Annotated in this window: 45 protein-coding genes, 3 pseudogenes and 1 riboswitch (1 of these 49 running past the window's edge); of the genes and pseudogenes, 27 read left to right on the top strand and 21 right to left on the bottom strand. The window is 65.2% G+C overall.

Annotation, left to right across the window (positions count from 1 at the left end):
- Window positions 1-247: the 5' portion of a BrnT family toxin gene (locus tag MFF40_RS21890; RefSeq protein ID WP_147899439.1), read on the bottom strand. It extends 41 nt beyond the left edge of the window; 247 of the gene's 288 nt are visible here — the first part of the coding sequence; the start codon lies at window positions 245-247; its stop codon lies beyond the left edge, outside the window.
- A 141-nt stretch (window positions 248-388) separates the two neighbouring features.
- Between MFF40_RS21890 and mfd the strand changes: the two genes are divergently transcribed.
- A complete protein-coding gene (mfd, locus tag MFF40_RS21885; RefSeq protein WP_238262218.1) occupies window positions 389-4,009 on the top strand; it encodes a transcription-repair coupling factor in 3,621 nt (1,206 codons plus the stop codon).
- Window positions 4,010-4,018: 9 nt separating this feature from the next.
- Here the strand turns inward: mfd and MFF40_RS21880 are convergent, their stop codons facing one another.
- Together MFF40_RS21880 and MFF40_RS21875 are read right to left on the bottom strand one after the other, a co-directional pair.
- Window positions 4,019-4,543, bottom strand: a complete 525-nt coding sequence (locus MFF40_RS21880; RefSeq protein WP_147855995.1) for an RES family NAD+ phosphorylase — start codon at window positions 4,541-4,543, stop codon at window positions 4,019-4,021.
- Window positions 4,540-4,983, bottom strand: coding sequence for an Xre family toxin-antitoxin system antitoxin (locus MFF40_RS21875; protein ID WP_147899416.1), 444 nt, complete (start codon window positions 4,981-4,983; stop codon window positions 4,540-4,542). The genes MFF40_RS21880 and MFF40_RS21875 overlap by 4 nt, the downstream gene beginning before the upstream one ends.
- Window positions 4,984-5,163: 180 nt before the next feature.
- Between MFF40_RS21875 and MFF40_RS21870 the strand changes: the two genes are divergently transcribed.
- From MFF40_RS21870 to MFF40_RS21855, 4 genes and pseudogenes are all read left to right on the top strand, one after another.
- Window positions 5,164-6,483: an AmpG family muropeptide MFS transporter gene (locus tag MFF40_RS21870; protein ID WP_147899417.1), complete on the top strand. Its 1,320-nt coding sequence runs from the start codon at window positions 5,164-5,166 to the stop codon at window positions 6,481-6,483.
- 277 nt (window positions 6,484-6,760) lie between these two features.
- Entirely contained in the window at window positions 6,761-8,119 is a 1,359-nt protein-coding gene (locus MFF40_RS21865; protein WP_238262216.1) for a DUF2778 domain-containing protein, read from the top strand.
- Between the two features lie 174 nt (window positions 8,120-8,293).
- Window positions 8,294-9,343 carry an HpcH/HpaI aldolase/citrate lyase family protein gene (locus tag MFF40_RS21860; protein ID WP_147857554.1) on the top strand — a complete coding sequence of 350 codons (1,050 nt, stop codon included), beginning with the start codon at window positions 8,294-8,296 and terminating at the stop codon, window positions 9,341-9,343.
- 238 nt (window positions 9,344-9,581) lie between these two features.
- Window positions 9,582-9,848: pseudogene (locus tag MFF40_RS21855) on the top strand (endonuclease domain-containing protein); the annotation flags it as partial.
- 92 nt (window positions 9,849-9,940) lie between these two features.
- Here MFF40_RS21855 and MFF40_RS21850 read toward each other — a convergent pair.
- On the bottom strand, window positions 9,941-10,924 hold the full coding sequence (locus MFF40_RS21850) for a GlxA family transcriptional regulator (protein ID WP_238262214.1): 984 nt from the start codon (window positions 10,922-10,924) through the stop codon (window positions 9,941-9,943).
- A 52-nt stretch (window positions 10,925-10,976) separates the two neighbouring features.
- Here MFF40_RS21850 and MFF40_RS21845 point away from each other — a divergent pair, with 52 nt between their 5' ends.
- Both MFF40_RS21845 and hspQ read left to right on the top strand, forming a co-directional pair.
- The gene (locus tag MFF40_RS21845; RefSeq protein ID WP_147899577.1) at window positions 10,977-11,747 is read left to right on the top strand and encodes a DJ-1/PfpI family protein; all 771 of its coding nucleotides are present in this window, start codon (window positions 10,977-10,979) and stop codon (window positions 11,745-11,747) included.
- 47 nt (window positions 11,748-11,794) lie between these two features.
- Entirely contained in the window at window positions 11,795-12,133 is a 339-nt protein-coding gene (hspQ, locus tag MFF40_RS21840; protein ID WP_147857737.1) for a heat shock protein HspQ, read from the top strand.
- 165 nt (window positions 12,134-12,298) lie between these two features.
- Here hspQ and MFF40_RS21835 read toward each other — a convergent pair whose 3' ends face one another.
- Window positions 12,299-13,081 (bottom strand): invasion associated locus B family protein, encoded by a 783-nt coding sequence (locus MFF40_RS21835; RefSeq protein ID WP_238262212.1) that lies wholly within the window; start codon window positions 13,079-13,081, stop codon window positions 12,299-12,301.
- Window positions 13,082-13,558: 477 nt separating this feature from the next.
- On the opposite strand from MFF40_RS21835, the gene MFF40_RS21830 reads away from it, so the two are divergent.
- Both MFF40_RS21830 and MFF40_RS21825 read left to right on the top strand, forming a co-directional pair.
- On the top strand, window positions 13,559-14,809 hold the full coding sequence (locus MFF40_RS21830; RefSeq protein WP_238262210.1) for an AMP-binding protein: 1,251 nt from the start codon (window positions 13,559-13,561) through the stop codon (window positions 14,807-14,809).
- A 161-nt stretch (window positions 14,810-14,970) separates the two neighbouring features.
- A complete protein-coding gene (locus MFF40_RS21825) occupies window positions 14,971-15,315 on the top strand; it encodes a hypothetical protein (protein ID WP_147899101.1) in 345 nt (114 codons plus the stop codon).
- A 206-nt stretch (window positions 15,316-15,521) separates the two neighbouring features.
- Here the strand turns inward: MFF40_RS21825 and MFF40_RS21820 are convergent, their stop codons facing one another.
- Window positions 15,522-16,736: a UbiH/UbiF family hydroxylase gene (locus MFF40_RS21820; RefSeq protein WP_238262208.1), complete on the bottom strand. Its 1,215-nt coding sequence runs from the start codon at window positions 16,734-16,736 to the stop codon at window positions 15,522-15,524.
- Between the two features lie 586 nt (window positions 16,737-17,322).
- On the opposite strand from MFF40_RS21820, the pseudogene MFF40_RS21815 reads away from it, so the two are divergent.
- Window positions 17,323-17,430, top strand: a pseudogene (locus MFF40_RS21815) (type II toxin-antitoxin system HicA family toxin); the annotation flags it as partial.
- Window positions 17,427-17,879: a type II toxin-antitoxin system HicB family antitoxin gene (locus MFF40_RS21810; RefSeq protein ID WP_147856716.1), complete on the top strand. Its 453-nt coding sequence runs from the start codon at window positions 17,427-17,429 to the stop codon at window positions 17,877-17,879. The pseudogene MFF40_RS21815 and the gene MFF40_RS21810, both read left to right, overlap by 4 nt.
- A gap of 34 nt (window positions 17,880-17,913) precedes the next feature.
- Here MFF40_RS21810 and MFF40_RS21805 read toward each other — a convergent pair whose 3' ends face one another.
- On the bottom strand, window positions 17,914-18,810 hold the full coding sequence (locus MFF40_RS21805; protein ID WP_147856715.1) for an alpha/beta fold hydrolase: 897 nt from the start codon (window positions 18,808-18,810) through the stop codon (window positions 17,914-17,916).
- Between the two features lie 107 nt (window positions 18,811-18,917).
- Here MFF40_RS21805 and recG point away from each other — a divergent pair, with 107 nt between their 5' ends.
- Together recG and MFF40_RS21795 are read left to right on the top strand one after the other, a co-directional pair.
- On the top strand, window positions 18,918-21,137 hold the full coding sequence (gene recG, locus MFF40_RS21800; protein WP_238262206.1) for an ATP-dependent DNA helicase RecG: 2,220 nt from the start codon (window positions 18,918-18,920) through the stop codon (window positions 21,135-21,137).
- Between the two features lie 309 nt (window positions 21,138-21,446).
- Window positions 21,447-21,770 carry a hypothetical protein gene (locus tag MFF40_RS21795; protein ID WP_147857036.1) on the top strand — a complete coding sequence of 108 codons (324 nt, stop codon included), beginning with the start codon at window positions 21,447-21,449 and terminating at the stop codon, window positions 21,768-21,770.
- A 74-nt stretch (window positions 21,771-21,844) separates the two neighbouring features.
- Here MFF40_RS21795 and MFF40_RS21790 read toward each other — a convergent pair whose 3' ends face one another.
- Together MFF40_RS21790 and MFF40_RS21785 are read right to left on the bottom strand one after the other, a co-directional pair.
- Window positions 21,845-22,645 carry a DUF502 domain-containing protein gene (locus MFF40_RS21790; RefSeq protein WP_238262204.1) on the bottom strand — a complete coding sequence of 267 codons (801 nt, stop codon included), beginning with the start codon at window positions 22,643-22,645 and terminating at the stop codon, window positions 21,845-21,847.
- Between the two features lie 240 nt (window positions 22,646-22,885).
- The gene (locus tag MFF40_RS21785; protein ID WP_238262202.1) at window positions 22,886-23,800 is read right to left on the bottom strand and encodes a sugar kinase; all 915 of its coding nucleotides are present in this window, start codon (window positions 23,798-23,800) and stop codon (window positions 22,886-22,888) included.
- Between the two features lie 765 nt (window positions 23,801-24,565).
- Between MFF40_RS21785 and MFF40_RS21780 the strand changes: the two genes are divergently transcribed.
- Window positions 24,566-25,591 carry a PAS domain-containing protein gene (locus tag MFF40_RS21780; RefSeq protein WP_238262200.1) on the top strand — a complete coding sequence of 342 codons (1,026 nt, stop codon included), beginning with the start codon at window positions 24,566-24,568 and terminating at the stop codon, window positions 25,589-25,591.
- 217 nt (window positions 25,592-25,808) lie between these two features.
- On the opposite strand, the gene MFF40_RS21775 is transcribed toward MFF40_RS21780, so the two are convergent.
- Window positions 25,809-26,237: a Ros/MucR family transcriptional regulator gene (locus MFF40_RS21775; RefSeq protein ID WP_147855695.1), complete on the bottom strand. Its 429-nt coding sequence runs from the start codon at window positions 26,235-26,237 to the stop codon at window positions 25,809-25,811.
- Window positions 26,238-27,188: 951 nt separating this feature from the next.
- On the opposite strand from MFF40_RS21775, the gene MFF40_RS21770 reads away from it, so the two are divergent.
- Complete coding sequence (locus MFF40_RS21770) at window positions 27,189-28,589, top strand: DUF4105 domain-containing protein (RefSeq protein WP_238262198.1); 1,401 nt, start codon at window positions 27,189-27,191, stop codon at window positions 28,587-28,589.
- 333 nt (window positions 28,590-28,922) lie between these two features.
- On the opposite strand, the gene MFF40_RS21765 is transcribed toward MFF40_RS21770, so the two are convergent.
- Window positions 28,923-30,152, bottom strand: a complete 1,230-nt coding sequence (locus MFF40_RS21765; protein ID WP_238262196.1) for a serine hydrolase domain-containing protein — start codon at window positions 30,150-30,152, stop codon at window positions 28,923-28,925.
- 331 nt (window positions 30,153-30,483) lie between these two features.
- Here MFF40_RS21765 and MFF40_RS21760 point away from each other — a divergent pair, with 331 nt between their 5' ends.
- Window positions 30,484-30,810 (top strand): DMT family transporter, encoded by a 327-nt coding sequence (locus tag MFF40_RS21760; RefSeq protein ID WP_238262195.1) that lies wholly within the window; start codon window positions 30,484-30,486, stop codon window positions 30,808-30,810.
- 22 nt (window positions 30,811-30,832) lie between these two features.
- On the opposite strand, the gene MFF40_RS21755 is transcribed toward MFF40_RS21760, so the two are convergent.
- Window positions 30,833-32,947 (bottom strand): TonB-dependent receptor, encoded by a 2,115-nt coding sequence (locus MFF40_RS21755; protein ID WP_378995599.1) that lies wholly within the window; start codon window positions 32,945-32,947, stop codon window positions 30,833-30,835.
- Between the two features lie 150 nt (window positions 32,948-33,097).
- A riboswitch (cobalamin riboswitch) is annotated at window positions 33,098-33,295 on the bottom strand.
- Window positions 33,296-33,713: 418 nt separating this feature from the next.
- On the opposite strand from MFF40_RS21755, the gene MFF40_RS21750 reads away from it, so the two are divergent.
- Entirely contained in the window at window positions 33,714-34,304 is a 591-nt protein-coding gene (locus MFF40_RS21750) for a cell wall hydrolase (protein ID WP_147855814.1), read from the top strand.
- A gap of 462 nt (window positions 34,305-34,766) precedes the next feature.
- Window positions 34,767-35,177 (top strand): hypothetical protein, encoded by a 411-nt coding sequence (locus MFF40_RS21745; RefSeq protein WP_147855815.1) that lies wholly within the window; start codon window positions 34,767-34,769, stop codon window positions 35,175-35,177.
- 356 nt (window positions 35,178-35,533) lie between these two features.
- On the opposite strand, the gene MFF40_RS21740 is transcribed toward MFF40_RS21745, so the two are convergent.
- The 4 genes from MFF40_RS21740 to MFF40_RS21725 are packed head-to-tail and all read right to left on the bottom strand — an operon-like array spanning window position 35,534 to window position 39,060.
- Complete coding sequence (locus MFF40_RS21740; protein ID WP_147855816.1) at window positions 35,534-36,079, bottom strand: transglycosylase SLT domain-containing protein; 546 nt, start codon at window positions 36,077-36,079, stop codon at window positions 35,534-35,536.
- Window positions 36,039-37,652, bottom strand: coding sequence for a flagellar hook-length control protein FliK (locus tag MFF40_RS21735; RefSeq protein ID WP_238262194.1), 1,614 nt, complete (start codon window positions 37,650-37,652; stop codon window positions 36,039-36,041). The genes MFF40_RS21740 and MFF40_RS21735 overlap by 41 nt, the downstream gene beginning before the upstream one ends.
- Entirely contained in the window at window positions 37,649-38,911 is a 1,263-nt protein-coding gene (locus MFF40_RS21730) for a MotC family chemotaxis protein (RefSeq protein WP_238262193.1), read from the bottom strand. The genes MFF40_RS21735 and MFF40_RS21730 overlap by 4 nt, the downstream gene beginning before the upstream one ends.
- Window positions 38,908-39,060, bottom strand: coding sequence for a hypothetical protein (locus MFF40_RS21725; RefSeq protein WP_238262230.1), 153 nt, complete (start codon window positions 39,058-39,060; stop codon window positions 38,908-38,910). Before MFF40_RS21725 ends, MFF40_RS21730 begins: the two co-directional genes overlap by 4 nt.
- A 155-nt stretch (window positions 39,061-39,215) precedes the next feature.
- Between MFF40_RS21725 and MFF40_RS21720 the strand changes: the two genes are divergently transcribed.
- The 3 genes from MFF40_RS21720 to MFF40_RS21710 all read left to right on the top strand — a co-directional run bounded on the left by MFF40_RS21720 (window position 39,216) and on the right by MFF40_RS21710 (window position 43,776).
- Window positions 39,216-40,223 carry a site-specific integrase gene (locus tag MFF40_RS21720; protein WP_238262192.1) on the top strand — a complete coding sequence of 336 codons (1,008 nt, stop codon included), beginning with the start codon at window positions 39,216-39,218 and terminating at the stop codon, window positions 40,221-40,223.
- A gap of 652 nt (window positions 40,224-40,875) precedes the next feature.
- Entirely contained in the window at window positions 40,876-43,275 is a 2,400-nt protein-coding gene (locus tag MFF40_RS21715; RefSeq protein ID WP_238262191.1) for a DEAD/DEAH box helicase family protein, read from the top strand.
- Window positions 43,276-43,383: 108 nt separating this feature from the next.
- On the top strand, window positions 43,384-43,776 hold the full coding sequence (locus MFF40_RS21710) for a hypothetical protein (protein WP_238262190.1): 393 nt from the start codon (window positions 43,384-43,386) through the stop codon (window positions 43,774-43,776).
- A 993-nt stretch (window positions 43,777-44,769) separates the two neighbouring features.
- On the opposite strand, the gene MFF40_RS21705 is transcribed toward MFF40_RS21710, so the two are convergent.
- Window positions 44,770-45,432, bottom strand: a complete 663-nt coding sequence (locus tag MFF40_RS21705; RefSeq protein WP_238262188.1) for a hypothetical protein — start codon at window positions 45,430-45,432, stop codon at window positions 44,770-44,772.
- A 1,062-nt stretch (window positions 45,433-46,494) separates the two neighbouring features.
- Here MFF40_RS21705 and MFF40_RS21700 point away from each other — a divergent pair.
- Together MFF40_RS21700 and MFF40_RS21695 are read left to right on the top strand one after the other, a co-directional pair.
- A complete protein-coding gene (locus tag MFF40_RS21700; protein WP_238262186.1) occupies window positions 46,495-47,259 on the top strand; it encodes a hypothetical protein in 765 nt (254 codons plus the stop codon).
- A gap of 166 nt (window positions 47,260-47,425) precedes the next feature.
- Complete coding sequence (locus tag MFF40_RS21695) at window positions 47,426-47,923, top strand: hypothetical protein (protein WP_238262184.1); 498 nt, start codon at window positions 47,426-47,428, stop codon at window positions 47,921-47,923.
- On the opposite strand, the gene MFF40_RS21690 is transcribed toward MFF40_RS21695, so the two are convergent.
- Entirely contained in the window at window positions 47,913-48,821 is a 909-nt protein-coding gene (locus MFF40_RS21690; protein WP_238262182.1) for an ADP-ribosylglycohydrolase family protein, read from the bottom strand. The genes MFF40_RS21695 and MFF40_RS21690 overlap by 11 nt on opposite strands.
- A complete protein-coding gene (locus tag MFF40_RS21685; RefSeq protein WP_238262180.1) occupies window positions 48,814-49,437 on the bottom strand; it encodes a cyclin-dependent kinase inhibitor 3 family protein in 624 nt (207 codons plus the stop codon). The genes MFF40_RS21690 and MFF40_RS21685 overlap by 8 nt, the downstream gene beginning before the upstream one ends.
- A gap of 113 nt (window positions 49,438-49,550) precedes the next feature.
- Between MFF40_RS21685 and MFF40_RS21680 the strand changes: the two genes are divergently transcribed.
- Window positions 49,551-50,408 carry a hypothetical protein gene (locus tag MFF40_RS21680; protein WP_238262178.1) on the top strand — a complete coding sequence of 286 codons (858 nt, stop codon included), beginning with the start codon at window positions 49,551-49,553 and terminating at the stop codon, window positions 50,406-50,408.
- A 36-nt stretch (window positions 50,409-50,444) separates the two neighbouring features.
- Here MFF40_RS21680 and MFF40_RS21675 read toward each other — a convergent pair whose 3' ends face one another.
- A complete protein-coding gene (locus tag MFF40_RS21675) occupies window positions 50,445-51,035 on the bottom strand; it encodes a recombinase family protein (RefSeq protein ID WP_238262226.1) in 591 nt (196 codons plus the stop codon).
- A 706-nt stretch (window positions 51,036-51,741) separates the two neighbouring features.
- Between MFF40_RS21675 and MFF40_RS21670 the strand changes: the two genes are divergently transcribed.
- Together MFF40_RS21670 and MFF40_RS21665 are read left to right on the top strand one after the other, a co-directional pair.
- Window positions 51,742-53,157: an ATP-dependent nuclease gene (locus MFF40_RS21670; protein WP_238262176.1), complete on the top strand. Its 1,416-nt coding sequence runs from the start codon at window positions 51,742-51,744 to the stop codon at window positions 53,155-53,157.
- 840 nt (window positions 53,158-53,997) lie between these two features.
- On the top strand, window positions 53,998-54,237 hold the full coding sequence (locus MFF40_RS21665) for an EscU/YscU/HrcU family type III secretion system export apparatus switch protein (RefSeq protein WP_308447715.1): 240 nt from the start codon (window positions 53,998-54,000) through the stop codon (window positions 54,235-54,237).
- Here MFF40_RS21665 and MFF40_RS21660 read toward each other — a convergent pair.
- Window positions 54,215-56,371: pseudogene (locus tag MFF40_RS21660) on the bottom strand (malate synthase G). The gene MFF40_RS21665 and the pseudogene MFF40_RS21660 sit on opposite strands and share 23 nt — an antisense overlap.
- Window positions 56,372-56,523: 152 nt before the next feature.
- Here MFF40_RS21660 and MFF40_RS21655 point away from each other — a divergent pair.
- Window positions 56,524-57,423: a LysR family transcriptional regulator gene (locus MFF40_RS21655; protein WP_238262171.1), complete on the top strand. Its 900-nt coding sequence runs from the start codon at window positions 56,524-56,526 to the stop codon at window positions 57,421-57,423.
- Window positions 57,424-57,671 lie beyond the last annotated feature (248 nt).

Raw genomic sequence — 57,671 nt, 5'->3', positions numbered from 1 at the left:
GCCAAGCGGTGATGAGCCACGTAACCGGTCCGCGCATAGTGTAGACGACAGTGAAGACGACAGTGAAAATGCCGCCCAGCGCCTGGCCGATGGTCACGCGGCGTTCCTCGCCGTAATCACGGCGATCGTCCAGCAGGTCGAGCCGTGCATCGTCGGCGAAAACCTCGGCCATATCCAACAGGTCGAAGTGCCGCGCCTCCAGCAGGAGCGCACGCTTCCCCGAATCGCAGCTAAACACGCGTTCCATGCTGGAGCGTAGCCACCAAATAGGGCACCGTCAGCCACTCGAACGCCGCCGCCGAAACGCTTTATCACGACGGCTCAATGGGCTAACGCCGGCCCGCGTCAGCCCTCCCTGTGCCCGGCGGGACTCCCCGCGAAAGACCCGATGGCCAAGCCCCAGCCGAAGTCCTCCCCGAAGCCCTCCCAGAAGCCCCCTGCCCCGGCCGCCAAGCCGCAGGCCGCGCGCTTCGCCCTGCCGAAGTCCTCGGCGCTCGCGCAGGTGCTCGAGGCCCTGAAGCGCGGCGACAGCCCGGTCCTGGCGAACGCCCCGGAGGGGTTCGACGCGCTCGCGGTGGCCGACCTCGCCCGGGCGCTGGCGCCCACCGTCGACGCCCCCGCGGTGCTGGTCCACGTGGCGCGCGATTCCGGGCGCTCGGCGGCGTTCCAGTCGGCGCTGGGCTTCGTCGCGCCCGAGATGGACGTGATGAACCTGCCGGCCTGGGACTGCCAGCCCTACGACCGGGTCTCGCCGACCACGGCCACGGCCGCCGCCCGGATGACGGCTTTGGCCCGCCTGGCCCGGACCCGCTCCGCCGAGGACCGCCCGCGCATCCTCTGCACCACGGTCAACGCCCTGGTGCAGCGGGTGCCGCCCCGCGGCCACATCGCCAAGGAGGCGTTCTCGGCGGCGATCGGCAACGTCGTGGCGATGGACGACGTGGTCGCCTGGGTCGAGGCCAACGGTTTCCTGCGCACGGGGACGGTACGGGACACGGGCGAGTACGCGGTGCGCGGCGGCATCCTCGACCTGTCGCCGCCGGGCCTGCCGGTGCCGATCCGCCTCGACTTCTTCGGCGACACGCTGGAATCGATCCGCGCCTTCGATCCGGAGACCCAGCGCACCACCGGCCAATTGCGCTCGCTCGACCTGATGCCGATGAGCGAGGTCCAGCTCACCACCGAGACGATCCGGCGCTTCCGCCAGGGCTACATCCAGAGTTTTGGCGCGGCGACCCGGGACGACCGGCTCTACGAGACCGTGAGCGAGGGCCGCCGCTATGCCGGCCTCGAGCACTGGATGCCGCTGTTCTACGGCGAACTCGACACGCTGTTCGACTATCTCGGCGGCGTGCCGCTGGTGTTCGACCCGCAGGTCGAGGATGCCGCCGCCGAGCGGATCAGCCTCGTGCAGGATTACTACCAGGCCCGCGAGGGCGCGATGAAGACGCCCCAGTCCGGCGTCGCCCCCTACAAGCCGCTGCCGCCGCGCGCCCTCTACCTGACCCCGAACGAGCTGAAGGAGCGGATCGCCGCCGCCACCGTGGCGCGGCTGACGCCCTTCGCCCAGCCGGACTCGCCCGAGCGCGCGGTCATCGATTGCGGCGCAAAATCCGGAAGAAACTTCGCGCCGGAGCGCGCGAACGAGAGCGCCAGCGTGTTCGACGCGGCGGTGGCCCATATCCGCGACCTCCAGGGATCCGGTCATCACGTGATCCTGGGATCCTGGTCCGACGGCTCCCGCGACCGGCTCTGCGGCGTGCTCGCCGACCACGGCCTGAGGAAGCCCGTGGCGATCACCCGCCTGTCGGACGTCTACGCGCTGAAGCGCGGCGCCGATTCCGCCGTGGCGGTCTGGGGCCTGGAGGCGGGCTTCACGGTGGGCGAACTCGCCGTGGTCTCCGAGGGCGACATCCTGGGCGACCGGCTGGTGCGCCAGAAGCGCAAGGCCAAGCGGCCCCAGGACGTGATCCTGGAGGTGCAGGCGCTCCAGCCCGGCGACCTCGTGGTCCATGCCGACCACGGCATCGGCCGGTTCTCCGGCCTGAAGACGATCCACGCCGCCGGCGCCCCGCACGATTGCCTGGAGCTGAGCTACACCGGCGGCCTGCTGCTGCTGCCGGTGGAGAACATCGAACTCCTGACCCGCTACGGCTCGGAGGATTCGGAGGTCGCCCTCGACCGACTCGGCGGCGGCGCCTGGCAGGCCCGCAAGGCCAAGATGAAGCGCCGCATCCTCGAGATGGCGGGCGAATTGATCAAGGTCGCGGCCCAGCGCTTCGTCCGGAAGGCGCCGGTGCTCAAGACGCCGGAGGGACTCTACGGCGAGTTCGCCGCCCGCTTCCCGTTCGAGGAGACCGAGGACCAGGCCAACGCCATCGACGCGGTGCTGGACGACCTCAATGCCGGGCGTCCGATGGACCGGCTGGTCTGCGGCGATGTCGGCTTCGGCAAGACCGAGGTGGCGTTGCGCGGCGCCTTCGCGGCGGCGATCGCCGGCAAGCAGGTGGCGGTGATCGTGCCGACCACCCTGCTCGCCCGCCAGCATTTCCGGACCTTCACCGAGCGGTTCAAGGGGCTGCCGATCCAGATCGCCCAGCTGTCCCGGTTCGTCTCGGCCGGGGACATGAAGCAGACCCGCGCCGGCCTGATCGCCGGCACGGTGGACATCGTGGTCGGCACCCACGCGCTCCTGGCGAAAAACATCGCGTTCAAGGATCTCGGCCTGATCATCGTCGACGAGGAGCAGCATTTCGGCGTCGCCCACAAGGAGCGGCTGAAGGCGCTCCAGGCGGATGTCCACGTGCTGACGCTCTCGGCGACCCCGATCCCGCGCACGCTTCAGCTCGCCATGACCGGCGTGCGCGAACTGTCGATCATCGCGACGCCCCCGGTGGACCGGCTGGTGGTGCGCACCTTCGTGACCCCGTTCGACCCGCTGACCATCCGGGAGGCGCTGCTGCGCGAGCGCTACCGCGGCGGCCAGTCGTTCTATGTCGTGCCCAGGATCGAAGATCTGGCGGACGTGAAGAAGTTCCTCGATGCCGAGATGCCGGAGATCAAGGTCGCGATCGCCCACGGCCAGATGGCGGCGGGACAGCTCGAGGACGTGATGACCGCCTTCTACGAGGGCAAGTTCGACGTGCTGCTCTCGACCACCATCGTGGAATCGGGCCTCGACATCCCCACCGCCAACACGCTGATCGTGCACCGGGCCGACATGTTCGGCCTGGCCCAGCTCTACCAGCTGCGCGGCCGCGTCGGCCGCTCGAAGGCCCGCGCCTACGCGTTGTTCACGACCCCGGCCAACCGCCAGCTCACGACCCAGGCCGAGCAGCGGCTCAAGGTGCTCCAGACCCTCGACACCCTGGGCGCCGGCTTCCAGCTCGCCAGCCACGACCTCGACATCCGCGGCGCCGGCAACCTCCTGGGCGACGCCCAGTCCGGCCACATCAAGGAGGTCGGCTACGAACTCTACCAGCAGATGCTGGAGGACGCGGTCACGGCGCTCAAGGCCGGCATCGAGGACGTGCCCGAGGAGGCGTGGTCGCCGACCATCGCGCTCGGCGCCCCGGTGACCATCCCGGAGACCTATGTCGAGGATCTCGGGGCGCGGCTGTCCCTCTACCGGCGGCTCGCCACCCTCCAGGACGATGCCGAGATGGAGAGTTTCGGGGCCGAGATGATCGACCGGTTCGGGCCGCTGCCGCCGGAGGTGGAGCAGCTCCTCAAGATCGGCACGATCAAGATCCTGTGCCTCAAGGCCAATGTCGAGAAGGTCGAGGCCGGCCCGAAGGGCGTGGTCGTCCACTTCCGGGACAAGTCCTACGCCAACCCGCAGGGTCTGGTGGCGTTCGTGGCCGAGCAGGCCTCCTTCGCCAAGGTGCGGCCCGACATGAGCGTCGTGTTCGTGCGCGAGCTGACCACGATCCCGGCCCGGCTCAAGACCGCCACCGAGGTGCTGCGCAGCCTCGTGAAGATCGCCGAGCGGGTGAAGAAGGCGGCGTGAGGGGGGGCGTCACTCCAGGGCGGCGTCCTCGTCTCCCGCCACTGCGGGCTGAGCCCTCGCGAACAGCCGATCATCCCATGGCACGGGGATATGCCGGCCGTGGGAGACCAGGCGGAATTCCGGATGCGTCGGATTGATGAGGACGTTCTCGGCGACGCGCGCGACGACGCTGGGGACGAAGAGGAGCAGCGAACGGTTCGCGCGAAACCAGGCCTCCCCATACGTTTGGGCGACGGACGGGTCTTGGGCATCCCAGCCCGGCAAGGCCGTGACGTTCACGGTCTCGTAGGATAGCCCGGCCGAGAGGATGATCTCGATGTAGTGCTGGTTCGGTGGAAGCGATCCGCTGCCGTGGACGAGCTTCTCCAGCATGGCCGTCGCGTAGTCAGTCGACGCGTAGATGACGGGGCTGCCTGCCGTGTTCCAGCGACCGGGATAGAGGCTCGAACCCGTCGCATCGAAGATCGGATAGGCCCCCGCGGGGTCGCCGATCCGGTAAGCCTTCTGGACGCGGTCGAGCTTCTGCGCGGTCACGCGACGGAACCGACCTGGAGACGTCCCAGGATAGCCTCGACGCGCGGACCGCCGAATTCCGATTCCATCACGATATCGATCGGGGGGCGCCCTTCCAGCAGAGCATGCGGACGGTGCAGGAATGCGCGCGCGGCGTCCTCGTCCTTCCACACCTCGCAGGCCAGCGCCCAGACGCGCGCCAGCCGAACGACCTTCGCGCCTTCCAACTCGGAGAGGCGTGCGGAGCCCGCCTGCGGCGCGTTCCGCCGCGTCAGCGTCGCCTTCTTCACGACGCTGAACCGGAAATTGCGGTCTTTGGGGGCGACCGCGGAGGCGACCCGCTCGAGCGCCTGGACGGGTAGGCCTTCCCTGACCTGTCTGACGATCTCGCTCGTCGACACGGGGCCCGACGGCGACGGGCCGACACCGAGCAGATCGACCAGCTGGGCGTTGTTCGTCATGGCAGGGTCTCCGTTTCACATGAGCCTGATTTATGGCTCATGTGAAACGTGAGCAAGCTGTCGCTCACCGGCCTTTCCGTCCGACCCATGGAAGACCCGCTCGGCGCCGGCTGGGTGACAGGCGTTGCGCCGTCCGCCCGTCTCTGGCTCTGTGCCCGGGCACCCCCAGGAGACGCGCAGATGGCAAACCCGGCGCAGGCCACCGGCGCGTCAGCCTCGAAAAGATCCGAAAACCACGCCTTCCTGACGCCCCTGTTCACCGACCGGCGGGTCGTGGCGATGCTGGGCTTGGGCTTCGCGCAGGGCATCCCGTTCCTGCTCGTCTACGCGACGCAGTCGGCCTGGCTGGTCCAGGCCAAGGTGCCGCTGGCGACGATCGGGCTGATGAGCGAGCTGACCATCGCGTACAAGCTCAAGTTCCTCTGGGCGCCGTTCCTCGATCGGCACGACGCGCCCCTGCTCGGGCGCTGGCTCGGGCGCCGGCGGGGCTGGATCGTCGCCACCCAGATCTTGGTGGCGCTGGCGCTCGCCGGGGTGGCGTTCGGCGATCCGGCGCATTGGCTCGCCTGGACGGTGGCGTTCTCCCTGGCGCTCGGGGTGGCGGGGGCGACCCAGGACGTGGTGATCGACGGCTGGCGCATCACCGCGGCGCCGCCCGAGCGGCAGGCGCTGATGTCGTCCTGGTCGGAGATCGGCTACCGGGTCGGCAACCTCGCGGCCGGGGCCGGCGCCCTCTACCTGTCCGACGCCTACGGCTGGCGCGCCGCCTACCTGTGCATGGCGGTGCTGCTCGCCCCCGGCACGATCGCGGCGCTGCTGGCCCCCGAGCCCCCCGCCGCGCCGCTGCCGCCCGGCGGCTTCGTCGAGACCGTCTGGGCGCCGATCCGCGACCTGCTGGCCCGCCTCGGCCCCCTGGCGGTGCCGGTGCTCGCGCTGGTGGCTGGCTTCCGGATGCCCGGCTACGTGTCGAGCACCATGGCGATCCCGCTGTTCAAGACGCTGGGCTACACCAACACCGACATCGCCACGGTGACCAAGCTGTTCGGCTTCTGGATCGCGCTGGGCGGCACCTTCCTGGCGAGCGCCATCATCCCGCGGATCGGCATGATGGCGAGCCTGCTGATCGGCACCGTGGTGGCCTCGGCCTCGCATCTGGCGCTCGCCTACCTCGCCTGGCACGGCGGCCATGGCGGGGCGGCGTTCTGGACCTTCGCGGTCACGGTCGGGATCGACGGCTTCGCCTACGCCTTCGCGTCGATCGTGCTGATCACCTACATGTCCCGGCTCGCGGCCACCGAGCACGCGGCCAGCCAGTACGCCCTGCTGACCTCGCTCTGCGCCCTCCCGGGAAGCGTGCTCGCCGGGTTCTCGGGCTTCGTGATCGAGTGGACCGGCTTCGCGTGGTTCTTCGTCGGCACCTCGCTGATCGGCGTGCCGGTGGCGTTGCTGTGTCTCCTGGTGGCGCGCCGCCACGGGCCGATGGAGGCGCCGGCCCGGTAACGGCCTGCAGACGAGCGGACGGTCTCCTCAGTCTTCGCGCGTCGGCGACCGCTTTTCGGGGCGCGTGTCCGGTGTTCCGCACGCCGTCCGAGCGTGTTCCAGGGCGGTGCGTCCGGCGTTGCCGGCTCTTTAGCCAAGATTAACCACGCCGAGGCCTAATGGGCTGGACGGTTGATGTCCTCCCCAGACGGGCAGCCCAGGCCACGTGCGCGGAAAAAGCCTCCGCGGGCGAACGGCGACGGCTGCCATACGGGGAAGCGCGTACGCGAGTTCCCGCATGGCCCAGGTTGCGTATTCCCGACCCGCGTACCGCGATGCCGCCTGTTTCGCGGCCCCATTCGCGGCCCCTCTCCCGGCCCCCGGGCCGGCGCCCTATCCGCGCCTCGTCTACGAGGCGTCTTACGCGCCCCCGGGCCGGGCGCCCTACCCGAGCGCCATGCGGCGGGCCCGCCGCCGCGCCCGGCTCACGGCGCTGATCTCGCTGGCCGCCCTGTCGATGGCCGGCTGGACCGTCCTGACCCTGCCGCACGGCCTGCCGATCACTTGGTCGACTACCGGGAGCGAGACCGCCCCGGTCGCCGAGGCGCAGCCCGCCCCCGCATCCCGGCCCGCGCCGCGGCCGAGCATCGCCTGGATGCTCGATCCGAGCCCGGCGCTCGGCTCCGGCGCCGCCACAGCCTTCGGGGCGCCGCCCCCGGCCGCGTCCTTCCAGGTCGCGGTGGCCGAACCGTCCCCGGCGGTCCGGGAGATCGCCCAGCGGGTCGCCCGCAAGGTGGTCCAGGCCCGGATGGCGTCGGCCGAGCCGGCCCCCGCTCCCGTCGTCCAAGCCCCGATCGCGCAGGCGGCCGCCGTGCCCGCCAAGGCAGCCGCGCCGGTCCGGGTCGCCGCCGCCGAGCCGACCCCCGCCGCCCTCGCGCCGAGCCTCGTCCCCAATCTCGTCCCCTTGCCGGTGGCCCGTCCGTCCGAGCTGCGGCGCCCGGCCGTGGCCCCGGCCCCCCGGGTGGCGGCCCGCGCCCTGCCCCGCACCCGCGACGTGTTCCGCGCCGCCATGGCGGAGGAGCCGTCCTTCCTCGAGACGCTGTTCGGCGTCGGCGCCGCCGCGCCCCGCGCGGAGTCGCGTCAGGCGCTCGCCTATGCCAGCCCGGACGCCCTGCCCCAGGAGGCGCCGCGCACCCGGATCAGCGCTGCCCCCGAATCCGTCGCCGGCACCGCCGTCTACGACATCACCGCCCGCACCGTGACCCTCCCCTCCGGCGATGTGCTGGAGGCCCATTCCGGCCTCGGCGAGGCCATGGACGACCCGCGCTACGTCCACCTGCGCATGCGCGGCTCGACGCCCCCCGGCACCTACGACCTGACCGAGCGCGAGCGCCTGTTCCACGGGGTCCGGGCGATCCGCCTCAACCCGGTCGGCGGCAGCCGCGCGATCCACGGCCGCGACGGCCTGCTCGCCCACACCTACATGCTGCGCCAGCCCGGCGCCTCGAACGGCTGCGTCTCGTTCCGCGACTACAACCGCTTCCTGCAGGCGTTCCTCCGGGGCGAGGTCCGCCGCCTCGTGGTGGTGGCCGGCAGCCGGGGCGACTTCTTCGGCAGCCGGGTCGGCATGGCCGACCGCCCGGGCCGGCGGGGCTGACGCGCGCGCGTCACAGCGCGGATGGCGGGCCGGTCCCGATTGCACGACGGCCGGGAACGGCTCCGGGCGGCTGCCCCCAAAGTCGGAGGGTGCTCTGGCGATGGGTGCCTTTACGCGCCGGCCCAAGCCTGCCTTAACGGGGCCAGACGCCAAGCCCGTTACAAGAGGCCCATCATGAAACTGCCCCGCCGCTTCTTCCAGCCCCTCGCCACCGGCGCGCCGGCCCCGTTCCGCGAGCTGCCGGTGCGGCTGGAGCGGATGATCCACTTCGTCCCGCCCCACAACGACAAGGTCCGCGCCCGGGTGCCCGAGCTCGCCGGCACCGTGGACGTGGTGCTGGGCAACCTGGAGGACGCGGTCCCGGCCGACCAGAAGGAGGCGGCCCGCAAGGGCTTCGTCGCCATGGCGCAGGCGACCGACTTCGCCGCCACCGGCACCGGCCTCTGGACCCGGATCAACGCCCTCAACTCGCCCTGGATCCTGGACGACCTGTTCACCATCGTCGCCGAGGTGGGATCCAAGCTCGACGTCGTGATGGTGCCCAAGGTCGAGGGGCCGTGGGACATCCACTACGTCGACCAGCTGCTCGCCCAGCTCGAGGCCCGGCACGGGGTGACCAAGCCGATCCTGATCCACGCGATCCTGGAGACCGCCGAGGGCGTGGCCAACGTCGACGCCATCGCGTCGGCTTCTCCGCGGATGCACGGCATGAGCCTCGGCCCGGCCGACCTGGCGGCGTCGCGCGGCATGAAGACCACCCGGGTCGGCGGCGGCCACCCGGATTACCGGGTGCTCAGCGATCCCGCGGGCGACGCGCCCCGGGCCACCGCCCAGCAGGACCTCTGGCACTACACCATCGCCAAGATGGTCGACGCCTGCATGGCCAACGGCATCAAGGCGTTCTACGGCCCGTTCGGCGACTTCTCCGACGGCGATGCCTGCGAGGCGCAGTTCCGCAACGCCTTCCTGATGGGCTGCGCCGGCGCCTGGACGCTGCATCCGAGCCAGGTGACGATCGCCAAGCGCGTCTTCGCCCCCGACCCCGCCGAGGTGGCGTTCGCGGCCCGCATCGTCGCGGCCATGCCCGACGGCACCGGCGCCGTGATGCTCGACGGCAAGATGCAGGACGACGCCACCTGGAAGCAGGCCAAGGTCATCGTGGACCTGGCCAAGCTGGTCGCCGCGAAGGATCCGGAACTGGCGGCGGTGTATCAGCTGGGGTAGCGCGCGGGGGGGGGCGATGCCGGGGAGGTGTGGCCCGTTCCAGGGAACTGCACTGGCTTTTGAAGGTCGCGACGCGCCCCCTCTCCCGTGCGGGAGAGGGCTGGGGTGAGGGGCCAGGTCTTTCCGGAGAGGTCGCATCCCTCACCCTGTCCCTCTCCCGCACGGGAGAGGGGACCCGCGCTTCGTCCTGATCCGGTATCATCCCGTCGATTCGGTGCCGTGCCGTTGAGACGACCCGGTGAGCAGATCGATTTCCCGGGCACGCCATCTCCGGCGGACACAGACCGCCGCCGAGGCCAAGCTCTGGCGCGTCCTGCGGAACCGCGCGCTCAATGGCTGGAAGTTCCGCCGCCAGTATCCGATCGACCGCTTCATCGTGGATTTCGCCTGTGTCGAGGCGAGGCTCGTGGTGGAGGTCGATGGCGCGACGCATTCGACCGGGCATGAGCTTGTCTACGATGCCGCACGCACGAAAATCATCGAAGCCTGCGGCTTCGCCCTGCTGCGCATCCTGAATGCCGACATCCACCAGGATCTCGACGGCGTGCGCGAGACCATCTGGGCTGCTCCCGTCCGGCGATCCGGTGTGCCCCCCCCTCACCCCCCGAACCGCGCCCGATACGCCTGCGGCGTCGCCGCCACGTGCCGCAGGAAGCTGCGCCGCAGGGTCTCCTCGGAGCCGAAGCCGCAGGTCCGGGCGATGCGCTTCACCGGTTGCGCGGTCTCGGCGAGCGCCCGCCGGGCCGCCTCGATCCGCAGGCGCTCCACGGCCCTGGCCGGGGTGAGGCCGGTCGCCTCCCGGTAGTGCCGGCTCAGGCTGCGTTCGCTCATCCCGGCGGCCTCCGCCAGGGCCGGGAGCGACAGATCCCCCGACAGGTTTTGGGCGATGAAGGCGTGCAGGGCGGCGAAGCGGTCCTCCCCGGCCTGCAGGGCCAAGGCCGCGCTGAACTGCGCCTGCCCGCCGGGGCGCTTCAGGAACATCACGAGGTGGCGCGCCACCGCCAGGGCGAGGTCGCGGCCGAGATCGGCCTCGACCAGGGCCAGCGCCAGGTCGATCCCCGCGGTGACGCCCGCGGAGGTCCAGACCGGGCCGTCCTGCACGAAGATCGGGTCGGGCTCGACCCGGGCCAGCGGATAGCGCCGGGCCAGGGCACCGCAATGCTTCCAGTGGGTCACCGCCCGCCGCTCGTCGAGGAATCCCGTGGCCCCGAGCAGGAACGCGCCCGTGCAGACCGAGGCGACCCGGCGCGCCCACCCGGCCCGGTCCCGCGCCCAGGCCACCAGCGCCGGGTCGGCGCAGGCCGCCGTGACGCCGGGCCCGCCCGCGACGATCAGGGTGTCCACCGGCGCGCCGCGCTCCGGCAGCGGGTCGGCCACCAGCCGCAGGCCGGCCGAGGCGGTGAGCGCCCCGTCGCCGGCCGCGATCACCCGCGGCGCGTAGGGCGCGAGCCCGCCGCTCAGGTCGTTCGCCGTGGCGAAGACCTGGAGCGGCCCGGCGACGTCGAGGAGCTGCACCGCCGGGAAGGCCAGCAGCTCCACGGGGCGCGGGGTATCTGGCGAGAAACGAGGGGTCTTTGGCATCTCGGCCAGACCGTGGCGCGGTAGGGTCTCCCTGTCCAGCGCGGAGGCCCGCATGATTCCCCCCGAGACCCATCTGCAGATCGGTTCGCTCCTGTTCGAGGGGCTCGACCAGATCGACCTCACCGGGCCGTTCGAGGTCCTGTCGCGGATCCCCAATGCGACCTACCGGATCTACGGGCCGAGCCTGGACCCGGTGCGCGACCTGCGCGGCCTCCGGATCACCCCCGACGCCACCCTGGCGCAGGCGCCGCGCCTCGACGTGCTGCACATCCCCGGCGGCCAGGGCCAGGAGGCGCTGATGCGCGACGCCGCCGTGCTCGGCTGGATCCGCAGCCAGGCCTCGGGCGCCTCCCACGTCTTCTCGGTCTGCACCGGCGCGCTGCTGCTCGGGGCGGCGGGGCTGCTGGTCGGGCGGCGGGCGACGACCTACTGGAACGCGGTCCACCTGCTGCCTTGGTTCGGGGCGGAGGCGGTGGACGCGCGGGTGGTGATCGACCCCGATGCCGACGGCCGCACCTGGCTGTTCGCCGCCGGGGTCACCGCGGGGATCGACGGCGCGCTGCAGCTCGCGGCCGAGTTGCGCGGCGACGATGCCGCCCGGCTGATCCAGCTCGGCATGCAATACGCCCCGGAGCCGCCCTTCGACAGCGGCACGCCGCGCGGCGCCCCGCCGGCGATCCTGGCGCAGGCCCGGGAGGCGGCGGCCGGGATCACCGCCCGGCGCGAGGCCACCGCCCGGGCGATCGCGGCCGAACTCGGCATCCCGGAGCCGGGACCTGCCGAATCACACCTCGGTCACCAGGAGATGACACCGGCCCGGTGACACGCCTCGGCATCGGTCCTATCTGTCCGCTCTGGGCGGGCAGAGTCATGACGGACGTAACACTGAGAACCGCGAAGTTCGCGATCGGCGCCGTGGTGCGTCACAGGATCTACCCGTTCCGGGGTATCGTGTTCGACGTCGACCCGGTGTTCGACAACACCGAGGAATGGTGGCTGGCGATCCCCGAGGATGTCCGGCCGCGCAAGGACCAGCCGTTCTACCACCTGCTCGCCGAGAACGCCGAGACCGAGTACGTCGCCTACGTGTCCGAGCAGAACCTCCTGCCGGACACCTCCGGCGAGGCGCTGCGCCATGCCGGCATCGCCGAGATGTTCGAGCGCGACGCGGCCGGCGGCTACCGCGTGCGCGACCGCGTCCGGAACTGATTTTTTTTCGACGGTCTTCGAAGGAGCCGGCCGAGTCCGTCCTTCCGAGGTCCGGGCTCCCGAAGGGCGAGCCCTTTGGGAGCCCCCGAATCCCGGCGCCGGCGATCGCGCATGAAAAAGGGGCCGGCCCTCGCGGTCCGGCCCCGATCGCGATCCGCTGCGGCGTTACTTCGCCGCCGGAGCGGGGGCGGCGCCGGCCGCCGGGGCGGCGCTGCCCTGCTGCTCGAGCTTCTTGCGCATGTCCTCGGAGCGCTTCTCCAGCTCCGACTGCAGCTTCTTCTGCTGCTCTTCCAGGACCTTCGGGTCGATGGCCGGGCCGTCGAAGGCCTTGCCGAAGCCGGCCAGCGGCACCGCGAAGGTGACTTCGCGCTGGGTCTGGTTCTGGACCGAGACGTTGAGGGTCGTGCCCTTCTTCATCGCGGCGACGACGCCGGCATCGACGCCGCCGGCCTCGGCGAAGCAGCCGTTCGGGAAGCAGACCGCGAAGCGGCCCGGGGTCGCGGCCTGGCCGTCGACGTTGAAGCGGATGCCCGGCTGCAGCAGCAGGCCGAGCGGCAGAAGGTAGCGCACCACGCGCACTTCCTGCTTCTGTGCGGCGTTCTTCATCTCGTAGACGGCCACCGCCAGCACGGGCTGGCCCTGGTCGGACACGAAGTCGCGCGTCGTGTAGCAGATGTCGGTGCCGGAGCCCTGGTCCTTGCCGCAGACCTTGGTCCAGTCGGCCTGGCTCGGCTCGGACTTCACGGTCACGATCTGGGGACCGGTCTGCGCGGCGGCGCCGGCCGGCGTGTTGGCGGCCGGGGTGTTCGGCGCGGTGGGGGCGGGCGCGGTCGGCGCGGGGGCCGCGGGCTTCTTCGCCTGGGACAGCGCCGGGGCGGCCGCGAGGCCGAGGCCCGCAAGGCCGAGGAGGGCGGCGCGTGCCAGCGTCGCGGGGCGGGTGAAGGACATCGGCTCTGACCCCTTTGGAGAAACGTGGTGTGGCTTGCGGAATGCGGAGCCGGCCTGACGGGCTGGTCCGCCGGACCGCCCGGGCACGCAGCGCCGTGGCGTGCCTCCCGGGGCTCCGGATGAATCGGTCCGACCATCGGGCGAGGATGGGCGCCTCATGCGCGCATCCCTCGCCCCGGCGACCGGGCGGCCTGCCTGTCCCCTCCGAATGAGGCGAAGGCATGACACCACGGCATCGCGCGCCCCTCGGAGCGCGTCGTGCCGCAGCGGCCTCCGATAGGCTCCTGCCTCCCCGGCCGCAAGCGCGACGTTGCCCGCGCCCGCGTGCACGGCCCCCGGGCGCCGCGCGGATCCGCGGCCGCGGCGCGGCGACAGCCTCGCCCAAGGGAGCCGGTCTCAAGTGGTCGCCTCTTAGGCGCCGGTTAACCATGGTCGGACGACCATGCGGATGGATCTGCGGTTCGAGCGGGGGGCGGATTGAGCGCGTTCGCGGTGGCGGAGAGGAATGCCGACGCCGCGCCGGACGCGTCCGCGCGGTCCGGCGGGCTGTCCGCCAGCCTGTTCGCGGCGGCCCGGTCCGGCCCGCAGCGCACGGCCCTGCGTGATTCGGGGGACCGGGCGGCGTGGTGCGGGCGCCCGCCGATCACCTGGACCTACGCGGCGGCGGCGGAGATCGTCGGCCGGCTCGCGCGCGGGATCGGCGCCTGGCGGCTGCCCGCGGGCAGCCGGGTCGGCCTGTGGTTCTCCGGCGGCGCCGAATCGGCCCTCGCCCACCTGGCCGTCGAGGCGGCCGGCCACCTGCCCTGCCCGATGCCCGCCCTCTGGGATGCCGGGCAGCTCTCGGCCGGGATCGCGTCCGCCGGCCTGGTCGCGGTGCTGACGGAGGGCCGCCGCGGGGCGCGCCGTCCGGCCGAGGACCTCGCCCAGGCGGCCATGGGCCATTTCGGCCTGCGCTACCTCGCCGCCTTCGGGCCCGGCGTCCCGGACGGCGTGATCAGCCTCGACGCGATGGCCCTGGAACGCGGGGTCGCCGAGCCGGTGGCGAGCCGCGGCCTCGTGACCTTCGTGGCGGGCGACCCGGGCCGGCCGGTCTACCGCAGCGCGGCGGCGTTCGCCGCGGCGATCGACGCCCACCTCGACGTCCTGCCGGTGACGGCGGACGAACGGATCCTGACGCTCCTGCCGGCCCACGACCTGCGCGGGCTGGTCACCGGCCTCGGCGCGGCGCTGGCGGCCGGGGCCAGCCTCGAGACCGTGATTCCCTTCGACGAGGCGGGGTTCCGCGCCGGCCTGATGCGGCCGGTGCCGACCCGGCTCGTGGTCCCGTCCCTGATCGAGGCGGCGCTCGCCGCCCTGCCCCTGCCCTGGACCGTGCGGGCCCTCCACGTGGTCCACCGGGCGCCCGCGCACCTGATCCCGGGCCCCGTCGCCGAATCGGCCGGCCCGCGCCGCCTCGATTCGCTGGTGTTCGGCGAGGACGTGGTCCTCACGCGACCGGGCGGCCGCGACCTGGCCGCGACCCTGGCCGATCCGGAGCGGGCGCCCCTGCCCCGGGCGCTCCTCGATCTCGCGCTCCTGGATCGCGGCTTGGCTTATCGCGGCTTGGCCTGCGCGGCGGCGCCCCTCCCCCGCGGCGGCGTCCCCGACCAGGACCCGCAGGCTTGGCGGCGTTCGGGCTACGGGCCGGTCTGGGCCGGCGGGACCGTGACCGGGGTCGAGACGGCCTGAACCGCGGACCGCTTTCGGTTCATCCCGCGCTCAGGCGCGGCGGATAATCTCGCAGGCGCACACAACCGGACGGATCCGATCCGCTCCTTCGCGGGTTTCGCTTCGGATTGTGGTTCTGGCTATCTTCCCAAGCCCCGCTTCATGAGGTACCGCTCAAGCCTATGGGTGCGCTGCAACAAGTGCTCGTGGTCGATGACGGTGTTCGCGCCGTGGACCGGTCCCTTTCGGGCGAGCTGGCCAACCTCGGCTACGCGAGCGTCACCGCCTCGATGGAGGCGGCGGACGACGTGCTGGCCGTGATCGCCCGCCCCGCGGCGGTGCTGCTCCAGGCCCCGACCCGTCGGGACCCGGCCTACGCCCGCCGCGCCGCACGCCTGCGCGCCCAGCTGCGGGACCGCGGCATCCCGGTCCTCCTGATCGGCGACGCGGCCGAGGGCCGGGCCGGCGGCCCGGTCGACCTCGCCACCCGCCTCGGCGCCTACGTGGCCGCCCAGCCGGACCTCTGAAGAGACCCCTTCGCCCGAAGCCTCGCCACCGTTGTTGCGCGCGCAGCGAAGCAAGCTAGGGCAGCGCGCCGTCGCCCGAATCGGGCGCATTCTTGAGTCGCTTCGCCGCGCTCGCGTTGACGGACCAGGATGGCACGCCCGAACGATTGCGTTCGATGCGGCCAAGGTCACCACGTGTCCGCCCAACTCCCATCGAGAGAACGCGCTCAGCGCGCGCCGCGCATCAATTCCGGCGCGCCGAGCCGCGGCAGCACGCCCTCGCGCATCACGATCCGCCGGAGCGGACCGAGATGCGACATCGCCAGCAGCCCGAGGCCCCGCAGCGCGTCGACCGGAACGAGGTCGGTGAGCAGACTGCGGTTGAGGAGGTCGACCGCGGCGGTGCGGGCCGCGGCATCGAGGCGGCGGCTCCGGGCGTAGCCGTCGAGCACCGGCCGGCCGCCGGGATCGCGGCCATCGCGGGATGCGGCCACCAGCAGGTCGCGCAGGGCGGCGGCGTCGCGCAGGCCGAGATTGAGGCCCTGCGCGCCGATCGGCGGGAAGACGTGGGCCGCCTCGCCGACGAGCGCCAGGCGCTGCGCCACCGGGCTCGACACGGACAGGCCGCGCATCGGCACGAGGCCCCGGGGGCCGTCGATCCGCATCGCGCCGAGCATCGCCCGGGCCTGACGCTCCACCGCCTGGCCCAGGGCGGCGTCGTCCAGGGCCGCGAGGCGCCGCGCGGCGCCCTCCCCGGTGACCCAGACAAGGCTCGACCGGTGGCCGCCCGGCAGCGGTACCAGGGTGAACGGGCCGGAGCGGGTGTGGAACTCGGTGGAGACGTCCCGGTGCGGGCGCTCATGCGCCAGGATCGTGGTGATGGCGCTCTGCGGGTAGGTCCAGTCGCGCACGCGCACGCCGCTGGCGGCCCGGAGCGGGGAGCGGCCCCCGTCGGCACCCACCACCAGCCGCGCCGCGACCGTACCGCCATCCGCGAGCGTCAGGCGCGAGACCGCCTCGCCGGGGACGGCGCCGGCCGCATCCGCCTCGACCAGGGTGAGATTCGCTTGGGCGCGGGCCCGGATGCGCAGGCTCTCGACCAGGCGGGCGCTCTCGACGTTCCAGCCGAAGGCGTCCAGCCCGATCTCGGCGGCCTGGAAGCGCACCGGCGGCGGCCGGAACAGGCTGCCGGTGTCGTCGATGATCTGCAGGGTGCACAGCGGACTGGCCTGCGGTGCCACCGCCTCCCAGGCGCCCAGAGCCTCCAGGAAGCGCACCGAGCCGTCCAGCAGCGCGACCGTGCGCCCGTCCGCCACGGGGGCGTGACGGCCGACCAGGGCGGTCCGGATGCCGGCCTGGGCGCTCGCCAAGGCGGCGGACAGCCCCGCGGCTCCCGCGCCCACCACGGCGACGTCGAAAGGTGTGTTGGCCACTTCTGACATGCTGCCCGACGTTATCTTTCCAACCGCCCGCGCCCGTGATCCCGGTCGGTTCGGCCATCTCGGCCGAGTCGTCCTTATGGGACGGGTCTTATCTGAGTCTTCCGGTCATCCTGCCAATCCTGATCGCCGCCGCCACGGCGCCGCAGGCCACCGAGCGATTGGCCTGCCCGGTGGAGACCCCGCTCGCGAGGTAGGACGCGGCCGCACGCGGACCAACATTGATAGGAGATCGAAAATCCACAGTTCTGTGGACTTCCACGCATCTGTGGAACGACCGATATCTGCATGAATGCGAGCGAACTCCGCAGGCTCCTTGCCTGCGGGTTACATAGGTTTGAGGCGCAGGCGTTGGTTCAGACCGCGACGCGCCCCCTCTCCCGTGCGGGAGAGGGCTGGGGTGAGGGACCAGGGTTTTCCGGAAAGCGCGCATCCCTCACCCTGTCCCTCTCCCGCACGGGAGAGGGGACCCGCGCCTTCTGCGCTCACGGCATGATCACGGCTACGGTCGAAACCTGTGTAGGCCGTAGGGCTCCTCGCCGCGAAGGGCTGCACGTTCGAGAACCACAAGGGTGGCTCGGGCCATCTCACGGTCCGGCGCGGCGATCGGGTGTCGCAGATCCCGATGCATGGCGGCCGGAAGGAACTCGGTACGAGTCTCGTCAACCGCATCCTGAAGCCGTTGGACCTCAAGTGACTGGCTACATCTTCGATCTCGAAGCCGACGACAACGGGACGTACCTCACGACCTGTGCGGCCTTTCCCGAGATCACGACGTATGTCGAGGATCCGGCCGCCCTTCCCGTGCACGGCTTGGGGGCCCTGGAGGAAGCCCTGGCGGCGCGCATCGCCCGCAACGAGGACATACCCGCACCGGCGCCGGTCGAGGCCCCCGACGCTCGGGACGGACGCGTCATCAGGACTTGGGTGAAGCTGCCGTTGCAGACCGACCTCAAGGTGATGCTCTACCGGATGCTGCGGAGCAAAGGCATCACGCGCGCCGAGCTGCAGCGCCAGCTCGGCTGGAACCGGGAGAGCGTCGACCGGCTGTTCAGGCTCGATCATCAGACCCGGACGGCACAGTTCGATGCGGCCTACCGGGCGCTCGGCTACGAGCTGAGCGTGCAGAGCGTGCCGGTGGCTTGAGCGCCGCCCTTTTGCATCGTCCGAACGCGCCGGTTCACCCGAGGAACGCCGAGAGTTCGCGAAAAACTTCCTCCGGCCTCTCTTCCTGCAGCGTGTGCCCGCAATCGAGCGCCCGGCCCGAGACGTTCGTGGCCTTCTCGCGCCAGGTCTCCAGCACGTCGTAGGTCTGGCCGACCGTGCCCTGCGCCCCCCAGAGCGCCAGCAGCGGCGCCGTGATCCGGGCGTCCGCATCGGCCGCGTCGTGCTCCAGGTCGATGCCCGCCGCCGCCCGGTAATCCTCGCAGATCGCGTGGCGGCAGGCCGGATCACTGTAGCAGCGCAGGTATTCCGAAACGAGGTCCGGCGGGGTCGAGCCCGGAGTCTTGGACTGGCCCTCGATGTGGTGGCGCAGGAAGTATTCCGGGTCCGCACCGATCAGCGTTTCGGGCAGCGGATGCGGCTGGATGAAGAAGAACCACCAGAAGTACCGGGTGGCGAAGGCCTTGTCGGTGCGGGCGTACATCGTCGCCGTGGGGGCGATGTCGAACAGGGCCAGGCGTTCGACCCGCTCCGGATGGTCCAGGGCCAGGCGGTGGGCGACGCGGCCGCCGCGATCGTGGCCCACGAGGGCGAACTGGTCGTGGCCGAGCGCGCGCATCACCGCCACCGCGTCCGCCGCCATGGCGCGCTTGGCGTAGGCCGCGTGGCGTTCGCCGCCCGGGGGCTTGTCCGAATCGCCGTAGCCGCGCAGGTCCATGGCCACGATGGTGCGGCGCTCGGCCAGGCGCGGGGCGACGTGGAGCCAGGTCGACAGGGTCTGCGGGTGGCCGTGCAGCAGCAGGACCGGCGGCCCGGAGCCCCCGGAGCGGGCGTGGATCGTCACGCCGGGTTCGGTCTCGATTCGGTGCCGGTCGAAGCCCGGCAGAAAATCGGTGGCGCAATCCTTGGCCATGCGCTCGGTCGCCTCCGTCCCCTGGGCCCGTGTCCCTTGCGCCGCACTGGCGCGCCGGGATGCACGGGATGATAAGGCGGCTCCGGCAGGATGTCCGCCGAGCCACCATGACAGATGCACGCGCGACTCAGGACGCCGCCCTCCGGGACGCGGCGGTGAACGACCCGGACGCCGAGGCGCCGGAGGGCGAGGCCGTCCGCGCGCCGCTGCTGCGTCCGAGCATCCTCGATCCCCTGTTCGCCCCGGCCCGCGCCCTGCCGGGCGTCGGCCCCAAGATGGCCCCGCTCATCGAAAAACTGCTCGGCACGCCCGAGCGGGAGGCCCGGATCGTGGACCTGCTGTTCCACCTGCCCCAGGGCGGCGTCCCGCGCCGGCTGATGGGCTCGGTCAGCGAAGCGCCCGTGGGCGAGCCGGTGACCGTCGGGGTCACCGTGGTGGCCCACCGTCCGGCCCAGATCGGGTCGGGCAAGCGCCCGCACCGGGTGCTGGTGGAGGATTCCACCGGCGACATCTCCCTGGTGTTCTTCGGCATGCCCCGCGCCCGGGTGGAGAAGATGCTGCCGCTGGGCGCCCATCGCTACATCACCGGCCGGATCGACCTGTGGGACGGCACCCGCCAGATGGTCCACCCATCCCGGATCGTGGACGAGGCCGGCCTCGCCGAGCTGCCCGCCGTCGAGCCGATCTACGGCGCCACCGAGGGGCTGACCTCCCGGGCGATCAACAAGCTCGCGGTGGCGGCCCTCGACCGGCTGCCGACCCTGCCCGAATGGCAGGATCCGGCCTGGCTGGAGAAGAACCGCCTGCCGGCCTTCGCGGATGCGCTGCGCGTCGAGCACCGCCCCGAGGAGCCCCTCCCGAAGGCCGAGGATCCGCTTCAGCCGCCGCCCGCCACCCCGGCCCGGCGGCGCCTGTCCTACGATGAATTGCTCGCCTCGCAGCTGGCGCTCGCCCTGATGCGGGCCCGGCAGCGGCGCAAGGCCGGCCGGGTCAACGCCGGCGACGGGGCGCTGAGCGGGCGCATCCAGGCCGCCCTGCCCTTCGCGCTCACCGGCGCCCAGGCCCGGGCGGTGGCGGAGATCCGCGCGGATCTGGCCGCCCCGCGCCGGATGCTGCGCCTGCTCCAGGGCGATGTCGGCTCGGGCAAGACCGCGGTGGCCCTGCTCGCCCTGGCCTCGGCCGTCGAGGCCGGGCGGCAGGCCGCCCTGATGGCGCCCACCGAGATCCTGGCGCGGCAGCATTTCGAGCGGCTGCAGCCGCTGGCCGGCGGTCTGCGCCTGCGCCTGATGACCGGCCGCGACCGGGCCTCGGAGCGCAAGAGCACGCTCGCCGCCCTCGCGGCGGGCGAGATCGACATCCTGGTCGGCACCCACGCCCTGTTCCAGGAGGCGGTGACCTTTCGCGATCTCGGCTTGGCGGTGGTCGACGAGCAGCATCGGTTCGGCGTCCACCAGCGCCTGGCGCTGGGCGCCAAGGGTGAGGCAGTCGATTTTCTGGTCATGACCGCGACGCCGATCCCGCGCACCCTGGCGCTGACCTTCTTCGGCGACATGGACGTCTCGGTCCTCGACGAGAAACCCGCCGGCCGCCAGCCGATCCGCACCCTCACCCTGCCGACCGAGCGGATCGACGAGGTCGTGGCGGGGCTCGCCCGGGCGATCGCCACGGGGGAGCGGGTCTACTGGATCTGCCCGCTCGTGGAGGAATCCGAGTTCATCGACCTCGCCGCCGCGGCCGAGCGCTTCGACGACCTGAAACAGCATTTCGGCGACGCGGTCGGGCTGATCCACGGCAAGATGCCGGGCCCCGAGAAGGATTCCGCCATGGCCCGGTTCGCCGCCGGGGAGACCAAGGTCCTGGTCTCGACCACGGTGGTCGAGGTGGGGGTCGACGTGCCCGAGGCGACCATCATGGTGATCGAGCATGCCGAGCGGTTCGGCCTGGCGCAACTGCACCAGCTCCGTGGCCGGGTCGGACGCGGCTCCAAGGCGTCGTCCTGCCTGCTGCTCTACCGCGGGCCGCTCGGGCAGGTGGCGCGGGCGCGGCTGGAGATGATGCGCGACAGCGAGGACGGCTTCCGCATCGCCGAGGCCGACCTGAAGCTGCGCGGCGAGGGCGAGGTGCTCGGCACCCGTCAGTCGGGCCTCGCCGCCTTCCGGCTGGCGCGGCTCGAGAGCGACGGCGACCTGCTCGTGGCCGCCCGGGACGACGCCCGGATGATCGTCGAGCGCGATCCCGGCCTGAAGAGCCCGCGCGGGCAGGCGCTGCGGGTGCTGCTCTACCTGTTCGAGCGCGACGCCGCGATCCGGCTGATCGGGGCTGGCTGACCAAGAGTTTCCTGAACGGCGCCGTTCAGGAAAGGCCGCCGTTCAGAAAAGCGCCGCCCCGGTCATGTGCGCTAGGGAACATGACGCACGGAACCGTCCGCTGATGCATGACAGGCACGCTTGTCCGAAAAAGATGTTCTTGATCAGGAGCTTGGTTCTGCGCGCGGAAGCTTCGCCGGGGCCTTAGAGGCGGCGGGAGAGCGCGTAGGCAGGGGCCTTGACCTTGCATCAGCCACAATCGTCCCTTAACTGTAGATGAACGAATGGCCCGGTAAGCCGGGACATCACGGACGAATCTGGAGGACGGACATGTCGAACGGACTGTTCCAAAACCTGCCGGGCTCCCACGAGATGGCCGGTATCCAAGCCCTGCCGACCGAGCCTTGGCTGCTGCCGATCTCGGACGGCGCCGTCGCAGCGGTGACGAAGACGTCGGAGGATCTGCAGGCCGCCGTCCGGCGGGCCGCGCGTCCCTTCTGGCTGGCCGCCAACGGGCTCTGCATCGCGCTGGGCCTGGCCCTGACCATCCAGTGCGCCACCGGTTGGACCCCGACTCCGACCCGCAGCGCCGTGACGGTCGCCCAGGCCACGCCGCCGACCATCGCGCCGCAGACGGCTTCGCTGCAGCGCTGAGCCGCACGAATTCAGGCTGACCGACGGATTTCAGGGCCGTCCCGCGCGCGCGGGGCGGCCCTTTCCGTTGGGCCTCACGCGTCCTGCGGCTCCCGGTGGGCCGCCGTGTCGCCCGCCTGCTGCGCCGTCCGCAGGGACGCCGCCATGGCATGGAGCCGACCCTGCGGGTCCTCCGGCTGGATCACGCCGGCCGACATCACCAGCTTGGCCGCGTCGTCGACGCTGATATGCAACTCCACCACCGCCGAGCGCGGCAGGTAGAAGAAGAAGCCCGTGGTCGGGTTGGGCGCGCAGGGCAGGAACACGCCGACCATCTCGTCGGCGCCGGCGGCGTTCCGGGCCTGGAGCGCGCCCTCGACCTCCGGGGAGGCCGGCGCCGACAGGAACACCACCGACCACGTGCCCTTCACCGGGAACTCGACCAGGCCGACCGTGCGGAACGAGGTGCCGTTGGCCGAGAACAGGGTCTCGAAGATCTGGCGCAGGCCCTTGTACAGGCCGGAGATCACCGGGGTGCGGGCCAGCAGCACCTCGCCGAACTCGATCACCGAGCGGCCGACCAGGTTGGCGGTGAGGAAGCCCAGCAGCGTCACCGCCAGGAACGCGATGACGAGGCCGAGGCCGGGGATCGAGAACGGCAGGTAATGGTCCGGCAGGTAGTTCGCCGGCACCAGCGGCTTCACGAACGAATCGATCAGCGCGATGAACCACCACGTGATGTAGGCGGTGATCGCCAGCGGGCCGGCCACGATGACGCCGGTGAGGAAATAGGTGCGCAGCCGTCCCCGCGCGCTGACGCGCGTCTTCGGGGTGGCGGGGCCAGGCGCGGATGCGTCGGGCTCGGGAGCCTGAATCGGCGGGGAACTCGGCGCCACGGGTGCCCTCTCGGCCGCTGGACGTGCGGCGATCCTGCCTGGGGGCGATCGGTCCCCCGAGGGCACAGGTAGCGGCTGCGCTTGTAAGCCTCAAGGGCGGCGGGCCGCATGTGACCCGACGGAAAGGTCCCGGACCCAAAAGGTCGTCGACCTTTGCGGGTGCAGGGCGGAGCCCTGCTGCTCTTCAGGGGCCCACCCCCGAACCCGGCCAAAGGGCAAAGCCCTTTGGAAACCCGATACTCAGAAGGCCAGGGCCGGCATCGCCTCCCGGGGGATCACCGCGCCGCGATGCCCGATCACGGCGCCCGCCAGGCGGTGCGCCTCGGCGGCGGCTGCCTCCGGGGCCAGCCCGGCGATGCGCGCCGCGAGGTAGCCGGCCGCGAAGCTGTCGCCCGCGGCCGTCGTGTCGACCACCCGGTCCACCGGGCCGGCCGGCACCTTCGTGTCCGACGTCCCGTGCAGCACCCGGGCGACCGGGACCGGGCCGTCCGCGGTCTTGAGCACGATCTCGGCACGGCCGCGGTGGCGCAGCACCTCCTCGTCGCCCGCCTCGCCGAACAGCCAGTCCAGGTCCTCCACCGAGGCGAAGATCAGGTCCGCCTGCGCCAGGGCTGCGCGGAACGCCGCCCGGGCCACCTCCCAGTCCGGCCAGCCGCGGGGCCGGTAATTGGTGTCGAACGCGACCCGCCCGCCCCGGGCGCGCAGGGCCGCCAGGGTCTCGGCGAGCGCCGCGCGGCCGGCCTCGCCGTAGAGCGACAGGCTGATCCCGGAGACGTAGACGAGGTCGTCGGCCTCCAGGGCGGCGCGCGTCTCGGCGGCGCCCGGTTCCGAGAACAGGTCCCGGGCGGCGGCGCTGTCGCGCCAGTAATGGAAGCTGCGTTCGCCCGCGTCGTCGGTGCGGATGATGTAGAGCCCCGGCATCCGGCCCGGCAGGCGGCGGACCCGCTCGAGGCCGATGCCCTCGCGGCCCCAGGCTTCCACCATCGCGTCGCTCCAGGGATCATCCCCCAGGGCGGTCACGTAATCCACCGTCACGCCGAGGCGGGCGAGGTAGAGGGCGGTGTTGAGCGTGTCGCCGCCGAAGCCGCGGACCAGGCTCCCGTCCGGCCGCTCCGACAACTCGACCATGCACTCGCCGACGCAGGCGACCCTCATGCGGCTTCTCCCTGTGCGGAGCCTCGACCGGCCCGGTGGAGGACCGGCCCCGTCCGGCCTGGCCTGTCAATCGCGCGGTCGCCGCGCGAACGCGAACCGGTCTGGAGATGGCGCGCATCGACCCGATCCGCCATCCGGTTTGCGGGCGTCGCGCGCCGTCTCCCAGCGCACATCCATAGGTTGGCGAGGGCATAGACCGTATCGGGGAGCGGAAAATCCGCTTTGAACAATATCGGTAACATAAAATTCAATCTGGCAACAGCATAACTGATTATCGTCCGGCGTATCGCAAGGACATTATTGCTGCCGAACTCAAATCGAAATCGTAACACGTAGTCATATCTGTTACGTGTCGAGGCCGGTGTCATTCACTGCGAATGAGTCACGAGATACACGACTGTAAAATGTCTCCAGAAAATTTTATCGATCTCTAATGATCGAGACCATCGATAATGCATAACCGATCTACCGAACGAGCGGGGTGAATCAGAAGGCGAATTTGTATATCCTATGAGGGTCGATACCTCGGCAGATCCGAACGGCATCGATTTGTATCGGGATGAGTTCGATTCTTGTGCAGGACAGGAGGGGCCCGATCGCACGCAACCGGAAGCCGGGGCCGCGGCTTTGCGGGCGTTTGGGAAGCCCCTCGCGCGAGGCCTTCGGCGCGATGGCCGGTCTCGAACGACAGCCTGTGGCCGGCCCGGTCCGACCGGAATGGGTCTGACGCCATGGCGGCCACGCATAGACCCGAGAGGGATTGAGATGTTTCACTCCGCCCTCAGCGCGCTGACATTCTCGTCCGGGGAATTCCTGACGCTCACCGAGAGCCGGGGGTTGAGCGGAGCCTGGAGCTGGGTGCTCGCGGGTGGCGAGCAGATCTGGTCGCCGGGGTTCTTCCGCCTGCTCGGCCTCGTCCCGAATGCCGCCAAGGCGCATTACGACCTGCTCCTGAACCTGGTCCATCCGGAGGATCGGCACCGGCTGCCGTCGCTCGGCGATGTCCGGCAGGGCCACGTCCCTCGCGAGACGATCGTCCGGGTGATTCGCCCGAACGGAACGGTCCGCATCCTCTCGTTGATGATGGAGGCGCGCTTCTCCGGGGACGGAAGGCCCGTGGCCGTGAACGGCACCGCCCTCGACGTCACCGACCGCGAGCAGCAGGTGCTGATGCGCCAGGCGGAGCGGCGGCGGCGGGGGGCCCTGTATCTGACGGAGCACATTGCGTGCTTCGCGCTCGGTCTCGATCGCCGCTTCGAGTTCCCCTTCGAGGTGGCGCAGGTGCATGGTGTCTCGCACGAGGAGATCTGCATCAATCCCTACGTCATGGTCGTTCCCGAAGAGCGGCAGGCCTTTCAGGACGCGGCCGCGGCGCAGATCGAGCGGCGGCAGTTCTTCCAGGGCACGGTCCACGAGCGCCTCGCCAACGGCGAGCTCTGGCATTTCAAGATCGTCACGGTCCCGGTCCGGGATCCGGATGGCACCTATCTCGGCCGCTGCGGGCTGAAGCACCCGGTCCGAAGCCCCATGCCGATCGCGCCGGCTATGGGCGAGGGGCTCGATCAGTGCGTGACCGGCCACCACCTGCGCGCCGCGCGCGCCCTGCTCGACTGGTCGATGATGGACCTGGCCCAGGCCAGCGGCCTGTCGCATTCCACTGTCCGGCGCCTGGAGGAGGACAGCGAGCATCGGGGTAGCCGATCGCGCCTTCAGGCCGTCGCGGCGCTGCGCCGATCCGGCATCCGGTTCATCCCGATGGATGACGGCACGCTGGCGGTGGCCAGGCGCTGAGCGGTTCGGGAGCGGACCCGCCGTAAGGGCCGGCCCGCCCTCGGCCGCTTCTTGCTGGGCGCGGCAGCCGGCAAGCGGCGCCGGATCTGCGCCGGGGGCACCCGCATGCCAGTCGGTGCGAGAGCCGGCATCGGGGCGGTCAAGGTGCGCGTCCCGCGCAACCGGTCCGGTCGGCCCGAACCGGGGCCCGGTCCGCGCCGGGACGCGCACGCTTGAGTCAGGCGACCTTGTGGCCGAGCTGGATCGCCTTGGCGATCTGCGAGCGCCGCTCGGCGTAGCTCGGGGCGACCATCGGGTAGTCGGCGGGCAGGCCGAACTTGGCGCGGTAGCGCTCGGGGGTGAGGCCGTGGGCGGTGAGGTGCCGCTTGAGCGTCTTGTAGGGACGGCCGTCGATGAAGCTGATCAGGCCGTCCTGGCCGATCGAGGCCTCGATCTGCGCGGCCGTCGGGCCGGTCCAGGCCGAGGTCGAGCCGGCGGTGCTGCCCTGAAGCACCGAGATCGCCGTGTGCACCTGATCGATCAGAACCGGCAGTTCGCCAACACCGACGGCGTTCCGCGATACATAAGCCGCGACCAGTGAAGCCGTGCACTTGATCAAGTCGTAGTTCGGTTCCGGCATCTTTTCGTGCAGCTCGATAGTCGTCATGTTCCCCTCGCTTCAGGTTGCCGCGGCGTTACAAGTCCGAAGGGGAGGGATACGGATAATTTTACCGGATCGTCCCGTGCGAACTTCTACGCGACTGCTGATGTCCCGCCAGAATTGGCGACTAACAATACGAAACTGCGGCGAATTGTCTAGGGTTTACCTTGGATAGTATTTGAACACAATTTGTCCTACAAATCCAACACGAGGTTGCTCGTTTCGTGGATCCAGACAGATAATGTTCAATCGGACGGGCCGACGCAGTCGAAGCACGCGGCGATGGCTACCTGGGGTGGCCCAAAAAGCTCACCTGCTCGCCGCTAATGAGGAGCAAGCCCGTTGCGCGAAGAGCTATTGAATGCGGACAGGGATTTGTTTTTAATTTGAAAACCGAGCTATAACTATAATTATCCTGTGAGATAATTATGAATACCGACAATAAAATAAATAGTGCATCTATAGATTTATATAAGGCCTTTAATAATTAGTTCCTTATGGATTTGATTGAATCTTCTTAATACGGTCGCTATTTCGCAACCCTTCTAGACAATGCGGGGTTTAAATCTTAGGTTTTTATTGAATAAAGTTATCATCGTCGAGCCTATATCGTATGAAACGTCGGTTTTTAAGCGCGAGGACTGATCTGCGCTGGGGCGACGCCCCGGAGCGGTGTCCGGTCCGCGTGAATCGGCTGCCGTTCCCGAAACGTCACCCGGTCGGACGGCATGGCGGAGCCGGTCGTTCGCTTTGGACATCTCGGCGTCCGGCGCGACGGCCGCGATTGCCTTAACCTGGTCCTTAGGCGAGTCGTGGAAGGTGCCGGCGCGCTCGCCGCCGAAATGGATACCGGTTCGGCGTCAGCGAGCGCGTCGAATCCAGGACCCGAGCCGCTCCCGATGGCAACGCGATCGGGAGCGGCTCGGGTCGCACGCGCGCTTCCGAAGACGACCTGCCATGTCCCATCGTTCATCCCTGGAAACCCGGCCCGACGGCCTCGATCCGGATCGTCCGATCCGGGAGGGCAACGCCCGGATGGCTCCGCTGTGGCAGGTGCTGGTCGGGGGCGAGGCGGTCCGCCGCCATGCGCACCTGATCCTGGCCGCCGGCGTGGCCCTGGCCCTGCTGGGCGCCGCCGTGATGATCGATGCCCTCGCGGGGGCGGTCCACATCCCGGAGCGCTGGTTCGGCCTGCTCCTGCTGGTGGACGCCCTCGGTTCGCTCGGCGCCGGCCTGATCGCCGCGGGGGCGGCCCGGCGGCTGCGGATCTTCAAGGGCCTGTTCCTGGCCGTGGCGGCCATCCTGATCATGATGGCCTCGGCCTCGAGCTTCTTCCTGCTGGCGATGCTGTTCGGCACCGTCTTCCTGGTCGACGGCACGGTCCGGATCGTCCTCGCCTACCTGCTGAAGTTCCCCGAATGGCGCACCTCGGTGGCGCTCGGCGCGCTGGGCGTCGCCTTCGGCGTGTTCCACCTGCAGCCCTGGCCGACCTGGTATGTCGGCACGGTCGGCTACTGCATCGGGATGTTCCTGGTCATCAACGGCCTGCGGCTGGCCCTGGCGGGCCTGCGCACCCGGCGGACGGCCCCGGTGCCGGTGCCGGAGGGGGCGTCGGCCCCGGGCTCCGACAGCCTGACCGTCTATGTCTGGACGCCGACCGGCCAGGCCACGACGCCGGCCACGCAGCGGCTGGTCCGGCGCTACGTCGCCTCCGTGGACGTGGCGGGGCGCTACTCCACCGGCCACGCCGCCCTCGAACTGGGGGGCGACCTCTATATCAGCCACTACCCCGCGGTGGAGATCGACCGCTCGCCGGCCAACCTCCGGTCGAGCCTGCGCGCCGGCCCCGAGAACGACGTCCCCGGCCGGTTCCTGCCGTCGCATCGCGCGGAGGTCGCGGATTGGTGCGAGGCCACCGTCGCGGTCACGCTCGACGGCGTCGACGGCCCCCGGCTGCGGGCGTTCTGGGACGCCTATCACCGCGACACGACCTACAACTTCATCAGCCGCAACTGCTCGACCACGGTCGCCCGCGCCCTGGACGTGGCGGTGGAGGGCGCGTTCAGCCGGGACGGGCATCCCTGGCGCAACCTCGCCCAGGCCCTCACCAGCCCGGAATTCTGGGCGGCGGCCCTGCTGCGCAACGGCGCCCGGTCGATGACCTGGACCCCCGGGCTGGTTCTCGACTACGCCCGGGCGCTGAGCGCCCTGGTCGATCCGGCCTCGCCCGTGACGTCCATCGCCTGGGCCAGTGTCGGCCGGCGTTTCATCCGCAACGGCCGGGTCGGGTCGCTGACACGCGTGTTCCAGCTTGCCCGGCGCCGGCCCGCATCGGGCGCGGGCCCGACCGAGGCTTGAGCGGCCTCCCTGCCCGCCCGGCTGTTGCCTATGATGTTCGCAGGTCGTTTCCGGCGAAGCGCGACCTGCTCCCTTTCCCGCACGGGCTATCGGCTTCACCCATCCCCGGATGTGGCGCGGGTCCCCTCTCCCGTGCGGGAGAGGGACAGGGTGAGGGATGCGACCTCTCCGGAAAGACCTGGTCCCTCACCCCAACCCTCTCCCGCACGGGAGAGGGGGCGCGGCGCGGCTTTGGCAAGCCGATGTGTGAACATCGTAGCCCGCACGGGAGAGGGGACCCGCGCCGCATCCGGAGATGTCTGAGTCTGTGAGGGGGGCAGGCGGCGTGCCGGGTCAGCGGGCCGTGCGGCGGGCGGCGAGGTCGCGGGCGATGGCCTGCATCACCGACAGGGTGTCGACCTCGTCCTGCTCGGCGCCGTGATCGCTGAGCTTCACGATCACGGTGCCGGTCTCGCGGTTGACGTAGACGTACTGGCCGTAGACCCCGATCGCCGAGATGTCGCTCTCGTCGCCCCCGGGGGCGTGCCACCACTGGGCCGAATACTGCCAGCCATCGACCGCCCGGCGGGCCGGCGTCTCGATCCGGTCGATCCAGCGGGCCGGGATGATGCGGTTCTGCCCGGCGCGGCCCTGGTCGGCCACCAGGAGCCCCAGGCGGGCGAAGTCGCGGGGCACGGCGTTGATGCAGCAGAACGCCTTCTCGATGCCGCCGGCCCGGTCGAGGTTCCAGGTGGCGTCGGCCTGGGCGCCCATCGGCTTCCAGATCCGCTCCGAGAGCAGGTCCGCCAGCGGCTTGCCCTCGACCCGCGCCAGGATCAGGCCGAGCAGCTCGGTGTCGATGCTGCGGTAGCGGCCCTGGCTGCCGGGCTTGAACGCCAGATGCGCGTTGTCGCGCACGAAGGCGGTGATGTCCCGGGTCAGGTACATCCCGGCGGTGCCGGTGAGCGGATGCTGCGGGTCGTAATTCTCCGGCACGGCGATCCCGCTCGTCATGTCGAGGAGGTCGCGCACGGTGATCTGGCCGAACACCGCGCCGTGGCGCAGCTCGGGCAGCAGGGCCGAGACCCGGTCGGTCTCCGCGAGCTTGCCGCTCGCCACAGCGGCGCCGACCAGCAGCGACACGATCGACTTTGCCACCGACCAGGACGGGAACAGGGTCGCCGGGCCGGTCCCGGGGCGCTGCCATTCATGGATCAGAACCCCGTCCTGCACCACCAGGAAGGCGTTGGTGTGCGTCTCCGCCAGCATCGTCGCGAGCGGGACCGGCTTCCCCTTCCAGGGGACGCGATCGAGGATCGGACTCGGCCGGAATGCCAGGTCGCGGGCCTGTTCGGGCGCCTGCACCACCCGGCTCGGGAACCACGGTCCGATCGCGGACGGCTCGAGGACCGCCAGGGCGGCCAGGGTGACCGGATCGGGGACGTCGATCAGGGTGGTGGCGGTCCAGGCGCAGCCCGTCGCCACGATGCCGCCGGCCGCGGCGATCACGCCCCAGCGCGGGCCCCGTCGGCGCCCCGGGCGGGGACGGGCCGAAGGCTCCGGGATCGCGGACGACGAGGTCATGATGGATCGGTGTCGCTCTGGATCGTCACGGTCACGGCGCCGTCGACCGGGGTCCGGCGCGCGCGGCGACCATGATGAGGAGGCGTTAACGAAGGGCCAACCGGGCCGGACGTTGCATTCGGATCTCAGCCGCACGTGTCCGGCGCGGGCGATCCGAAAATGTTCATGAATTCCACGGAAAAGGGCTGTCGAAGTCTGGCGGCATCTTATGGGGTGAGACGGCTGCGCACAAACGCCAGCCTGCCGTCCTTGTCTGATCGTCTATGGTGACCCGAAAAGCCGGGTTTCATTTGAGGTTGGCTCCGTTCCTGCACAAAAGGTCTTCCGCGCGATGAACCCTTACCTGATCCTCGGGCTCGCGATCGGCGCGGAGGTCGCCGCCACCCTGGCCCTGAAGGCCGCTGACGGCCTGACGCGGCCCGTGCCGACCCTGATCGTGGCGGTGGGCTACGGCACCGCCCTGTGGCTGATGTCGAGCAGCATGGACATGCTGCCGATCGGGGTCGTCTACGCGATCTGGTCCGGGGTCGGCATGATCGGCGCAGCGCTCGGCGGCGCGTGGCTGTACGGCGAGGCGATCAGCCCGACCATGCTGGTGGGGATCGCGATCATCGCGGTGGGCGTGGCCATCCTGGCTTCCGGGCAGGGCCAGCACTGAGCCGGCCCCGGCTTCGGCATGCTCAGAAGCGGCCCGCGATGGTGAGGCGCACGGCCGTGGGCTCGACCGGGTGGAACACGCGGTCGGTCAGGCCCTCGGCTGGCTCCCCGGGCAGGCGCGAGACGTAGGCGTAGGTGATCTGGTCGGACCGGCTGTTGGTCAGGTTCAGCACGTCGAGGGAGACGCTGACCCCGTTCTCGAAGGCGTAGCCGACCCGGCCGTTGAACAGGGCGGTCGGGCGCGAGCGGATGGAGTTGTCCTCGATCAGCGGGCGCGGCCCGAAATACCGGAACCGCAGGGAGCCGAACCAGCCGAGCGGCTCGCCGAAGGTGATGCCCGCCGACGCGATGGTGGTGGGCGCCTCCGGCACCCGGGTGCCGACCGGATTGATGTCGGAGAACCGGGCGTTGGTGACCGTCAAATCGCCCTCCAGCGACAGGAACGGCGTCAGCGCGTAGCGGTTCGTCCACTCGACCCCGAAGCGCCGGGTCGGGCGGCTCGGCTCCGTGGTGCCGGTGTCGCCCTGGAACAGGTTTTCGGACGCGAAGTCGAGCCGGAACAGCGCCAGGCTGGTCTCCAGCCCGGCGATCGAGCGGTTGCGCAGCCCGACCTCGTAGCCGGTCGAAGGCACGAGGAACGGCGAGCGGGTGGTGTTGAACAGCGAGCTCGCCGGATCGACGGTGGCGGTCACGCCGCGCACGTCGTTCGAGTGGAAGCCGCCGCCGTAATTCACGTAGAGCTCGGTGTCGAACCATGGCCCGAGGGTCAGGCCGAGCTTCGGGTTGACGATGGCATCGCGCGCCCGCCCGGAATTGGCCGGCGTGTCCGAGGCGACGCGGGCCGCGTAGCCGTCGGCGCGGAAGCCGAGGCTGGTGCGCAGCCAGTCGGTCCAGCGCACCCGGTTGTCGAAGTAGAACGCGCCGCTCGTCTCCAGCACGCGGTCGTCGAGCACCCCCGAGCGGTATTGCCGGTTCGTCGTGTTGAACAGGCCGACCCGGATGCTGTCGGTTCGGGTCTGCACGCCGATCTCGTTCTCCATCGGCCGCCCGAACAGGTCGCCCTGGAAGATGTGCAGCGCCTCGCCGCCGCCGATGATGCGCTGGTCGAGCTGGTGGAACTGGTCGCCCGCGACGGGGTCGTTGAGGAAATAGGTGAAGTCGTTGAACAGGTTGAGCTGCGAGCGGATCACGTAGGCCGAGGCCCGGGTCACGCCGGTTTCGTCGGTGCTGCTGAAGCGGCCGGACAGCGAGAAGCGGCTCGTATCGCCGCCATCCGTGGGGTTGATCGTGCCGTAGCGGCCGATCAGCCCCTGGACGACCGCCCGCTCGGGGATCTGGTTGGTGGCGGTCCAGCGGCTGGCATAGGCCATGCCGGTGACCGAGAATCCGTCGAGCGCCGTGCCCTGGCTGTAGCGGGCGACGGTGCTGATCTTGCGCAGGGCGTCCGGGACCACCCACGGCCCGTCATAGACCTGCGCGTCACCTGCAACCAGGAGGTTGCCGTCCCCGAGCGGGGTCGAGGCGATGCTGAGCGCCCGCTTGTAGCCGAAGCTGCCGATGGCGGTGAGCGCGAGGTTCTTCTGGACGGTGTCGAGATAGTCGATCCGCACCGAGCCGGCGGAGGCGAAATCGCCGTCGCGGACGAAGTACGGCCCCTTGTGGAACTCCACCGCGCCGACGAGTTCGGGGATCAGGAAGTTGATGTCGGCATAGCCCTGGCCGTGCGCGTGGGTGCGCATATTGAGGGGCATGCCGTCCAGGAACAGAGCGATGTCGGTGCCGTGGTCGAGGTTGAAGCCGCGCAGGAAGAACTGGTTGGCCTTCCCCTCCCCGCTGTGCTGGGTGACGATCAGGCCCGGCACCGCCTCCAGCACCTCGCCGGGACGCGTCACCGGCCGGCTGTTGAGCTGGGCGCCCGTGATCACCCCCGCGCTGGCGGAATCCACGGTCAGGAGCGGGCCGCCGATGCCGGTCACGCCGCCGACATAGCCGGCACTCGCGGCCACCCCGCCCCGCGGCGGCGCGGACGGCTCCGCGGTGACCGAGATCTCGTCGAGCGTCGCCTCGGCGTCCGGGCTCGGCCGTGTTCCGTCCCGGGCGGAGGCCGCCGGAGGCAGCAGGGCGAGGGCCGTCAGCACGGACAGTTTCAAGAGCGCACAGCGCGGGACAGGATGGGGCACGGGACCTCGGGCGACGGCAGTGGCACGTCACCGCGAACGAGGCCGCGCCGACCGCGCTCGCGCGGGCGTCCCGGCACCCGCCAGGACACCCCGCCCAGCGCGTTTCGCGTGTGACCACGACGGACGGCAGGTCTCCTGGCTCACGGGTCGCAGCCCTCCCGTCGTCTTCCCGGGCGAGGCGGCCCAGTGACGTGGTGACGAGAAGGCTCACCGCTTACAGTTGCGGGGGCAGCCGCGGCTTCGGAGAAGGCCCCTCACCGCGTTCCCTTTTGATCCCCGAAGGGAACCGTCCCGGCCACAGTCCGGCCAAGGCGTGGGTCCCGTCAACGTCCCGGCACCGGTTGGCGGCGTGTGTGTCTATCGGATGACACCGGGCCCTCGCCCGGCTCCCGGTTCCGCCGGAAGAATCCGCCGCCCGCGGGGCTGCTCCCTCGGATCCCGGACGCTCGGGGGCGACGCTATGGTTTTGGCACCGCAGCGTTTTTCCGGCCGGACCTGCGGCTCCCGCTGCGGCCCCGGTCCGTCCCCCGGGGGGCCGCGTTCCAGGGCCATCCGCCGGTCCGCCAGCGCGGGCAGGCCGGCGTTCGGGGCGGTCCACGCATGACGGCCCGCCACATCCTCGCCGCGAACGTGCACACAAGCTTGGCGCGTACAACGATCGAGTGTGGCGACGCCGGGATGGGCGATCGCCCTGCCCCGAGGCCGGAGGACGGAGCGCTGATGCATGCAGGGTAGCGAGAGGATCAAGGCCGTTTCCGGGCTGGTCGCGCTGGCGCTCGCCGGCGGGCTCGGTGCGTGCAACACCGCGTCACCCCTGACCACAGGATCGATCCCCGACCGCAAGCCGTCGATGGTGGTCACCGACGCCGAGCGCGACTGCCTCGGCCGGGCCATGTATTTCGAATCGAACCGCAGCGACGAATCCGGCCTGCTGGCGGTCGGCACCGTGGTCATGAACCGGATGGAGGCCGCGATCTTCCCGGGCGGCATCTGTGCCGTGGTCGGGCAGCCCGGACAGTTCGCCCCCGGCGTCCTGACCAAGCCGATGCAGGACCGCGACCTTCAGAAGGTGGCCGACGCCGCCGACGCGGTGCTGGCGGGCGAGCGGCACCCGAAGGTCGGGAAGGCGATGTATTTCCACACGGCCGGCCACCACTTCCCGTACAAGAACATGCACTACGTGGCCGTGGCCGGCGGCAACGCCTTCTACGAGAAGCGCAACACCCGCGCCGCCAAGGCGGAAACGCCGGCGCCCGCCGCCCTGCCCCCGTCGGTGTCGAGCTACGCGGCCGGCCCGGCTGCGCCGACGCGCTAAAGCCGTGCCCGACCGCGTTGGGGTGGGAACGGCTCTAAGCTCTTGTTTTGACGCGCTCTCCTGCGACGAACCGGAGCCACGTCGTCGGAGCGCGACCTCGAGCCGCGCGCGGCGGGCGCAACGATCCGGACGGCCCTGCCGGATCCGGATCGCGGTTCCAGCCGGGGTCCCTCCCCTTTTCGCGCGCCTGCGCCCCGTGACAATCCGCTCGCGTCGCGTGCGGATCCCGCCGCGCCCGATACATCGGGACGCGGTTCCCGCCAGGGACGCGGATCCACCGGCATAGAGCGAGCCGGTGTTGTCGATCGCACCATCTTGACCGGTCATGGCAGATGAAGTGACATCGCGCGCGACGGTAAATCTGTTGATCGGCTTCGCGACTCGCGGAGGCGCGATTTACATCGCCGGACGACGCCTTAGCTTGTCGGTTAGAACTACCCACGAATCACGGATCTGCCGCCGATGATCGCCCACAGGGTAGCGCTCGCTGGTGCGGTCCTCATCCTGAGCATCGCACCGGCAGCCTCTCAGTTGCGCCGCCCGATGACCTGTACGGAGGACGTGTCGGTGGGGCTCGACGCGGCCCCGGGCCCCGAGGGCGCGAAGCCGCAGCCGCACCGGGCGCGGACCTTCTCGATGGTCTCCGGCGGCGGCTTGCTGACCGTCCTCTCCGCCGGGCGCTCCGACTATTACGAATGTCAGGTGGCGTCGCCGCGCTTGAACGAACGGACGCCGCGCAACGCGATCAAGTGCCAGAACGGCGTGTATTTCCTTCTGATCGACCTGAACAAGCTGAACTTCGTCGAGGCGCAGCTGAATCCGGAGGACCGCGGCGAGATCAGGATGAGCTACGGAAGCTGCAAGATCCTCTGACGGCGCTCAATCCATCCGGATCAGGATGTAGGCCGAGACCGCGATGATCGCGATGGTCACCGCGAACAGCAGAAGCGTCTTGGCGAACGCGCCGTCGGGCGGGTCTGGTGCGTCGTTCATCCTGCTCCCCCAGCCCCGGAAGGATGGTGGCGTTTGCCGTCTTGCTCAACGTATGAGCGGCCAATAGGCAGCATCCGCATAGAGTGGTCAGTAATCTGCGCTGTTGGCGCTGAAGAATCCGTTTCTCGTCCGCGTCTCTCGACGCAAGGTCGAAAGCGACGCGACCTGCCGCGGGGCGGATCGGCGCCGGCCACCGTGACCGAGCGTGGCCGCGGCCACCCCCGGTCGAAGGGGCATCACCGGCAGAACTGCGTCGCCGCCGGGGTCCATTGCCCGAATCCGGTCGCGACCATGTTGGCGACAACCCGGCAGATATACTGTTTCTGCGCCGCATTGTTGTTCGGCCCGGCATGGTAGCGGGCCACCGCCATCGTCCAGCTGCCCTCGCGCTTCTTGAGCTCTTGGAGGAATTGGGTGGCGTACTCGACGTTCGCGTGCGGGTCGATCATGGCCTCGACCGAGCCGAACTTGCCGCCGTGATAGAGGTGGTTGATCTGCATGCAGCCGAGGTCGATCAGGCGGATGCCCTTGCTGCGCGCTTCCGTGAAGCGGGCGATCACGTCCCGCGGCCCCGTCCCGAAATAGGCGGTTCCGGCGATGTTCATGGCGTAGGGCTGGAGGGAACCGCGCTTGCCGGTCTCGGTCAGGCCGACGGCGTAGAGCACGCCCAGCGGCACGCCGTAGCGGGCGGAGGCGCGCCCCATCTCGGCCTCGCAGACATTCGCGGCGGCCGGGACAGCGCTAGAGATAAATGCCGCCGTCGCGAGGACGTACCGCTTCATCCGTCCGTTCTCCGTCGCGTCTGTTGCCGGCCTGGCGCTGCGCGTCCTGCCGCTGTCTGGCGCCCTCGTTGCCGGGGCGGGCCCCGCCGTCGGCGAACGACGGGGACGCCTGCGATTGCGAGCCGCCCGACGCGGTCGACGCCTCGGCGGGGCGCGCCTGCCCGACGGTGACCTCGGCCTGGTAGCTGCTGTGGCTCAGGAGGTCGGTGAGGATCGCCGCATCCTTGTGCAGCAGCGCGGCGGTCTCCGGCTGCGAGGCGCGTAGATGGGTTTCGAGCTGGCCGTTGGAGAGCCGCATCTCCACGGTGACGACCCCGAGATCCTCCGGCCGAAGCTGGATCTTGAGGACGCGCAGCGGCCCGTCCGGGACGCCGCCGGCCGTCGGATCGGCGTGGATCCGGCCCTGCGCGGCGGCGGCCGCGGTCGCGCGCTCGAGCTCCTCCCGGATGGCCGTGGCGATCATCGGCAATGATCCGGCGGGCAGGCTCGTGGCGGTCCCGGTCCCGTCGCGCGATGATCCGGCCGACGCCGCGGCATCCTCGGCGTGCTCGCCGATGGAGGCGAGAACGGCCCGCTCGACCCCGGAGACCACGCGGCCCGGCGCGGGTGCGATGCCCACCGGCTTCTGGGGGCCGGCCTCGGCGTCGATTGCCGTGGCCGCGCGCCGCGGATCCGGCTCCGACCGGACCGGCGGCTGAAGCTTCAGCGCCGCCGCGGCATTCAGGGCCGGCAGCGCGGACCGGGTGCCTTGCGGATCGAGGACGCCGAGCGCGGGGCCGGCAGGCTCTGCCGGCCCCGCGCTCGCAGGCTCGGGCGCCGGCGCGCCGCCCGCGACGACGGGCTGGAAATGAACCGCGCGGCCCAGCACCGCGACGTTGCCCGCAGCGGCGCGAAGGACCTTCGCGACGTCCGCGGGCGTGGGTCCTTCCGCGTGCGTGGGTCTGTCCGCCCGCGTGAGGCCGTCTGCGCGCGTGGGGCCGTCCGTGGGCGCAGGTTCGTTCCTGCGCGCGGGCTCGTCCGCATGCGTGGCCTCATCCGTACTTGTGGGTCCGTCCGCGCGCGTGGCCTCGTTCGTGTGGGGTGGGTCCGCATCCACGCTCCCGGCCAGGGCCGATGCGGATCCCGATGACGGTTCGCGAACCGGCGCTCCCGTGGAACCGAGTGCGGACGCCGACAGGCTTCCGGTTCCGGGAACGGTCGGTGCCGCAGCAGGCCGATCCCGGGTGGCCGTCGCGGATTCGGAAGAAGCCGCGGTGAGAGCGGGCGGTGCCGCAACGCGCAGGAGATCTGCCACCAGGGCTGCGGCAGAGCCTGCCGGCATTCCGGGTGCGGCCGGGGCCGCGACGGTTGCCTCCGGAACAGCATCGCCCTCGGCGTCGTCGGGCTTGGCCTTCGCGGCGTCGTCCTTGGCCGGGGACGCCGGACCGGTCCCCGAGAGCTCGCGCAGGACAGTCCCGAAGGCGCTCTCGCGTCCCGTCCCCTGCTGCGGCGCATCGCCGTTCGCATTGGCCGGCACGATCTCGCGATCCGGCTTCGGGGTGGGATTCGGAACCGCGGCGGAGATCGGATTCACGGGTTTGACTTCCGAAGGAGTTGATCGATCCGGCCAATCATGGCCTCGGCTTTGGGGATCAGGCTGCCGGGTTCGTCGGCTGCCGCCTGGACCTGCGCACGCTTCGACGATTCGGCATCCGGCGGGGTGGCGGACCGGGCCAGCCCCCGTCCGATCTGGTCGGCCATCGACAGGGCGGCGTCGAGGAGTTGGACGTCGCGCGCCGGCAGCCTCGCCCGGTCCACCGCTTTGAGCTTCTGCAGGGCCGTCTGGAACGTCGCCAGGGTCACGATCTCGGCGGCGGCGCGGTAGAGCTGGGCCTGCGTCTCCTCCAGGCTGTCCGGGGCGCAGAACAGCAGCGCCTTGTCGGACGCCATGAGGGCCGTGCCGGTCTTGCCCTCCTGGACCGCCGTCCGGGCGATCAGCAGGTAGAGGTCCCGCCGGCTCTCGGGCGCGAGTTCGTTCATGATCCGGGTGAAGGCGGCGAAGCGGGCCTCGTCCTGGCCGAAATTCAGCTGCGTCAGCTGAAAGGCGAAGCGTTGCCGGAAGTTGCCCGCGTAGATCGAGTGCTGGAAGCGGCGCAGGTACTGGATGGCCAGCACTTCGAACTTCTTCAGGTCGCCGCCCTGCCCGAGCGCGAAGATCTCGCGGCGCAGCGCGCCTTCCTCGACGAGGGTCCCCGGCAACAGCAGGCGGACGCGATCGAGGAGGTCGATCGCGCGGACCGGGTTCTCGTTCACCGTGAGGGCGGCCTGCGTGAGGGCGATCGCCCCGGCGAGCGTCGGCGGCAGGGTCGCCGTGTCGATGTCCTTGAGCAGGCGGCTCGCCTCGGCCTCCTGGCCGTCGATATAGGCCAGCGCACCGCGCGCGAGATTCGTCTCGGGCGTGTCTGGGCTGTCCTTCTTGGTCAGGCGCCGCAGGATCGCCGGGCCGCCGCCGCTCAGGGCGAAGACGATGGCCGCCTGCACGTTATGCCGATCGGCCCAGACCTCCGGCGGGGCCATGAGGAGATCGCCCTCGATCCGGGCCATGAGCACCGGCTGGCTCTCGTGTGCCGCCAGGGACCCGACGGCGATCCGATCCTGCAGCAATTGCAGCGTGCGCACCCACTCGACCGGGCCGGCCTTCCGGGCCTGCGGGTCTGCGGCCGGTGCCGGCCGGGACACATCGGACGCCGGAGGTTGCGCCGTCTCGGTCGCCGGCGGCTCCGGATCTGCGCAGACCGGATACGGGCACAGGGTGAGAAGGGCGCCGAGGGCGCTTCGCGCGATCCGCCTCATCCCGACGCGCCCTGCAGGAGGATCTCGATCCGGCGGTTCTCCGGCGCCTTCGGGTCCGCAATGTTCCGCGGCATCCGGTCGGCGGCGCCCTCGATCCGGGTGATCCGTGCCTCGTCGATCCCCGCCCGCGTCAGCATGTACGAGGCCATACTAGGCAATCGCGCTGCTATGCGTTCCTTCACGCTAGTTGATGGGAAAATCATTGTAAAACAACGGCTTACCGGTCGTTCAAACCCCATCGAATTCCATCGAAAGCCTTAGATTCATGCGTCCGGGCACAATGTCGGTCACAATGAGGATGACAATGGCGACGATTAGGAAGAGGAATGGGAAATTTCAGGTTCAGGTAAGAATCAAAGGATCCGAGCCCATAACTAAAACCTTCAAAACAAAGACCGAAGCTGTTATATGGTCTAAGGCAACGGAAACAGAAAAATACCTCAGCCCCGAAATAACAAACCAACCAACCTGTGATAGAAAGACTGTCGGAGATTTGCTCGAAAGATATTTCATCGAAATTCTTTCAAAAAGATATTGGTATAAAAGAGAGAAATCGATACTCAAAAGATTTCAAAGAGAACATATCTACAATATAAAGATTGACAATTTGTGTGAAGCGGACGTTGCCCGCTACAGAGACCAACGACTGAAAACAGTTAAACCTGCGACGGTCGTGAGAGAGCTTTCTATCGGATCACATTGTTTGACCATCGCCCAAAGCGAATGGGGGCTTCGCTTACCAACGAACGTATTTAAGAGTGTGAGGAAGCCAAAAGTTCGAAACAACAGAGAGCGGCGTATTTCACAAGAAGAATGGAACAGAATTGTCGAAAATGATCGTCAAAGAGGTCGGAGGTCCATGATACATATTATTGAATTAGCCATTGAGACTGCAATGAGGAAAGGTGAGCTACTCAATGCGAAGTGGGTAGATATTGATTTCAATCAATCAACGCTCTATATCCCCAAGACAAAGAATGACTATCCAAGAACGATTCCGTTAACGCCTAGGGCGATAGATATCCTGAGTTCAATTGAAAGAATAGATTCTGAAAGCCAAATAATTTCAGTAAATTATTATACGTTGAATTCCTGGTGGGTAGAGTTATTAAAGGCCGCTGAAATCCGAAATTTGCGATGGCACGATCTAAGACACGAGGGTATTTCTCGGCATTTCGAATATGGACTTAGTATCCCTGAGGTAGCAATGATTTCAGGCCACCGCGATTATAAAATGCTAAAAAGATACACTCATATCAAACCTGCAAATGTAGCCGCGAAACTCGCTGCAATTTTTAATAAAAATCCGTAGAACAGACATGCGGCAAGGAATGTTCAGAACACTAATTGCCGCTGTCGCCTGCATTCAAGGATCTTTCAGCTAAAGCCGCAGCCTACCCAATGAGCGAAGGACTCAAGTCTAGTTATTAGTTCTCATAGCACACTCTTAATCGGGGACTTTCAAGTACAAATGGAGAGGAATGAACTCTCGATATACGTTTGAATCGCCGCATTTCCACAGTTGATTACAGAAGATTGAGCTTCTAGATCAACAACCGACTCACCGTCTTATGTAAGAGTCCGGTGTGATCCCCAAGCGGAACCGGTTTATACCAATCAAATAGCGCGTTTCTTGGATATATTAATCCGAATACCTCAGGTACCTATTTAGAGCTGCTTTCAGTCAATTTAAGATTGAGGGCCGGCATCGTCAGACATTAAAGTTATGATGCCAGGATTTTCTGAATGATTCCGAAAACTCAAAACATAGGAACGCAGTAAGAAATCGTTCTCATTGACTTTCGGTTAACGTTGTGGCGCTGTCACCTTCTAATCGTTTGAATGCGCTGCTCTTTCAGGTGGCCGATCAGGCATATTCCAACCAAATTGCGATACAGACATTATCCTTCTCTGATTAAAGAGACGGCAGTCATTGCAGATCAAACAGAGATAATCTTACAACGATGTTAGACATTAATACTGTTGCCGCCTCATTCGGGGCTGGCAAGACGACTTTGATTGCCAAGGATTCAATAACATTAGCTGCATCAGGAGAGACGACCTTAATATTGCAGCCGACTTTGGATCTAAACGACCAAACCGCACGCTGCTTAAGGCAGATCGATCCCTCCGTGCACGTCGAAATAATTAACAGCAAGACTCGGCCGAATAGAGCAGTAGGTAGTTTATTTGAGCATATGAAAAGGCCGTTTGATGGCCCGCATATCGTTCTTTCAACATTTGCCTCATTCGAAAATCTGCCGGCGCTCGTGAATGCGGGGCACTTCCACGTTCAATGTGACGAGATACCGAAAGGATTTATTTCAGTATCTAAACAAGTTCCTCGCAACCACACTAATCTAACAAATGCGATAGAGATAGTGCCGCGAGGTTCTACGTTCGGAGAAGTCGTAATCAGGGACAACGGTGCCATAAGAACGATAGCTGAAAATCGGAAGAACGACGAGATTGATGGCGTGCTTCGACCCGTCGCTCAATTGTTTCTGAATCGGAACTACCGAACTTTTGTAAAACGAGAACAATACGAAGATCTCCTCAAAGGCAGGGGTGATGATTCGTACTTAAGGATATTTTCCTTGCTTAAGCCGGAGACGTTCGAAGGCTTTCGTTCAGTGGGAATGTTGGGAGCAAGAGCGCAGGACACCCTGTTATACAAATGGTTTAAGCGGAACGGCGTTAGGTTCATAGATGATGAGGATGCTCTGTCTAAACTGCGGTATCGAGAGCATTTAAACGGCGAAAAGATTGACTTCTATTATGGCTCAGAAACGAATTGGTCCCTATATGCCCAATCTCAAGATGGTAGCATAAGAGGAAAGTTTCTTGATAGGGCGATAAACTTATTAGAAGGTCAGCCGTTCTGTTGGCTAGACAATAAGGTGTTCGAGACCGAAAGTCCTTTTGGGCAACTGCCAGGGAATGAAAAGCTTCCTCATTTCTCGCATGGACGTAATGATTTCCAACATCACGACCGGATCGTAATCACTACTGCGTTCAACCTCCCCAATCACGACGCTGAATTTCTTGAAGACTTTGCAGGTATTTGTAAGACAGAACAGAAGATTGCACATGACTATTTGAATACATACCAGTCACTAGGGCGCATTTCGATACGGGATCCAAATAACAATAATAGAAAGATGGTAATTCTGCCTGACCGGCAGAATGCCGAGTGGCAGTCACAGTTGTTTCCCGGCTCTCGCGTTCATTCTCTAGGTGTGGATGATCGTAAGCCGAAGAAGCCGGGTAGGACCAAACAGTATGAGAGCGCGACTGAGCGGCAAAGGGCTAGAAGGCAACGCTTGAAACAGGAACAGGAAGGATTGGTTGAAAGGTACGAATTGGGCCATGAACGCATAATTGAAGCCGGATATCACATGTCCTGTCACGATATAGCTTATAACACTATAAGAGAAAACGTGACAGCATATCAAGGATCTATAATTATCAGTAAATCCGAAGGCATGTCATTTCCAATCACTATGATTAATGAGAATTTCGGCAAATACATGAAGGGATTGCACAAAAGGTCATTGGCAAACAAAGACGATAACAACCTCATCATGCCTGCATTGTGCGTCCCGGTGTCGAACACTAATAGCTTGAGGGCTGAGAACAATGCGTTATGGGGGAGGCACGTGTATCTCGATCTGGATGACACCGAGCTAAAGCATCTGAGTTTGACCCGTATCTTCCCGCATATCGAAATGATCTGTTACAACTCTTATAGTCACACGTCTGATAAGCCACGTTATCGGGCCGTGTTTCTAACTGACGATGTGATGTCCCCTGCTACCTACAAGTTCTTATGGCATCAGATTGTTCAGCGGATCGAAAATGCAGGATACTACGGACTCAATGATAGGCGACCGAAGGGCGAGCGCAAGCTTCATGGGATCGATAACAAGCCGAACGTCGTGAGCGCCTTCTACCTCCCGTGTCAACCTAGAGAAGGATCCGGTTTCTACTTCCATTATAAGAAAAACAGAAACCCTATTGCTGTGGCGGATTGGATCAATAATCCTATCATCACTCGCTTCGATCAAGACTTTGGTGCTGAAATTATAACAGTAAGTGGAATAGCCAGTCAAACCAATGAGCATCGACGGATTATCGATGCAGGAATGTCACGTTACCGAGCTGCCATCAACGCAATCAATCCCAAAACGGGCCGACCAACGGGTAGCAATGAGGCCATGTTTAATTTCGCACTTACGCTAATGAGTGCTGGTGTTGAGAGGTTCGATGCTGATGTTGCTTTAACTCAAGCTGCCAATGAAAGTAAATCAAAGAAGGATAGATTTTCCGACAAGGGAAGGTACATGAGCCGCTACTGGAAATAAGTTCATTATACAAAGTCATTTCACCTAATGGGCCGAAAATTTCCGAGCATGTTTGCGGTGCTTCGGCTCAACTTTCGAAAATATTCACATCAGATAGGATAGATAGACATGTTTAACACTGATTACGATTTCATTCTCGAAGATTTCCTCGCTGCGAGCTACGGAACAAGTAGCGATTATAGACATGTTCTGTGTAAGATGCTTATACGGGGAAGTTCCGAAGCTAGGTACCGGTCATTCATCAGTGATGGTGACAAGGCATTTGAATATAAGCGTATGATGTATGTCTTTGAGGATGTTCTTGAAAATATTGACATTATAATGGGCGGTGATGGAAAAGTTCGTCCCAATTACCGGTCCGCCGTCGTCGATGCTCTGAAAGACTGTCAGTGTCTTCTAGCCATCGATCAGGCTGAGACCAATGCTGATTATAATAACTTGATCGCGTACGTTACCGACGGTCTGTGCAAAGCCTGTGGTGAAACGGCTCTAGCGGCCTGATGCTTCGTAGGGGTTCCGCTTCAAGGGTGCCCCGTATCCGTTCTTCATTACTGTTATGAGGAATGGGTCTTCGGTAAGAGCACGGTCTCATGGCGATAGGGCAATGAGCCTTTGCCATGGTCGGTGACGGCTCAGAACAGTTCCGAACCCTTCACCATACCCTTGTTGGCTTGTGCCGGTCCTACACCACCCTGAGCGATGATCGTGCGGCATAGGGGTAAAGCTAGGGGCTAACACTCTCGCAGCGCGCCGACCCCAACCTCAGAACACTTATGAGAATCGTGGCTGACACGGTGGTCCCCATCGACGCCATATGCCCCGAATGTGCCATGACGATGCGGCACAACGCTGCCAGCCAATGAGGGGGTAAGATTGATCCGATCCACGCTGTTCCTTAGCGCCGGTCTCGCAATCGTATCGGTCGTTCTGACTTCGCTATGGGTAGGGTATGGCCCTCGTCCGCAGGGGGCTCAGGACAAGCGGGCATCAACCGTCGTTCCCGTATCCAAACAGGAACGAACCGGACTGGATGCCAAGGGGCAAGCCATCCGCACCATCACGCCTGGAGCGACCCCCAGTTCGGGGATGGTGGGTACGGCTCCAACCGGCTCAGCACCATCCGCAACCGCTCCGACCAATCAGCCGGCTACTCCAAAGGCGTCCGTCGAACCCGATGCTCCCATCCGACAAGGAGAGAGCGTATCTAACTCGAACGTGAGGGTGGTCGGTGCCCCAGGAGGCGGTAACGACCCATCCGCTACGGTAGGTGGAAGCGTTGACTCAACACCGCGACCGTAGAACAGCTAATGCCTTGGGTACGGGCATGGTCAGAAAGAGGACTATCGAATTGAGAACCTATGCCGCATCTAACAAGTTATTCGCCCCAAACTCGCAAATGTTGTGCCTATGATACTATTAAAAAACCTAGCCATCGTTTAGTTGCTGTGCTGATGTGTCAACAAGATTTAAAATTTCACATCAGGTCACCGCAACTTATTCAAGGCTGAAAGCCTCGGTATTGATGCCAAGCAAACCTAGCTGTTTCATAAGTTCGTGCTGTGCAAGATATTCGCCCTCACGGACCGACTTCACGTCTTTGAATTTGACGATCATCTTTATATCAACGTTTTGACCGGCGCACAGGAAAGTTGTTGATCCAGATAAGTTATGCTCATCCTTCGAAACGACAAGTGTTTCGAGTACCTGCACCGAAAATTTAGCCGGTTTCAGCTTTTGTTCTGATTTTACCGCGCTGCTTCCGTTCGTTCCCGACGAACCGATTTCAGGATCTTTAGCATTAGGTTTTGAGTAATATGCACTTTCCCTTTCAAGCTTTCCATAAAAACACGTTGCTTTTGGAGGAACGGATCTTCGCAGCCCAAACGTTATATTGCCATCCGACAGGCGAGACACCAGGTAGACGCACCTACTCTCTCCAAATGAAAGAGCGAAATTCCCGCCCCCTTCGGATGAATGAGAAAACTTGCCGGGATCTACGCCGTCGCGTACAACATTACCGTCGATGTGAAAACTAATCCTATGTCCAGCAGAATCAATCCAATCACCCACGATAAAACTGGGCGTTTCTGCTATTGCTCCCGCAGAAGATGCAAGAACGCAAAGCAAGGAAAAACTGAATTTAGAAACTGCAGTCAAAAATCAACTCCGTTATTAGTCGGCTAGACGGTTAAAAATTCCGTTGAGATCTTCACACTTTGAGCCACGGCCTTCAATTAGCTGCCAGCGCATATCTTGGTCGCCGCGAAGTACACTGGCGCGGAACCAACATGCCATTCTTTCAGCTTCGACCCTTATGTTTCCGCCACGCCGGCCGTCTCTTTGTATCGAACCCTGACCTGCACTTCCCCATAAATTCCATCCACCAAATTGGTCTTGTTCTATGGTGATGTTATAGCCGCTTTGATTGCTCCATTTGCCTTCTATTCGACCGACGTTCTGAGCATATGCAGCTGTTGAGATTATGGAGCTAACGAGAACGCCACAAATAAGGTGTCGATTGCACATCACTAAACCTACGTCTCTCATTTTTGCATTGATACTTATGGAGTCGGCTAAGTTTCCCGCGTCGAAGACGCATAGCTTTTCGTTGGAGGATTTTCAAGGGAGAGACTGTGGGTGTCAATGGCTAGGTTTATCATTGTACATAGCAGGAGACTTTTCCCGGCGCTAAACTCAACACTTGTAGTACGTCTGTTTCTTTGAAAAGCACAACCGCCGTATCGGTTCCACCAGGCACAGTCGTTCTTTGGATCAAATCAAGACTAACTAGTCTGCCATCCGACGAGTATCCATTGTCCCGCAACACCTGGCCGCCAAATTTGACGAATAGATCCCTTGGAACGCCGTCTTCTCCATCAATCTTGATTTGAACTCCAATAACCAAGACTTTACCCTTATGGATTTGCCGCCAGTCAACGATCTCGCCGAAACACTCCGGCCGTCTTGTCTGCGCGGATGCTTCATGAATAGTAGTCGTCTCCGCTATCGAATAACAACCCAAGAGGACAAACAGTCGACCTATGTTGATGCAACGCTTTGTTGACATTGCCTACACTCTTGTTGCCTAAGCCGCGTCACGATGGTATCGCTTGCGTCAGATACTACGGTCATGCGGCAGCCTTCAAGGGTGTCCAATCGGCGGATGGCAGGCTAGTGCCCAAAAACTTATATTCTGGTTTCTTTTCGCGCGTCAGGGCTATGAAGCCCACAATTTCATCTCTTGTAAGTATACATTCGTGGCATTCTTTTCAGGTACCGATTTTATCCCTGGCCTTTATGTTTTCGGCTCCAGCGCAAGCGCAGATTGGTAGGATTGCAGGTGGTTGGGTTAATGAGAGTGGTTATCAAGTCAAGATCGTGCCGAATTCGCTTGGCGGCTATGATCTATACTCGGGCAACGTCAATGGTGAAGGTGCGATAGAGAATGACGGATCATTTGGCGGCAACGCCAAAGTCGAATTTCGCAATGCTGTATGTTATTATAGGATTAGCATAATCAGCGGCGAAACAAGAATGATTTGGCAGCTTCTTGATGGAAACGCTAGTTGTCTTCATGGATACTTTGACAAAATGGATAGTGACGCTTCCACAAAGATATCGGACAATAGCATTGAAAGAAGAAAAATAAAGCACGACTTTGTGCAGTCGGATAGTTCTTACGGATACGAAGTATTTGTCTTTGAGCGACCGATCTATTCCTTTGTCGATAAGTCATCTGAGCGTATCCCGATCTATTATGCGGCTTGTACTGTGAATAATTGTAATCCCGAGACATATCAGCGAGCATTTTGCAAGCTCATGGGTTTGAAGCCCGCCTCGCTCCTTGACGGCGCGGTTTTGCCGATTGGTAATCTGGATTTTAGTCACGCTTGGGTTTGGGACCTGTTGCAGGGCAGGTCCATCCGTAGCGCCTCAGACGCAAGAGGTGGGAGCTATTTCAATACTATTACTTGCAGAAAATAGTTTTTGGCGGGCGCCAAATGTGTTTAACAGTCGAGTCTGCGGTGGCGAAAATGGGTGTGGGATAGTCGATCCGAAATTCAAGCTGATTATTAATTCGAGATTTAGTGGGTGAAACTTTTTTACCAAAAGGACGACGCTCCGTACGCCGCTTCTGGTATGGTCCGTCATGCACCTGCACACTGTCATGGCCCGCCTCAAAAGCGGTATGCCGGATTTTTCTGAGGATCCTGCACCCATTCTCCCGCCCGCTCTCATCCAATGCGAGAAGCTATGGCAGGAACAGGGTAGGCGCCGCTCTTGGTCGAAGGATCATTGGGTGTTCGTGCGGGCCACCATCGAACCCATGCTTTACGCTAGGATCGAACCGGAGCCTGAGCATTATGCGGGAGGATTGCTAAACTCCAAGGGCCCCATTCACGCACAGGCTATTGGACTATCCTCAGTCAGTTTCGAGAATGGTCCGATCCCTACCATCTCAGCCTATGCGCAGTTCCAGATGACGTTCGACCGGCCATTCGCTGACACGGGTGAATTCTACGAATGGCAGGAACAGACGGACTGGATGGATTGGGCCTTGTGCTTCGGCTTCCGATTCGAGGATGGTGGTGAGTGGGACGCAACATGGGAGCATGGGGGCATAGATTTTGAAATCGTCACGCCCTGATGCTGGCGCTGAATAGCTGGTTCGCCACGTCGGCCAACCGTTCGTTCCAAGCAAGTCGATTGACCCATTCCTGAGGAATGCCTGATAATCCGTATGCCGACCCCGCTATCTGGCCGGTCACCGCCCCCACCGTGTCCGCATCGTCCCCTAGGTTCACTGCCAGGAGGACAGCGTCACGGAAGGTTGTCGTTTCCGATACGCACCAGAGGGCCGATTCGACGGTGTGGATCACGTAGCCAGACGAACGGATCGCGGATCGTGGCTTACCCCGGTACGATCCATCCATGATCGCTTGAACACCAAAACAGAATGGCCCGTGCGAGGCTGAGAGAACGTCCCTGAGCGGCTTGCCCTCGATCAGTGAGGCCAGGACCGTCGCTAAGGCTTCACAGGCGTCTACGGGCTCGTCAGCGCCATGGGTCACGTAGCTCTGGCGACGGCTAACATCCCTCAGGCGTTCGGGATCATTCCAATAGCGCAAAGCCACCGGGGCGAGCCTCATGATCGATCCGTTTCCTCCGGTCCTGGCGTCGGTTGGACCAGCTATCGGATCTCCCGTCCGTCGGAACTGTTCCAGTGCCTGACGTGTCGTGATGCCGATATCGAAGCACGCTCCCGTAGAACTGTTCTCACCGCTCTCGTACCAGCGGCAGAAGCGTTCCATCAGATCGTGTTCGTCCAGGCCGTCACAGGCTATGAGCGAGTCAGCTAGGCTTAGGGCCATAGCCGTGTCGTCCGTCCACTGACCAGGCTTGAGGTTGAATGGACCACCGCCGACCATGTTATCGACAGGCGGTTTGGCGTCCCTCGCTTCGAACTCAAGTGTGGTTCCGATAGCGTCACCCACCGCAAGGCCAATGAACGCTCCAATGGCACGGTCGCGGATCGCCTCAGACATTCGGCGCCTCCTGACTGAGAACGTAGGCTTCCTGTGCTGGCGTCTCGATAGCCCCTGGCCTAACCGCTCTCACCCGTTCGATTGCTCGTCTCGGATCCTCGCCCATCGTCACCAATAGCATGGCAGCCACCATACCGGCCCGACCAAGGCCGCCCCGGCAGTGAACCACGATGGACCCACCCGTACGTAACTGTTCTGAGATGCGAGGCCCTATCGACCGCCAAGCCGCAATGAAGGCCGGTCCCGGAATGCTGACATCAGGGATTGGTGCCTGATGCCATACGAGGCCAGCCGCTCTGACCGCATCTGGCAAGCCTTTCACGGAAAGTAGGTCAAACTCATGGGGTTCGATGAGCGTCAGAACGGATGATGCGCCCCAAGCCCGAATGGCCTCTATGTCCACCGTAAGATCACGATTCCAAGGGGCACCAAAGGCGGATGGCCCCTTCTTGCCCGGACAGAACGTAACTCCGATCCTGCCACCTTTCGTGCCTACAGGTATGGACGCAACTTCCAGTGGATGGCTTCGCGATGTACGCACAGCAGGCTTTGAGATTGATCCGCTATGTGATCCAAAGATTGCCGATCCAACATGCCAATTATCGTTCTGTGTCATATGACAGCCTCCAAAAAACCTTAACATCAGTTGGGCGCCAGCACAAGGGTTGCTGTCTCGGATATTGAAATCAATTGTGTTGTATTCTGTTGAATAGCACCGGAGAAAATCTCATGGACTTTATGCGAAGCATATCTATTGCCTCGATGGCAATTGCATTGTCGGCCATCGCGTCACGTGCTTTTGCGGATGACTTTACATCTGTCGCGGGAATTTGGGCGCTCGATAAGTCGGCCTGCAAACTTACAACGCCAGACTATGACGATCGCCTACGCATCTTTCCCGGAGGTAAGAACGGTGGCGCCGAGGACCAATGCAACGCATCAGGTATTAAGATTCAAGGCGGATCTCTATTATTTACAAATGTGTGCAAGACAGAAGATCAAAGAACCACATCGAAGGTTCGCATACAAGTTGTTTCACCCGCCGAATTTAAGTGGATAGAGGGTCGAGCACCTTCTGTAAGTTACATTAAGTGCGGCGATATTGGTAACCCTGATCGGCCAGTGACGAATACTAGTAATAAACCGATCAAGTACGCAGCTGGTTCATTTTCGCTATCCAGTCACGGCTACAGCGCAACTATAACATCGTTGGAAGGCGCCGACACATCTCGCGCTACAATGCTTGGAGCGGTGACGCGCGAAGACGCCGCAGAAGAATGTGAGCGCAACTCTCCCGGCGGCAGCGGCTTGAAGCCTAGGGCAATGCAATCTTGCGTCGATAGAACCCTAACCCAAACAGCAGGTAAAGTATTCCGGTCTTCTGCGGATTGCAAATCTCAAAATATATCCCCTAATTTTGGCGGGCGATACTTGATTATTGGGAGAGACGAAGTCGGTAATTTGAGGATATATGATGCTAAGGGGCATGAAATTGGCTATTCGTCAGCCTCTGGATCGCCGTCAATTGAGGATCAATTCAAGCATCTGTGTCCGAGAACTTCTACCAATATCAAAGGTAAGTCATAGACTGGTATTAGAGCCGAATTTCGACATATGGGCAGCCTAACACTCAGTGCGATGCCCGTCCTTATTGCGATCGCCGCTTCCTGTAGCAATATTCATTATACGGTACACTGAGGCTCGCGCCACATTCAGTTCACGGGCAATCGCTGTCGCCCCTTTCCCCTCCGACACGAGCGCCTTGACCCTTTCAGCATCAATGGACGGTTTGCGACCCTTGTAGACACCTTCGGCCTTGGCCTTTGCGACACCTTCCATCTGTCGCTCACGCCGGATGGCCGTTTCAAACTCAGCGAAAACACCAAGCATCTGTAGGAAGCACCGCCCGGCAGCGGTTGATGTGTCGATGGGCTGTTCGATCACCTGTAAGGAAACGCCCTTAGCTTCCAACCGCTTTACGATGGTGGCGAGGTCCCCAACGGATCGGGCGAGACGGTCGATCCTCGTAACAGTTATGGAATCGCCGGCCCTCGCAAATTGTATGATTGTTTCCAGTTCCGAGCGGCCTTCAAGCTTCGTCCCCGTGGCCTTTTCAGATCGAATCACATCGCAACCTGAGGCCACAAGTGCCTCTTGCTGAATGGTGAGACTCTGAGATGATGCGCTCACCCTCGCATAACCGTAGGTCGCTATGAATGCCTCCTGTGTCTCGATAGGATCTAGACCCCACCACCATACCGTCTTGTAGTGTGGAAGTCGACCCTAAAGAGACGCGCAGGGCGGACTGTCTGTGTCTCGCGTTGGTGTCTCGTATGAGTTTACCTTATCGCGACGTCGACCTGACCGGCTCTTCAACTCTCACACTCTAGGACATTATCTTGAGTAATGAATTATCGTCGGCGTCAATGATTGATCCTATAAAGCCCGGGGCAGCCCCAAATTCTGCAAGTGTATACATCAAGAATTTGGCTTTTCACGGCGGGGCTAAGCTGAGTCTTACCGATAATAGCATTGTAGTTCTGGTAGGTCCGAACAATTCGGGGAAGAGCCTAAGCCTTAAGGAAATTATTGAGATTATTGGAAACAGGAACTCGCAAACAAAATCTATAAAGTCATTGGATCTCCAAAGGGTTGGTGATGTAGATCTTCTTGAGAAAACACTTGAGCCTTATAAGAGTAGAAAGGATCGTAAGGTTTATATACGAGACGATGAGTTCACCAATGCATCTGAATCTGAAACGGCAACGGCATGGAAAGGGGCTGGTCCAAGTCTTGGGTCCCTTGTTCGGTTTTCGTTACTCATCTTACGACGGAGAACAGGCTAAAGGACTCAAATCCGGTCGATGCGTTTGATACAACGAAGCACAGGTACGGCATACATCCAATTCATAATGTATACATGGACTATGAAGCTGAACTCGAAATCAGTAAGATATTTCGTCAGTACTTTCAGAAAGACTTAATTATACACAAGAGTCCTGGCCGAGTTATTCCCCTATATGTGGGAGAACGCCCTCCATTCGAGGGCAAAGAAATGTCATCATCAAGGAGCTATCTTGATAAGATTGAGGATCTTGATCCGCTTCAAGAACAGGGCGATGGATTTAGGAGCTTTTCTTCGATATTGCTGCGTGTATGGACAGGAAATCAATCTATAATATTAGTAGACGAGCCCGAGGCTTTTCTTCATCCGCCCCAGGCCCGTGCGGTTGGTGAGCTCATTTCTGCGGGGAATGGCATCCAGAGACAGGTTTTCATATCTACTCACAGCAATGATGTAATACAGGGTCTTCTGAGTAAGTTTCCAGATCGTGTTTCTGTGGTCAGGCTCAGTAGGTCCGGCTCTGAATGTTCGGCGACTTACTTGCCGAACGAGAGGGTATCGGAGTTGTGGAATGACCCGATATTGCGCTATTCCAACATACTAAATGCGTTGTTCCATCGGCAGGTGATTATAACAGAGGCGGATGGCGATTGCAGATTCTATGAGGCTATTGCCGATGCTCAGTTGGGATCTAATCAATCAACGTTCTATACTTATGCCGGCGGAAAGGATCGCATTGCAGTCATAGTTAGTGCGCTTCGCGCGGTGCAGGTTCCAGTTAAAGTTATAGTCGATTTCGATGTGTTCGCCGGTGACAAAGCATTTAAGGGTATTGTTGAGGCTTATGGAATCGATTGGGAAACGTGTCGGGCGCCAATTAACAGCATTCGAAGTGCGGTCCAGAGTAAAAAGCCTTGGCTGGTCGGAAGAGGATTCAAAGAACGTGTCCGCCAGGTACTTAATGAAATACCAGATAATGAAATTGTTGATAAGAGTAAAATAACAACGATAAATCTTGCGATGAGGGAGGCGTCTCCGTGGGAGGCAATCAAAGATGCTGGCATGGCAGTAGTGCCACAAGGTGAAGTTACGTCCCAACTCGTGTCATTGGTAGACAGATTGAGCCGAGTTGGTTTCTATATTGTTCCTGTTGGTCAAATGGAGCGGTTCTGTAAATCGATTGGAGACAAAGGACCGCGGTGGGTTACGGAGGTTCTAAAGCGAGATCTTGTAACAGATCCGGAACTTCAAGAAGCTAGACAGTTTGTTGCTAAGGTAGTTGCTTCTGGTATTGGCGCTGACGGTTTCACAATGGATCGGTCATTCGCACGAAGGCTCAAACTTAGCGTTAAAGATATCAGTGTTAATCGTGCGTATTTGGCCCTAAAGTTCTGCGTGCAGTTGTTGAAGATTGTATTCTACTCTTTGTTTATATTTGTTCTAGCTGGTCAGATATTGGAGTGGATTTATAGATATTATAATCGCGGCTAAATTACTGCGCCTTGAATTATCTCCGCCTTAATCTATTTTGAGTCTGACGGTCGGTTGAACCGTCCTAATCGGATTGAGCCCTGCTTGTGCGGTCAAGCGATTGTCAATATCTCTACTTCACTACCAAACAAAGTGCCGCTCAATCAGTTCTGAATTTGGGTAACGAGGCGTGGATTTTAGTTTCTGCGGTCGGTTTATTATTAAATCAATTCTTCAAAATAGAGATTGTCGGAACACGTGTCGCCGGCCTGCCATGCATGTTGCTTATACTCTTGTGTATCATTTCAGCCTAGTAGCGCGGAAATCGACTCATATCGGCTTCCAGCATCGTTAGCGTTGGCGTTTCATACCGTCTCCCAACCGATGCAACACGATGGCCGGTGATGGCGTCGCGTGGGCGTTCTTCGATGCCGGCCCCAAGGGCGCGGGTCTTCCACGTGTGCCTCCAACCGTGGTTCGGATCGACGCATGGATCCAATCTGACGGTCTCGCGTACTCATTCTCAGTGGCAATGCATCTTAGTAGCGGCACCAAGCACGATCCCCTACGGCTTCGGCCCAGCTTTGGATCGTCGGCTGGTGCTCAATTCGATAGGTGACTCGACGCTCCTCCCACTGTTGCGGGGACGTCGGATCAGCCTTCGTTAGGAGCGTCCTTTCTTCGCGATCTGGTCACACTCTGTCACACCGCCTCCAAAAGACGCTTCAAATTTCGCCTTCACCAGCATCGCCGACTATGGTAGCCTATGCTCGCCTAAGACGCTGTGATGAAATGGTTTTCTGATTGTGGAGGGGTGGTCGGCTCATCGTTGGGTTAGCATGTACGAGGCTATACTAGGCAATCGCGCTGCGCTACGATCAGGCGGAGAGCGACGCCCCCATGGTGCTGGCCAAGGGGAAGGACCTGCTCGCCCTGCGCATCCGCGAGATCGCCGAGAAGCACCGGATCGAGATCGTGGTCGACAAGACCCTGGCCCGGGCGATGTACGACGCGGTCGAGATCAACCAGGCAATCCCGGCGGAATTCTACCGCGCGGTCGCCAACCTCCTGGTCTACGTCATGACGCGCAAGCGTCGCTGAAACCCCTGCGCTTCGCCGCCCGGCGGTAGCGGTGCAGGACGAACTCGGTGTAGCCGTTCGGCTGGGCCGCGCCCTCGAAGACCAGGGCCTGCGCGGCCCGGAAGGCCGGCCCGTCGAAACCCGGTCCCATCGGCCGGTAGGCCGGGTCGCCGGCGTTCTGGCGGTCCACGATGCCGGCCATCCGGCGCAGGGTCTCGGCGACCTGCGCGCGGTCCACGATCCCGTGCCGCAGCCAGTTGGCGATGTGCTGGCTGGAGATGCGCAGGGTGGCGCGGTCCTCCATCAGCCCGACATCGTGGATGTCGGGCACCTTCGAGCAGCCGACGCCCTGGTCGATCCAGCGGACCACGTAGCCGAGGATGCCCTGGCAGTTGTTGTCGAGCTCCTCGCGGACGGCCTCCGGTGAGAACGGCTCCGTGGCGAGCGGCAGGGTCAGCATGGCGGCCCGGGTCGCGGGCGCCCGGTCGCGGAGCTGTTCCTGACGGGCGCGCACGTCGGTCCGGTGGTAGTGGAGCGCGTGGAGCGTGGCCGCGGTCGGGGACGGGACCCAGGCCGTGTTGGCGCCGGCCTCCGGGTGGTCGCCCTTGGCGGCCAGCATCGCCGCCATCCGGTCGGGGGCGGCCCACATGCCCTTGCCGATCTGGGCGTGGCCCGGCAGCCCGCAGGCCAGCCCGGCATCGACGTTGCCGTCCTCGTAGGCCCGGATCCAGGCGGTGGCCTTCATGGCATCCTTGCGGACCACCGGGCCGGCCTCCATCGCGGTGTGGATCTCGTCCCCGGTCCGGTCGAGGAAGCCGGTGTTGATGAAGAACAGGCGGTCGGCCGCGGCGGCGATCGCGGCCCGGAGGTTCGCGCTGGTGCGCCGCTCCTCGTCCATCACGCCGATCTTCAGGGTCCGGGGCGCCAGCCCGAGCAGCGCCTCGACCCGGCCGAACAGCGCCACCGCGAACGCCACCTCGTCGGGCCCGTGCAGCTTCGGCTTGACCATGTAGACCGAGCCGGCCCGGCTGTTGCGCCGGGCTCCGTTCAGGTCGTGCAGGGCGATCAGCGCGGTGATCGCCGCGTCGAGCATCGTCTCGGGGATCTCGGCCCCGTCCAGGGTCACGGCGTCGGTGAGCATGTGGTGCCCGACATGGCGCACCAGCATCAGCGACCGGCCCGGCAGGGTCAGGAGGCCGCCGTCGGGGGCCGTGTAGGTCCGGTCCTCGGCGAGCCGCCGCGCGATGGTGCGGCCGCCCTTGGGCAGGTGCGCGACGAGGTCGCCGCGCATCAGGCCGAGCCAGCTCCGGTACACCGCGACCTTGTCGGCGGTGTCCACGGCGGCGACCGAATCCTCCATGTCCATGATGGTCGAGAGGGCGGATTCGAGCACCACGTCGGCGATGCCGGCCGGATCGGTGCGGCCGATCGGGCTGGTCCGGTCGAGCCGGATCTCGATGTGCAGCCCGTGATGGCGCAGCAGGAGGGCGTCGGGGGCCTGCGCGGCGCCGGTGTAGCCCGCGAGCGCGGCCCCATCCGCCAGCCCGGCCGTCCGGCCGCCGAAATCGACCGCGAGGCGTCCCGCCGTCACCGCGAAGCCGATGGCCTCGGCCCAGGTGCCGGCGGTGAGCGGCGCGGCCGCGTCCAGGAACGCCTTGGTGTAGGCGACCACCGCCGCCCCCCGGGCCGGGTTGAAGCCCTAGCCCGGGGCGCGGTCGCCGTCCTGCGGGATCGCGTCGGTGCCGTAGAGCGCGTCGTAGAGGCTGCCCCAGCGGGCGTTGGCGGCGTTGAGGGCGTAGCGCGGGTTCGAGATCGGCACCACGAGCTGCGGGCCGGCGATCCCGGCGATCTCCGCATCCACGTCCGCGGTGGTGACCCGCACGGCCTCCGGCTCCGGCTGCAGGTAGCCGATCTGCGCCAGGAACGCCGCGTAGGCCGCCGGATCGTGCGGCTGGCCCCTTCGATCGCGATGCCAGGCATCGATGTCGGCCTGGAGCGCGTCGCGCCGGTCGAGCAGCGCCCGATTGCGCGGCGCGAGATCCCGCAGGATCGCCGCGAAGCCCGACCAGAACCGGTCCGCGTCCACGCCCGTCCCGGGCAGCGCCTCCTCGGACACGAAGCGGCGGAGGTCTTCGGCGACGACGAGGCCCGACATGGCGATCCCCTGGGCTGGCGCGCCTTTCAGAAAAACTTGAGCGGCGCGTGAAGAATCTTTGACACCCCAGCGATAGGACCCTTGGCTCCGGCGAAAAAGGCGGCAAAAGGGATTTGATTCTTTCCGCGGCGTTGAGAATGCGGATCCCGCCCATGCACGATCACAGCGACCTGGAGATCTTCGCCCGGGTGGTCCGGGCCGGCAGCCTGACCCAGGCCGGGGCCGAACTCGGCCTGTCGGTGGCGGTGGTCTCGAAGCGCCTGAAGCGGCTGGAGGAGCGGCTGGCGGTGCGGCTGCTGCACCGGACCACCCGGCGGGTCGCCCCCACCGATGTCGGCCAGGAGTTCTTCCAGCGGATCGCCCCGATCGTCGATTCCATCGCGGAGGCCGAGACCCTGGTGTCCCAGCGGGCCTCCCGGGCCCGGGGTACCCTGCGGGTGACGGCGCCCACCTCGTTCGGGCGGCTGCACATCGTCCCGCACCTGCGGGCCTTCTTCACGCTCCATCCCGAGATCGTCCTGAACCTGGAACTCAGCGACGATTTCGAGCCCATCGTGGAGCGCGGCTACGATCTCGCGATCCGGGTCGGCGCCCTGAAGAGTTCCGGGCTGACGGCGTTGCGCCTCGCCCCGGTGCGGCGGGTGCTGTGCGCGCGCCCGAGCTACCTCGACACGGCCGGGCGCCCGGCCGGCCTCGACGACCTGCGCGGCCATGTCTGCCTCGCCACCGAGAACCAGAACCCGTGGCGGCTGGTCGGGCCGGACGGGCCCTGCACGGTCGGCGCCGCCGGGCCGCTGCGCACCCATTCCAACGAGGTCGTGCGCGAGGCGGTGATCGGCGGGCTGGGCATCGCCCTGCGCTCCACCTGGGACGTGCACGCGGAATTGCGCAGCGGCCTGCTGGAGGTGGTGCTGCCCGCCTACACGGCCGCTGCGCAGGCCGGCATCTATGCGGTCTATCCGAGCCGCGCCTTCGTCCCGGGCAAGACCCGGGCGTTCCTCGACTTCCTGAAGCGCACCTACCGGTCGAGCGCCGCCTGGCCGGAGCCCTGAGGCGCCCTGCCCGGCTCACCGGGGGGCGACCGGATTCGTAGGCAGCCGGATGAGGCGCGGGTCCCCTCGCCCGTGCGGGCTGGGATATTCACGCCTCGCTGCTGGATGAGGGCCAAGGCTGGCCCCGAGCCCGTTCCCTTCCCCCTCTGCGGGCTACGATGTTCACACATCGGTTTGCGAAAGCTTCGACGCGCCCCCTCTCCCGTGCGGGAGAGGGTTGGGGTGAGGGACCAGGTTTTTCCGGAGCA

This window comes from Methylobacterium mesophilicum (genome assembly GCF_022179445.1).
Lineage (GTDB): Bacteria > Pseudomonadota > Alphaproteobacteria > Rhizobiales > Beijerinckiaceae > Methylobacterium > Methylobacterium mesophilicum.
Note: the sequence above shows the minus strand (reverse complement) of the source record. Positions and strands in the feature narration are given on the sequence as shown.

Coding starts and splice junctions, on each gene's coding strand:
- MFF40_RS21680 (WP_238262178.1), top strand. CDS start 49,551: ATGGACTTTATGCGAAGCATATCTATTGCCTCGATGGCAATTGCATTG.
- hspQ (WP_147857737.1), top strand. CDS start 11,795: ATGACGGACGTAACACTGAGAACCGCGAAGTTCGCGATCGGCGCCGTG.
- MFF40_RS21730 (WP_238262193.1), bottom strand. CDS start 38,911: ATGAGGCGGATCGCGCGAAGCGCCCTCGGCGCCCTTCTCACCCTGTGC.
- MFF40_RS21865 (WP_238262216.1), top strand. CDS start 6,761: ATGGCCCAGGTTGCGTATTCCCGACCCGCGTACCGCGATGCCGCCTGT.
- MFF40_RS21860 (WP_147857554.1), top strand. CDS start 8,294: ATGAAACTGCCCCGCCGCTTCTTCCAGCCCCTCGCCACCGGCGCGCCG.
- MFF40_RS21720 (WP_238262192.1), top strand. CDS start 39,216: ATGGCGACGATTAGGAAGAGGAATGGGAAATTTCAGGTTCAGGTAAGA.
- MFF40_RS21795 (WP_147857036.1), top strand. CDS start 21,447: ATGTCGAACGGACTGTTCCAAAACCTGCCGGGCTCCCACGAGATGGCC.
- MFF40_RS21760 (WP_238262195.1), top strand. CDS start 30,484: ATGAACCCTTACCTGATCCTCGGGCTCGCGATCGGCGCGGAGGTCGCC.
- MFF40_RS21820 (WP_238262208.1), bottom strand. CDS start 16,736: ATGTCAGAAGTGGCCAACACACCTTTCGACGTCGCCGTGGTGGGCGCG.
- MFF40_RS21750 (WP_147855814.1), top strand. CDS start 33,714: ATGCAGGGTAGCGAGAGGATCAAGGCCGTTTCCGGGCTGGTCGCGCTG.
- MFF40_RS21685 (WP_238262180.1), bottom strand. CDS start 49,437: ATGACACAGAACGATAATTGGCATGTTGGATCGGCAATCTTTGGATCA.
- MFF40_RS21700 (WP_238262186.1), top strand. CDS start 46,495: ATGAAGCCCACAATTTCATCTCTTGTAAGTATACATTCGTGGCATTCT.
- MFF40_RS21710 (WP_238262190.1), top strand. CDS start 43,384: ATGTTTAACACTGATTACGATTTCATTCTCGAAGATTTCCTCGCTGCG.
- MFF40_RS21670 (WP_238262176.1), top strand. CDS start 51,742: ATGGACTATGAAGCTGAACTCGAAATCAGTAAGATATTTCGTCAGTAC.
- MFF40_RS21825 (WP_147899101.1), top strand. CDS start 14,971: ATGGGTGCGCTGCAACAAGTGCTCGTGGTCGATGACGGTGTTCGCGCC.
- MFF40_RS21765 (WP_238262196.1), bottom strand. CDS start 30,152: ATGACCTCGTCGTCCGCGATCCCGGAGCCTTCGGCCCGTCCCCGCCCG.
- MFF40_RS21715 (WP_238262191.1), top strand. CDS start 40,876: ATGTTAGACATTAATACTGTTGCCGCCTCATTCGGGGCTGGCAAGACG.
- MFF40_RS21695 (WP_238262184.1), top strand. CDS start 47,426: ATGCACCTGCACACTGTCATGGCCCGCCTCAAAAGCGGTATGCCGGAT.
- MFF40_RS21780 (WP_238262200.1), top strand. CDS start 24,566: ATGTTTCACTCCGCCCTCAGCGCGCTGACATTCTCGTCCGGGGAATTC.
- MFF40_RS21770 (WP_238262198.1), top strand. CDS start 27,189: ATGTCCCATCGTTCATCCCTGGAAACCCGGCCCGACGGCCTCGATCCG.
- MFF40_RS21745 (WP_147855815.1), top strand. CDS start 34,767: ATGATCGCCCACAGGGTAGCGCTCGCTGGTGCGGTCCTCATCCTGAGC.
- MFF40_RS21845 (WP_147899577.1), top strand. CDS start 10,977: ATGATTCCCCCCGAGACCCATCTGCAGATCGGTTCGCTCCTGTTCGAG.
- MFF40_RS21690 (WP_238262182.1), bottom strand. CDS start 48,821: ATGTCTGAGGCGATCCGCGACCGTGCCATTGGAGCGTTCATTGGCCTT.
- MFF40_RS21775 (WP_147855695.1), bottom strand. CDS start 26,237: ATGACGACTATCGAGCTGCACGAAAAGATGCCGGAACCGAACTACGAC.
- MFF40_RS21835 (WP_238262212.1), bottom strand. CDS start 13,081: ATGTCCTTCACCCGCCCCGCGACGCTGGCACGCGCCGCCCTCCTCGGC.
- mfd (WP_238262218.1), top strand. CDS start 389: ATGGCCAAGCCCCAGCCGAAGTCCTCCCCGAAGCCCTCCCAGAAGCCC.
- MFF40_RS21725 (WP_238262230.1), bottom strand. CDS start 39,060: ATGGCCTCGTACATGCTGACGCGGGCGGGGATCGACGAGGCACGGATC.
- recG (WP_238262206.1), top strand. CDS start 18,918: ATGACAGATGCACGCGCGACTCAGGACGCCGCCCTCCGGGACGCGGCG.
- MFF40_RS21785 (WP_238262202.1), bottom strand. CDS start 23,800: ATGAGGGTCGCCTGCGTCGGCGAGTGCATGGTCGAGTTGTCGGAGCGG.
- MFF40_RS21655 (WP_238262171.1), top strand. CDS start 56,524: ATGCACGATCACAGCGACCTGGAGATCTTCGCCCGGGTGGTCCGGGCC.
- MFF40_RS21875 (WP_147899416.1), bottom strand. CDS start 4,983: ATGACGAACAACGCCCAGCTGGTCGATCTGCTCGGTGTCGGCCCGTCG.
- MFF40_RS21870 (WP_147899417.1), top strand. CDS start 5,164: ATGGCAAACCCGGCGCAGGCCACCGGCGCGTCAGCCTCGAAAAGATCC.
- MFF40_RS21850 (WP_238262214.1), bottom strand. CDS start 10,924: ATGCCAAAGACCCCTCGTTTCTCGCCAGATACCCCGCGCCCCGTGGAG.
- MFF40_RS21805 (WP_147856715.1), bottom strand. CDS start 18,810: ATGGCCAAGGATTGCGCCACCGATTTTCTGCCGGGCTTCGACCGGCAC.
- MFF40_RS21740 (WP_147855816.1), bottom strand. CDS start 36,079: ATGAAGCGGTACGTCCTCGCGACGGCGGCATTTATCTCTAGCGCTGTC.